Genomic DNA, 57,105 nt, shown 5'->3' with positions numbered 1-57,105 from the left:
CCGACGGCGTCGTGGGCGGCGAAAAATCGCCCTACGGTTTCGACCTGGGCATCACGTATCCGCGCGTGCCGGCGGACAAGCTGATCGCCGCTTCCAAGCGCGCGCTTGAAGATTGGCGCCGCGCCGGTCCCCACGCCTGGGTGGGCGTGTCGCTGGAAATCCTGGCGCGCCTGAACAAGCTCAGCTTCCAGATCGCCTACGCAGTCCAGCACACCACGGGCCAGGGCTTCATGATGGCCTTCCAGGCCGGCGGCCCCCACGCGCAGGACCGCGGCTTTGAAGCCGTCACCTACGCCTGGCAGGAAATGTCGCGCATCCCGGGCATCGCCGTGTGGGAAAAGCCGCAGGGCAAGAACGATCCCATCCGTATGGAAAAGCAGTTCACGGTCGTGCCGCGCGGCGTCGCGCTGGTGATCGGCTGCTCGACCTTCCCGACGTGGAACGGCTATCCGGGCCTGTTCGCCAGCTTGGCGACGGGCAACACCGTCATCGTCAAACCCCATCCGGGGGCGATCCTGCCGCTGGCCATCACCGTGAAGGTGGCGCGCGAAGTGCTGCAGGAAGCGGGCTTCGATCCCGACGTCGTGCAACTGGCTGCCCATGAGGCCGGCGACGACACCGCGCAGAAGCTGGCGCTGGACCCGGCCGTCAAGATCGTCGACTTCACCGGCAGCACCGCCAACGGCGACTGGCTGGAAAACAATGCGCGCCAGGCCCAGGTCTACACCGAGAAGGCCGGCGTGAACCAGGTCATCATCGATTCGACCTCGGATCTGAAGGGCGTGGCCCGCAACCTGGCGTTCTCGCTGGCCCTGTATTCGGGCCAGATGTGCACCGCGCCACAGAACATCTACGTGCCGCGTGACGGCATCAATACGCCGGAAGGCCGTGTCAGCTTCGACGACGTGGCCGCCGCGCTGGGCGTGGCGCTGGAAAAGGTGGGCGCCGATGCCGCCAAGGCCGTCGAGCTGACGGGCGCCATCCAGAACGAAGGCATCGTCGAGCGCATCGAGAAGGCCCGCGCGCTGGGTCTGCCCGTGGTGGCGGACAGCAAGACGCTGGCGCATCCCCAGTTCGAAAACGCCCGCGTGCGCACGCCGCTGCTGTTGCGCACCGAGGCCGGCAATGCGGCGCTCAGCCAGGAGTGGTTCGGTCCGATCGCGTTTGTCGTTGCCACCGACTCCACCGCCCACAGCATCCAGCTCGCGCGCGACAGCGTCATCCAGCACGGCGCGCTGTCGCTGTCGGCCTACACGACGGATGACCGCGTGGCCGAGCAGGTGCAGGACGCCGCCGAAGTGTCCGGCGTGTCGCTCTCGCTGAACCTGACCGGCGCGGTGTTCGTCAACCAGACCGCCGCCTTCAGCGACTTCCACGGCACCGGCGCCAATCCGGCGGCCAATGCGGCGCTGTCGGACACGGCCTTCGTTTCGAACCGCTTCCGCGTGGTGCAAACCCGCCGTCACATCTAAGCCGGGCGATCGCAGATGAGCTATCAGGATATTCAATTTGACCTGTCCGGCGGCATTGCGCGCCTGACGCTGAACCGCCCGGACAAGCTGAACAGCTTCACGGCCAACATGCACGCGGAAGTGGCCGACGCGCTGACCCGCGTCGAAACCGAAGGCGCGCGCGTGCTGGTGCTGACCGGCGCGGGCCGCGGCTTCTGCGCCGGCCAGGACCTGAGCGAGCGCAAGCCCGCGCCCGACGGCACGCCGCCCGACCTGGGCGAGACCGTTGACAAGTTCTACGGCCCATTGGTGCGCCGGCTCAACGCGTTGCCCATGCCGGTCGTGGTGGGCGTGAACGGCGTGGCGGCCGGGGCGGGCGCCAATCTGGCGTTCGCGGGCGACATCGTCATCGCCAAGGCCTCGGCCAGCTTCATCCAGTCGTTCTGCCGTCTGGGCCTCATCCCCGACACGGGCGGCACGTTTGCGCTGCCCCGTCTGGTGGGCCGCGCCCGGGCCATGGGTCTGGCGCTGCTGGGAGACAAGCTGAGCGCCAAGCAGGCAGAGGAGTGGGGCCTGATCTGGCAATGTGTGGCCGACGAGGAATTCGACGCCACGCTTGATCGGCTGGCCACGCATTTCGCGGCCGCGCCCACCAAGGGCCTGGCATTCACCAAGCGCGCCTTGCAGGCCAGCCTGGGCAATGATCTGTCCACGCAGCTCGACCTGGAGCGCGACATGATGCGCGAACTGGGCCAGAGCGCGGATTACGCCGAAGGCGTTGCTGCGTTCCTGGGCAAGCGTGAACCGCAGTTCAAGGGGCAATGATGAGCGTGCACGTTCCCCCCGTTGAAGTGCCGACCGACCCGCAGGCGCTGGCGCAGGCCGTGGGCTCGGTGATGTATGCCGGCGACGCGGCCACGCAGGGCCTGGACATGAAGATCGAGGAAATGGCGCCGGGCTATGCGCGGCTGACCATGCGCGTCCGGCCCGACATGCTGAATGGCCACAAGACCTGCCATGGCGGCTTCATCTTCGCCCTGGCCGACAGCGCGTTCGCGTTCTCGTGCAATTCCCGCAATGTCAGCACCGTCGCGTCGGGCTGCACGATCGACTATCTGGCGCCGGGTTTCGAAGGCGACCTGCTGACCGCCGTGGCCCAGGAGCGTTCGCTGGCCGGCCGCACTGGCGTCTATGACGTCACCGTCACCAATCAGGATGGACGCAACGTGGCTTTGTTCAGGGGGCGTTCCTACCGCATCAAGGGCCAGATCGTCGGGACGCCCACGGACGCCTGACTGCTGCACCGTACCAAAGAGAAGAGAGACATCATCATGCCCAATACCATGAGCAAGCCGGGACTGGATCCTATCGAGCATGCCAGCCAGGACGAGCTGCGGGCCCTGCAGCTCGATCGCTTGAAGTGGACCCTCAAGCATGCCTACGAAAACGTCCCGCACTACAAGAAGGCGTTCGACGAAGTCGGCGTGCATCCGGACGACCTGAAGCAGTTGTCCGATATTTCGAAGTTCCCGTTTACGACCAAGAAGGAACTGCGCGAGAACTATCCGTTCGGCATGTTCGCCGTGCCGCGTGAGCGCATCTCGCGCATTCACGCGTCCAGCGGCACGACCGGCAAGCCGACCGTGGTGGGCTACACCCAGGGCGACCTGGACAACTGGGCCAACCTGGTGGCGCGCTCGATCCGCGCGGCGGGCGGCAAGCCCGGCGATACCGTGCACGTGGCCTACGGCTACGGGTTGTTCACGGGCGGCCTGGGCGCGCATTACGGCGCCGAGCGCCTGGGTTGCACGGTCATTCCCATGTCCGGCGGACAAACCGAAAAGCAGGTGCAGCTGATCAATGATTTCCGTCCGGACATCATCATGGTCACGCCCTCCTATTTCTGCAACATCCTCGAAGAGCAGCGCCGCCAGGGCATCGACCCGCGTCAAAGCTCCCTGCGCATCGGCATCTTCGGCGCCGAGCCCTGGACGGGCCAGATGCGCGCCGACATCGAGGCCGAAGCGGGCATCGACGCCGTCGACATCTATGGTCTGTCTGAAGTGATGGGGCCGGGCGTGGCGAGCGAATGCGTCGAGACCAAGGACGGCCCGGTGGTCTGGGAAGATCACTTCTACGCCGAGATCGTCAATCCGGACACGGGCGAGCCGGTGGCCGACGGCGAGCCCGGCGAACTGGTGTTCACGTCGCTGACCAAGGAAGCGATGCCCATCGTGCGCTACCGCACACGCGACCTGACCCGCCTCTTGCCGCCCACCGCGCGCAGCATGCGCCGCATCGGCAAGATCACGGGCCGCAGCGACGACATGCTGATCGTGCGCGGCGTGAACATGTTCCCCACGCAGGTGGAAGAACTAGTCCTGAAGATCGCGCAGCTTGCGCCGCATTACCAGCTGGTGCTGTCCCGCTCGGGCAACATGGACGAACTGGAAATCCTGACCGAAGTGCGCGCCGAATTCTCGAGCCTGTCCGACGCTGAGCGCGCCAATCTGGGCAAGCAACTGCAACACGCGGTCAAGACCCATATCGGCGTGAGCGCGCGGATCCAGGTATCGGATGCCGGGCATGTCGAACGCACGCTGACCGGCAAGGCACGGCGGGTGATCGACAAGCGTCCGAAGTAGGAGGCACGTCTACACGCAAAAAAGGCAGCCAGATGGCTGCCTTTTTTCATTGCATCGTCACGATCGGCCCACCGTTCGCAATATCCGCCGATACCAGAAGTGCAGCAAAGCGGCCGACAGCGCCAGCCCGAACATCGCCATCAGCCACATGCTGCCGGCCCCCTGCGGCGAGCCCGGCACCAGCAATTCGCGCAGGCCGTCGATGCCGCCCCGTCCCGGACCGAATCCAAACCACCAGCCGCCGACCAGGCCCACGCCGGCAAGCGCCACCGTCTGCAGGATCAGTGGCACGACGGCGATCTTGTACGCGCGCAGCAGGTACGAGTTGATGCACTGCATCGAATCGAACAGGTGGAACAGCGGCAGGACGGCGAGCAGCGTGGTCGCCACGGCGGCAACGGCGCCGTCGTCCGTGTACGCGGCCAGGATCAGCGGGCGGCCGATCAGCAGCACCGCGGCCGTCAGCAGCGCGCCGATCAGACCCAGCGCCAGGCCCGCCATGCCGGTGCGGTGGGCGTGCGCGTAGTTGCCCGCGCCGATGGCCTGCGCCGTCAGCGCGGCGGTCGCCACGCCCAGCGCCATCGGCATCATGTAGCAGAGCGCGGCCAGGTTCGACATGATCTGATGCCCGCCGGTCACGAAGGTGCCCTCGCGAGCCACCAGCAGCGCCATGAACGTGAATGCCGACACCTCGACCAGGTACGAGCCGCCCATCGGGATGCCCAGGCGCAGCAGCTCCTTGAGCGCCTTCCAGTCCGGCTTGCCGATGCGAAGCTGGAAGCGGCGGTAGTAGCGGTCGTGCGTGATTACCCACAGGCCCAGGCCCAGGCTCATCCACGACACCACGGCCGTCGCCAGTCCCGCGCCGGCCGCGCCCATCGCGGGCAGGCCCAGCTTGCCGTAGATGAAGAGCCAGTTGAAGAGCGCCTTGAAGCCGATGATGGACAGGTTGATGGCCATGACGAGCTTGGGCCGCGACACCGCGGTGCCCAGCGCATAGATGGTGCGGAACACCAGGGCGGCGGGCAGGGCCAGCACCAGCGCCTGCAGGTACGACGCGATGCGGTCGCGCACGCCGGGAGCGACGTCACCCGACATGAAGAGCCACATGTCCGGAAACAGCATCAGCATGGCGCCCACGACCGACAGGCCAAGCGCCAGCCACACGCCCTGGCCCCAGCTCTTTCCGACTTCTTGATTGTTGCCGGCGCCGAACTGCTGCGCCAGGATCGGGATCAGGGCGTGCACGACGCCCATCAGGCCGACGAAGACCGTGATGTAGATGGAAGCGGAAAGCGCCATCGCCGCCAGGTCGTCGGGGCTGGAGTGCCCCGTCATGGCGGTGTCCAGCACGCCGAACGAAATGCTGGCCCACTGGCTGATGAGCACGGGCCAGGCCTGTTTGGCGATTCCGCGCAGGGTGGCGCCGAAGGTCATCGGCGCCCCGATCGCTGCGGTCATGGCTTGACGCCGGTTCGCAGCAGGCGGAAGACTTCGGAACGGTCGGCGCGGCGGCCGCCTTGCCAGAGGACCTCGGCGCCTTCGCTGTACGCGGCCGTGCCGTCACGCAGGCTTTGGTTGGTGGTCTGTTGCAGGACCAGCGTGCAGCGCGTGTCGAACGGGAACGACAGGTTGTTGAAGATCAGGAACGACGCGCGCTGGCCGCTGCCCAGGCTGAGGCCCCGGACGCATTCGCCCGGGCGCTTGTGCTGCGCGATGGCCTGGGCCAGTTGGCCCGACACCGTGCGATAGCTGCGTGCGTAGTCCACCGCGGGCTGCCACAACAGCACCAGCAGGATCCAGGTCACGGTCAGGCCGCCGGCCGACAGCACGGTGCCGCGCCACAGCGCCTGCGGGCGCACGCGCAGCCGCCAGACGACCAGGGCGATCCAGCCCAGGGTGAAGAGCACCGCCAGCCCAAAAGCCACCCACGAGATGACGGGTTCATAACCGGTGGTCTGGCGGGCAATGTTGCGGGAAATCTGTGCCGGCCAATGGAAGTGCAACGCCACCCAGCCGAGCCAGGCCGTCGCCACCGTCAGCGAAAAGCACATGACGGCAAACCAGTCGAGCGTGTTCACCACGCCGCGGCGCAACGTGGGCAGCGAGAACGCGCCAAGCACCGCGCAAGGCACGGCCAGCAGCACGAATTCGGAATCGCTGGGCTCGTCCACGAAGAACAGAATCACTGCCGAGCACACCAGCAGCATCAGCGGCACCCAGATGTGGGGCGCATAGATCCAGGCGCGCCACCGCCAGATGGCCAGCAGCGCCAGCGGCCAGGTCGGCCACAGGTACCACGGCAGGTCGCGCAGCGTGCGGGCGGCGTCGTGCAGGCCAGGGATGGCGAACGACGACAGATTCCAGGTCTTCCAGTTGCGGATCCAGTACTCGCTGCCCTGGCTGGCGGGAATCCACCAGGCCAGGATCAGGCCGGCGGCCAGCACGGCGGCCCACAGCATCCAGCGCTTGCATTTCCAGAGCGGGCTGCGGGGATAGAAGGCGAGCGCCGCGCCGACCATGATGGGCAGGGCGCCCACCCATCCGCGCGCAAGGAAGCTGGCGGCCAGCGCGATGCCGAGCGTGGTCGAACCCGTGACGGGTCGGTCCACGGTGCGCGCCAGCGAATAGAACGCGAGCGCCTGGCAGGCCATGATGGCTGGCATGACCGTGGTTTCATGCGTGCGCTGCAGGATGCCGACCGTGGCAAGCAGCAAGAGAAGGGCGGCGTCGGCCAGCATGCGGCCGTAGTCGCGCGGTTCGGGTTCGCCGCCAAAGGGCAGCGCCAGCGGTTGGGCTTCCGCCCGGCGGCCAAGCAGATACGTGCCGTACCAGACGCTTGAGGCCGTGATGCCGAACCACAGCAGATTGGGCAGGCGGCCAGCGGTGATATCCCCGATGAACGGGCCAAACAGCCAGATGCTGATTGCGCCCACCCACGTGATCAGCGGACCTTCCTCGGCGTGGGCCAGATGCCCCACCTGCGGCAGCAGCCAGGTCAGGCCGCCTTCGCGGATCGCGGTGATCATCGTCGCCAATCCGACGGCGTCGTCGGTTTTCCACGGGTCGCGCATGAACAGCCCGGCCACGATGTAGACCAGGGCCAGGCCCAGCAGGATGAGGCGGGGCAGCTTTGCGGTGGCTACCGACGTAAGCCGGGCCGGGGTGGAAATGGAAAGTGGGGACACGGGCGTTAATGTAACCGAGTGGTCGGGATGCGCCACCCCCTGTCCGGCCGGCTGGCACCGAGGGGGGAAAAAAAAGCAGCCCGAAGGCTGCCTTTTTGCTGTGACTCCCGCAGGAGCAACAGGATCAGGAAGCGGACTTGACCGTGCCGGCCGTGCGGGCGAAGCGGGCGCGGAACTTTTCCACGCGGCCAGTTTCGACGATGCGGGTCTGGGCGCCAGTGTAGAACGGGTGCGATTCGGAGGTCACGTCGCACTTGAAGAGCGGGTACGTCTTGCCGTCGATTTCGACGGTTTCGCGCGTGTGGACGGTCGAACGGGTGATGAACTTGTTGCCCGTTTGCAGGTCGGCGAAGACGACTTCGCGGTATTCGGGGTGAATGCCTTCTTTCATGGTGCTTTCCTAGACTCGGTCGAGTCTTTTTCAAGAGTTAGGGTCGCCAGCTACAGCTGCCCGGTTCACAGCCCAGACCTACTGTCCAGACCTACTGCCCGGACTCACTGCCAAATGAATGGCGCGACAGGCGCTAGCCACGTATCCAAAAAGTAACCCCGAATTCTAGCACGCGATCCTGCCTGCGGCCACCCGCAAATGGGCGCCCGGGCCGTCCTGCAGCCCGGGTGTGATGGCGGGGCGGACGTCAGAGATCCGTGCGCAGCTTCCAGATTTCCGGAAACAGCACCACTTCCAGCATGCGCCGCAGGTAGTCCACCCCCGACGTGCCGCCCGTGCCGCGCTTGAAGCCGATGACGCGTTCGACCGTCGTAACGTGGCGGAAGCGCCACAACCGGAAGGCATCTTCCAGATCGGTCAGCTTTTCACCGAGCTGGTAAAGCGCCCAGTAGCGGTCCGTGTCGCGGTAGACGGTCAGCCAGGCGGCTTCAACCGCCGCCGACGCCTGATACGGTTGGGTCCAGTCGCGTTCCAGGTGATCGGCCGGGATATCCAGGCCGTTGCGCGCCAACAGCCGCAGCGCCTCGTCGTACAGCGACGGGGCCTCGTAGGCGCTCTGCACCTGGGCCAGCAGGTCCGCGCGGTGCGAGTGCGGCTTGAGCATGGCCGCGTTCTTGTTGCCGAGCAGGAACTCGACCTGGCGGTACTGGTAGCTCTGGAATCCGCTCGAGCGCGCCAGATAGGGACGCAGCGCGGAGTACTCGGGCGGCGTCATGGTCGCCAGCACGTCCCAGGCGTGGACGAGCTGCTCCATGATCTTGCTGACGCGCGCCAGCATCTTGAAGGCCGGTTGCAGGCGGTCCTCCGCCACGCTGGCGATCGCGGCCCGCAACTCGTGCAGCATCAGCTTCATCCACAGTTCGCTGGTCTGGTGCTGAATGATGAACAGCATCTCGTTGTGCTCGGGCGACATCGGATGCTGGGCGCCAAGCAGTTCGTCAAGATGCAGGTAATCGCCGTAGGTCATGTCGCGCGCGAAATCGAGCTGCGCCTTTTCCTGATGGACGATATCTTCGGGGCGTTCGTTCTGGCTCATGCGCGGCCTCCGGGGCAGGGCGGCGCGGCGCGGCGGGCGGAGGCGGGCAGGGCGCGCCAGTGGGGCGCGAATAGGGATTGCATGGTCGATTCTCCAAGCGGGGCGGCGGCTTTCGAGCAGCCGCTCCCGGGCCGGCAAATCAGCCTACAGTTCGCGCAGGACCGCGCGGACCGGGCTGGCATCGGCCTGGATCAGCGCCAACGGCAAGGCGATCAATTCGTAATCGCCTTCCGGCACGTCGTCGAGCACCAGGTTCTCCAGTACCCGCATGTCGTGCCGCAAGATCGTATGGTGGCTGTCCAGGGTCTTGCTGGAAGCGGGGTCGATGCTGGCGGTGTCCAGACCGATCAGCATGACGCCGCGTTCGGCCAGCCATTCGATGGTTTGGGGCGCGTAGGCGGAGAAGTCGTCCGTCCACCAGTCCTGCGCGGCATGCTTGGCGGTGCGCACCAGCACGCGAGGCGGCAGGTTGTGCGCCGCATGGGCAAGGTGGTCGATCGTGATGAGCTCGCCGCAGTCGATCGCATGGATAACGCGGCAGGGGCCCAGAAAGGGTTCAAGCGAGACCGCGCCGATGGCTGCGGCCCCATTTTGGTAATGAAGCGGGGCGTCGGCATGCGCGCCGATGTGCGGCGACAGCGTGATTTCGCTGACATTGACCGGACAGCCGGGCGTGAGCGTCCATTTCCATTGCTGGCGGTACGGCGTGTCGCCCGGGAAGACGGGCGATGCCGTCGAGACGGGCGGGGAAATGTCCCACAGGCGTTTCATGGCAGGCAAGGAAAGGTCGCGAGGGCCAGAATTAGGTTAAGCCTAAAACAATATTGGGCGGTAGTCTAACGGAATTCCGGCGCTTGCTGCGGTCAGAGGCAGCCCAGTTCAGCCAGTGACACCGCGGACCCTCCCGCGACGATCAGGTGGTCCACCAGCCTGATGTCCACCAGCGCCAGGGCTTCCTTCAGGTGCCGGGTGAAGGCGCGGTCGGCGGCGCGGGGCGACGCCACGCCGGACGGGTGGTTGTGAGCCACGATGAGCGCTGCCGCATGGTGGCGCAGGGCTTCGCGCACGACCTCCCGGGGATAGACCGCCGCCTGCGAGAGCGTGCCCCGCGCCAGTTCGCCCGTGGTGATCAGGCGCAGTTGCGCATCCAGGAAGAGGGCGATGCAGTGCTCCACCTGCAGATGGCCGAGCGCCGCCTTGCAATATTGTTTTACTCGGCTCGGGTGGTGCATCGAGGCGTCCCGGATCAGGTCTTCTTCCAGCGCCCGGCGGGCCAGCTCCAGCAGGGCCGCCAGGGTGCAGGCCTTGGATGACCCCAGGCCGGCGATGGCCATCAGGTCCTGCGGCGAGGTGCTGAGCAACCCGCGCAGTCCGCCGAACCGTGCCAGCAACTGGCGGCACAGATCCACGACATTCAGGCCCGGAATACCCGTGCGCAGGGCGACGGCAAGAAGCTCGGCGTCCTGGATGGATGCGGCCCCGTGACGTAGCAGACGCTCTCGGGGACGGTCTTGTTTTGGCAGCCGGACGGACAATTTCATAAGAGGCTCTAAAATCAGGGTTTACTCAAATACCCATACGGTGGCAGATCGTGAGCATCGCCTCTAATGAAGTGAACGTTTTGGTCCGTCCGGATTCCTACCTGACGCTGCATTACCGCATCACGCTGGCCTCGGGCCCGGGGGCGGGTTCCGTGTTCACCGACACCTTCGACGGCCGTCCCGGCACGCTGCAGATGGGCGGCGGGCAGTGGGCGCCCGGCCTTGAGGCCGCGCTGGTCGGCCGCGCCGAGGGCGACAAGTTCAGCGTCACCATCGAACCGGCCGACGCCTACGGCGACCGCAATCCCGAACTGATCCAGCGCGTGACGCGCGCCATGCTGGCGCAACATGCCGGCGAGGACGCCACGTTCGAACCCGGCGACCTGGTCGAATTCACCGCGCCCAACGGCGGCCGCTATTCGGGCGTCCTCAAGGAAATCAACGACGACTCCGCGCTGTTCGATTTCAACCACCCGCTGGCAGGCATCAGCCTGAAAGTGGACGTGGCGTTGCTGGGAGTCCTTTAATGAGCCAGGCTGTCACCGCCTCCGACGCCGAAGTCCTGCTGGCGCAGCCGCGCGGCTTCTGCGCAGGCGTGGATCGCGCCATCGATATCGTCGAGCGGGCCATCGAACTGCACGGCGCGCCCATCTATGTGCGCCACGAGATCGTCCACAACCGCTACGTCGTCGAAGATCTGCGCGCCAAGGGCGCCATCTTCATCGACGAGCTCGACGATGCGCCCGCGGGCGCCATCGTGGTGTTCTCGGCGCATGGCGTCTCCAAGGCCGTGCGCGCCGAAGCCGAATCGCGCGGCCTGCAGGTCTTTGACGCCACCTGCCCACTGGTCACCAAGGTTCACATCGAGGTCGCGCGCATGCGCGCCGCCGGCCGCGAGATCATCATGATCGGCCACAAGGGGCATCCCGAGGTCGAAGGCACGCTGGGCCAGGCGCAGGGCGGCATGTACCTGGTCGAAACCGTCGAAGACGTGGCCGGCCTTGAGGTCACCGATCCGGAAAACCTGGCCTACGTCACGCAGACCACGCTGTCGGTCGACGACGCGGCCGCGGTGTCGCAGGCGCTCAAGGCACGCTTTCCCAGCATCGCCGAGCCCAAGAAAAGCGACATCTGCTATGCCACGCAGAACCGGCAGGATGCAGTCAAGATCCTGGCGCCGGAATGCGATCTGGTGCTGGTCGTGGGCAGCCCGAACAGCTCGAACTCCAATCGTCTGCGCGAAGTGGCCGAGCGCAAGGGCGTCGCGTCGTACCTCATCGACGGCGCGGACTCCATCGATCCGGCATGGCTCGTGGGCCGCAAGCGCATTGGCGTGACCGCGGGCGCCTCGGCGCCGGAAGTGCTGGTGCAGCAGGTGATTGCGCGCGTCAAGGAACTGGGCGCCGTCTCGGTGCGCAAGATGCCGGGCCTGGAAGAGAACGTGGCGTTCCCGTTGCCCAAGGGCTTGTCGCGCAAGGCGGCCAAGACCGAATCGCTGGAATGAACAAGCGCCGCCCACGCGGGCGGCGCCACAAGCATACCGAGGAGACTACATGCAGCTTTACAGCTACTTCCGCAGTTCGGCCGCGTATCGCGTGCGCATCGCCCTGAACCTGAAAGGCCTGCCGTACGAATACGTGCCGGTGCATCTTCTGAAGGATGGCGGCCAGCAGTTGTCGGCCGACTACCGCAAGGTGAACCCGACGGCGCTGGTCCCCGCGCTGGTGGATGGCGATGCGGTCATCGGCCAGTCATTGGCCATCATCGAATACCTGGAAGAAACGCATCCCGAAACGCCGCTGCTGCCGGCGGACGCCATCGGCCGCGCCCGCGTGCGCGATCTGGCGCTGGGCATTGCCTGCGACACGCATCCGCTGAACAACCTGCGCGTGCTGAAGTATCTGAAGCACACGCTGGGCGTGGATGAAGCCGCCAAGACCGCCTGGTACAAGCACTGGGTGCATCAGGGCCTTGAGGCGTTGGAAGCCCAACTCGCCGGCTCCAGCGCGACGGGCCAGTTCTGCCACGGCGACACGCCCACCATTGCGGACCTGTGCCTGGTGCCGCAAGTGGCGAATGCGCAGCGCTTCGAGTGTGACCTATCGGCCATGCCCAATGTGCTGCGCATCGACGCGGCTTGCCGTGCGTTGCCGGCATTTGACGCGGCCGCGCCGGGCAAGCAGCCCGACGCGGAGTGACACCCGGCTGATCAGCCGATCTGCACCGGCACGAAGATCTTGTCTTCGCCGCGCTGCACCAGCAAGGCCACGGTCTTGCCCGCCTTCGACAACTCGGCCTTCACCTGGCCGACGTTGTGCACCGGCACCCCATTGAGCGAAAGCAGCACGTCGCCGGGCTGAATGCCAGCCTTGGCGGCGGGGCCGGCCGAACGCTCGATGAGCAGGCCTTCCGCACCCGACTCCTGCTGCTCCTGCGGGTTCAGGGGACGCAGCGCCAGACCAAGCTGGCCACGCTGCACTTCCTGGCCGTCCGCCGACGCCTGCGACTTGTCCTTGGGCACGCCACCCAGCGTCGCGACCATTTCCTTCTGACCGCCATTGCGCCACACGTCCAGCTTGATCTTCTCGCCTGGGGCGGCCATGGTGATCGTCGAAGCCAGATCGCCGGAAGACACGATGGTCTTGCCGTCGATCTTGCGCACCACGTCGCCCGGCTGCAAGCCGGCCTTTTCGGCGGCGCTACCCTTTTCGACGCTCGACACCAACGCGCCCGACGGCGAATCCAGCTTGAACGAGTCGGCCAGGTCCTGATTCACTTCCTGCACCGTCACGCCCAGACGCGCATGCTGCACCTTGCCGTGCTCAAGGATTTGATCCTTGATCTTGTAGGCCAGATCAATGGGAATCGAGAACGACAGGCCCTGGAAGCCGCCGGTGCGGCTATAGATCTGCGAGTTGATGCCCACCACTTCGCCGCGGTCGTTGAACAGCGGGCCGCCCGAGTTGCCGGGGTTCACGGCCACGTCGGTCTGGATGAATGGCACCGAGGTGTCGTCCGGCAGCGAACGGCCCTTGGCGCTGACGATGCCGGCGGTGGCCGTGTTCTCCAGGCCGTATGGCGAGCCGATGGCCAGCACCCATTCGCCAACCTGCAGCTTGTTGACGTCGCCCACCTTGATGACCGGCAGATTCTTCGCCTCGATCTTGATGACGGCGACGTCGGTCTGCGGGTCGGCGCCCAGGACCTTGGCCTTGTATTCGCGGCGGTCGGTCATCTTCACGGTCACTTCCTTGGCGTCCTGGACCACATGTGCGTTGGTCAGGATGATGCCGTCCGAACTGACGATGAAGCCCGAGCCTTCGCCGCGCATCGGTACTTCACGGGCCGGCGCGCGGCCACGTGCGCCTGGAACCTGGCCAAAGAACTGCGCGAGCGGGTCGTCGCTTTCGGTGGCGGACACCTTGCGCGTGCCACTGACGCTGATATTGACGACGGCCGGGCCGGACTCGCGAGTGATCTGCGCGAAGTTGGGCGGCACCGACGCGCTGATCGGCTGGGAAGCCGCAGCGGCTGCGGGGGCTTCGGCAGCCATCGAAACGCTGCCGGTCAAGGCGGTTGCGCCTGCGCCGCCAATGGCGCCGGCAGCCAGCAGCGCCAGGACGAGGCGCGAGGGTTTGATTTGCGTGGTCTTCATGTCGGCTCCTGCGATCATGTTGGGAACATGGCGCTATCTTCGGGCCGCACGCTTAGGTGAAACTTAAGCGGGAAAATCCACGCGTGCGCGCAGGCCTTGGCCGGCGGGCGCGTCTTCAAGGGTGATGGTGGCGCCGTGGCGGTCAGCGATGGTGCGCGCGATGGCCAGCCCCAGTCCGCTGCCATGCGTGGTGTTGCCTTCGGCGCGGTAGAAGCGGTCGAATACGCGTTCGCGCTCATGGACCGGGATGCCCGGCCCCTCATCGTCGATCAGCAACGAAATGCGGTCCGGGCCGTGGTCCAGACGCATCCCGATGCGGCCCTCGGCAGGCGAGTGCTTGATCGCGTTGTCCAGCAGATTGCGCACCAGCAGTACCAGCGCATCGCGATTGCCCTGCACCTGCGCCTGGGCGTCGCCGTCCAGCGCGATGTCGATGGATTTGGCGTTCGCCTCGGGCAGCGTTTCGGACAGGGCCTGGCGCAGCACGTCCCCCAGGTCCACGGGCGCCAGCGGCGTCTGTTCCTGGGCGCCTTCCTGGCGCGCCATCGACAATAGCTGCTCGACCAGCCGCGTGGCGCGATCGATGCCGGCGGCCAGGCGGTGTTCGGCAAGTTGGCGCGCGTCGGGGTCTGGCGCGCGCTGCAGCGCCTGCATTTGCAGGCGCAATGCCGCCAGCGGCGAGCGCAGTTCATGTGCCGCGTCACCCACGAATTGCTTCTGCTGGGCAAAAGCGCCGCGCATGCGTTCGAGCAGCAGGTTCAGCTCCTGCACCAACGGGCGGATTTCATCGGGCAACCCGCGCACGCTGACGGGGGACAGGTCTTCGGGCTGGCGCGCGGCCACTTGTGCGCGTGCGCGCTTGACCGGACGCAGAGACCAGCTCACCACGCACCAGATGATCAGCATCAGCAGCGGCGCGGCGGCGGCGATCGGCGCGACGGTGCGCAGCGCAAGGGTGCTGGCCATGTTCTTGCGCACGCGCATGTCCTGCGCCACCTGGATCACCTGGAACGGCGTGGCCAGCGAATACACGCGATAGGTTTCGCCTTCCAGCTTTGCGTCGGAAAATCCCAGCACGATCTGGCTGGGCAGGCGCAGGCGGGAACGGGAATTGAAGACGCGCAAACCATCCGGCGTCCAGATCTGGATGATGAGGTCGTCGGCAACGGGTGAGCCGGCGCCCCGCGCGTGGGTGGGGCCGGTACTTAGCAGCCCGTCGCCGGTGCCTAGCGACAGGGCGGTGCGCTGCAGCAGCGAGTCGAAGATGTCGTCGGCTTGCGCCAACGTGCTGCGGTAGGCGATTGCGCCTTGCACCAGCGCGCCGACCGCGATGGCGGCCAGCAGAAAGAAAAGCAGCCGGGCTCTCAGCGAATAGCTAAGCGGAATGCTCATGTTTTGGGGATGACATAGCCGACGCCTCTGACGTTCTGGATCAGGTTCGGACCCAGTTTCTTGCGCAGGCCATGAATATAAACCTCAACGGCGTTGCTGCTGATGCTGTCCTTCCAGCTATAGAGCTTTTCCTCGAGCTGGGCGCGCGAGAAGATCATGCCCGGCCGCGCGATCAGGGGTTCGAGCACCGCCCATTCGCGGGCGGTCAACGCCACCGGCGCGCCGTCGACCATGGCGGCGTGCGACTGCGGGTCGATGGTGATGCCGTCGTGCTCGAAGATGGGCTCGGCCCGGCCCGCGCTGCGGCGGATCAGGGCACGCATGCGCGCCAGCAGTTCGTCCACGTCATAGGGTTTGACGATGTAGTCGTCCGCGCCTGCATCCAGCCCGGCGATCCGATCGCTGACCGCGTCGCGCGCGGTGGCGATGAGCACCGGCGTACGGTCCTTGCGCGTGCGCATGTCGCGCAGCAAGGTCAGGCCGTCCCGTTTTGGCAGGCCCAGGTCGAGCAGGACAAGGTCGTAGGGATCGGTGCGCAGTGCAGAGTCCGCCGCGCTGCCGTCCCGAACCCAATCGACGGCATAGTGTTCCGCGCGCAGGCAGTCCAATACGCTTTCGCCGATCATCATGTCGTCTTCCACGAGAAGAATGCGCATGTTTTTTCCGCTGGGATGGTCCAAGGGGGTTGGACGCGTGGCGGTCAGCGCGAGTTCCCGGCCAGGGTGCGGACAGCGCCGGCGAGGGCCGGAAATGAAAAAAGCAGCCCGAGAGGGCTGCTTTTTGGAAATCTGGTGCCGGCAATAGGAGTCGAACCTACGACCTTCGCATTACGAATGCGCTGCTCTACCAACTGAGCTATGCCGGCAAGACCATTTGCTTTTGTTTCTGGACCAAGCCGGAAAGCGGTAAGCAAAACATCTTTTTTCTTCCAGTTCGCTGCCTTTTTTGGGGCCCGATCTGGAAAGACCGAAACTATATCAGAATTTTTTCGCGATGGGCAGCAAGAAGCGCAAAAAATTCAGAAAAAAACGAGATTTGCATGCGCTGAATTTTTAGTTCATAATTTCGGTCTTGGCAGATCCCCGATAGCTCAGTCGGTAGAGCGACGGACTGTTAATCCGCAGGTCGCTGGTTCGAGCCCAGCTCGGGGAGCCAAAAGAATTTTGGGCCGCTCACGCAAGTGAGTGGCCCTTTTGGTTTTTGCGGTGGCGTTTCGCTATGCGCAGGTCTGCGGCATGCGTGTCCACGACGTGTGCACCAAGAGCGCATCGACAAAGAAGGCGATCGGCATGAATGACGACAAACGCGGGCGCGATCAAGGCGCGCAGGGCAACCATTCCGTGCAAGACAAGCGCGTCGGCGTCACCGTCATCTCCGGCTTTCTGGGCAGCGGCAAGACCTCGCTCTTGAACCGCCTGCTGCAAGAGCCTGCGTATGCCGACGCAGTGGTCATCGTCAACGAATATGGCGATATCGGCGTCGACCATCATCTGGTACGTCTGGCGCCAGACAAAGTTGTGCTGGTCGAGGGCGGTTGCCTGTGCTGCGTGGTCAGCGGTTCGGTGGTCGACACCTTGCGCGATCTCTTCATGCAGGCCCTCGGACGCAAGATCAAGCCGTTCCGCCGCGTCATCATCGAGACCAGCGGTCTCGCGGATCCGGCGCCCATCCTCTTCACCCTCAAGCACGAACGTTTTCTGGCCGAGCGCTACGCGTATCGCGGCGCGTTCGTCGTGGTGTCGGCGACGCATGGCGTCGGCCAGCTGGACGCGCAACCCGAGGCGGCCCGGCAGCTTGCGCTTGCCGATACGGTCGTGATCAGCAAGTCCGATCTTGTCGGTGCGGCGCAACTGCGTGATGTCGAGCAGGCGATCGCGGTCATCAATCCCGGCGCCCAGCGCTGCGTGCAGCGCCCCGATGCGCCGCTGGCCGCCGACTTGCGCGAGGGTCCGGATCTTCTTGCCCGACGCGATGGGGTGGCCACGGCAAAGTGGCTTGGGGCGTTCTCCCAGAAGGCCGCCGCACGCCATGCGGACGTAAGCAGTTTTTCACTCACGCTGCAAGCGTCTCTGAGCCGGCCGGCGTTTCTGGCGGGTATTGCGCGCATTCAAGAGCGCTACGGGCAAGGCTTGCTAAGAATGAAGGGGCTCGTCTGCTTCGACGGCGAATCGCATCCTTGTGAGGTGCATGGGGTGCATGGCGAGTTGTATCCCTTGCAGTCCTTGGGCGGCTGGCCGGACGAGGTGCGCGCCTCGCGGCTGGTGTTCATCGTTCGCGGCTTGGCCGTGCCGGAGGTGGCCGCCGCCGTGCGCCAGGCGTTGGGTCAGCCGTCCGCCTGATTGCGCGGAAGGACCCCGTTTCATTGATCGATATTCCGTTGCTGATGCTGCACGGAAATACGGTATAACCGGTACGGTCTGATGCACTTGCCGAGACAATGATGGATCGACTGAAAGCCATGCAGGTGTTCGTCGAGGTTGCCGATCGGGGCAGCCTGTCGGCGGCCGCCGTCCATCTGGACATGTCGCGCGCCATGGTGTCGCGATACCTGGCCGAGATGGAGCAATGGGTCGGCGTGCGCCTGCTGCATCGCACGACTCGGCGCCTCAGTCTGACCCCGGCCGGCGCCGAAACCTTGCCGCGCTGCCGTCAGATGCTGGATATGGTTGGCGATCTGCATAGCGCTGTCGCCACGCCCGAGGACACGCCGCGCGGTCTGTTGCGCATCACCACGAGCATGTCGTTTGGCGCCCGCCATCTGGCGCCGGCCGTCACCGACTACGTCAAACGGCATCCCGGCACGTCGGTGGACCTGATGCTGGTCGAGCGGGCGGTCAATCTGGTGGAAGAGCGCGTCGACCTCGCGGTGCGCATCACCAATGATCTGGATCCCAATCTGATTGCGCGCAAGCTGGCCGAGTGCCGCTCCGTGGTCTGCGCCTCCCCGGAATACCTGGCGCGCGAAGGCGTGCCGGCGCGCATCGAAGATCTGTCGCTGCGCAACTGCCTGACCCATTCGTATTTCGGCAAAAGCCTGTGGCGTTTCGAGCGCGATGGCGAACCGGTCGATGTGCCCGTGGGTGGCAGCATCAGCGCCAACGAAGTGTCGGTGTTGTGCAGCGCCGCCGTCGAAGGGGCGGGCATCGCGATGTTGCCCACTTACTATGCGTCCGAATACATCGCCTCGGGCAAGCTGCAGGTCGTTCTGCCGCAGTGCAAACCCCAGGTACTCGGCATTTATGGGGTCTACGCCTCGCGCCGCCAGATGCCGCTGATTCTGCGTTCGATGCTGGATTATCTTGCCGAACGGTTAGGATCCGCGCCGTGGGATAAGCCCGCGGGATAGATGGCGGGGAGGGTCGGCTGCATGGCTGGCGCATGTATGACTGCATGGCGGGTGCGCCGCGGCTTGAGGGCGGAAGGGATGGCGGTATAATTTGCCGGCATTTGACCCAAAAAAACCTTAACAATCGTTCCGGCCTGGTGGCAGGCCGGCGCAATCCAGAGCTCAGCTCGGTTTGCGCAAGGGGGGGCAAGCCTTACTGGTAGCGGCGTTTCCGCCGCACGGCAGTGGCCGATGCCTGTTGGTTCTAGTCTTTTGCTATCAATTTCGCGGAAAGGGTTGGTGCCGGCGGTTCCGGCGCGTTCCGCGGCCATATTGGCGATGGGCGTCAGCGTTGCTGGCGCCAGCTTTTCCAGAATTTGCTCAGACGTTTGCCGCAGCCTCGCAGCTGCGGCAGGCATTCCGCCTTACAGGCGCCGGCGTGGCGGTTTCGCGCAGGGCTGCGCCATGAGGCGAGGGCGTGGCGGTAAAACAGGAACCCAGTGACAATTTCGCAAGCCAACATTGACTGTTGTGTCGCCGCTCATGCGGCGGCCTGGTCGTTTGCGGGCGAGCGCCGCGCGGGGAAATCCGTGGGCAGCCGTGCCGAGATGTCTGGATGCAGATTCCGCAGCACCAAGGCTGGTGGCGTCGAAATGCATTATGGCGTGCACTACGGCGTGGGTTTGAATTGCGACGCTGCCCGTTCGAGTTTTTATTTTGAATCCGGCGCCGCAAATGAAAAAGGCCCGGCGAATGCCAGGCCTTCATCAAATTGGTTGCGGGGGCAGGATTTGAACCTACGACCTTCGGGTTATGAGCCCGACGAGCTGCCAGACTGCTCCACCCCGCGTCTGAGAAAAGAATATTAACCTTATTTCCAACCAAGCGCAAGTTAGCCCATTTTTGAATTTGGATGTCGATGAACGATAGCGAGGCAATACTCGTGCTGGAAACCGCGCTGCTGTGCGCGGTGCAGCCGATGCAGATTTCCGATATGCGCAAGCTGTTCGGGGATGATGAACAGTTCGACAGCGGCACGGTGCGCCGGCTTCTGGAGACCTTGCAAGGCAACTGGGCCGACGGTGGGCTGGAGTTGGTGCAGCTCGCCTCAGGCTGGCGTTTCCAAAGCCGGCCCAGCATGCAGCGCTACCTGGAGCGTCTGAGCCCCGAAAAGCCGCCCAAGTATTCGCGCGCCGTGATGGAAACGCTGGCCATCGTGGCCTGGCGCCAGCCCGTGACGCGCGGTGATATCGAAGACATCCGGGGTGTGACGGTTTCGTCGCAGATTGTGAAGGCGCTTGAGGATCGCGGCTGGATCGAAGTCATCGGCCATCGCGACGCGCCGGGGCGCCCCGCGCTGTTCGGCACCACGCGCCAGTTCCTGGACGATCTGGGCCTGCGCGCGCTGGATGAGCTGCCGCCGCTGGAATCCGCGCACGCCGCTGCCGCGCTCGCTGGCCTGGATCTGGGCGAGGTGCAGCAGGTGTTGGGCGAGGCGCTGGCGCCGGCCGAGGGCGAGGGCGAGGGCAGTCTGGACGCCGCGCCAGCGGAGGCGGTGGCGGAAACGCCTGATTTGGCGGCGGATGGCCTCTTCGCGGCGGGCGTTGGCGCGTCGCAAGAACCGGGGCAAGAAGCACCGCAAGAAGCACCGCAAGAGGGCGAAAATCCGTCCTCCGCCAATGCTGACTCCGGATCCCCCGAGATTTTCCCCGTTGCGGAATTGTCTGTTTCGGAAGACGATGCCCCCATAGCGGCCATCGATAGCGTAGAATCCCAGCTTTCGCGCACAGAAGAAGGCGCGGATCCCGCCGACGAATCCACCGTCCGGGAGCAAGCCGAAGGCTTGTCCAATACGCCGCTCTCGCCCGATCTTCCCGACGACAGAGCTGGCAACGACATTTCCGATATGGCCGCCGATGCCTCCGAGGCCGGTGCTGCAAAGGAAAGAGTCGAGAACGCAAAACACGCGGAACCGACTGACCCGACTGACAAGACCAATGCCGTGGCCCCTGGCGACGCCAGGCGTGAGCCCGTTCATGGTCTTGACGAGGCCGTTCAGCCCGAACCCGATGCCGCCTCCGCGGCCTCGGAAGAGGCGGACCCCGACCGGTCCGGGTCTGAACCGGATTCGGCGTCCCCAGATGATGACGAGCCTGCTCCCCGCAGGCCTACCCAAGTTTGAAATTCGGAGCTGTCCCAGTGACAACGAATACAGCAATGCAGGACGACACCCCCCGTTCGGATGACGCCGCTGCCGGCGCGCAGCCGGAATCCTCCGCCGCGCGCGAACCGGCCGCTGAAGGCGAAGCCGGCGCCCGCAGCCGCGGCCGCAAGCTGAGGACGCCGTTCCGCCGCCGCCGCGGCGACGCTGCCGCCGAGCAGGCGCCCGCCGCCGAAGGGCAGGCCGCCGCGCCCGCTGCGCCGGTTGAGTCCGCGGACTCCCGGGGTGGCGAGCAGGAAGCCGAGCAGGCGCTGTCCTACCTGGATACGGCTGACCGCATGGAGCAGCGGCTGGGCAAGTACCTGAATAGCGAAGCGGTCATGCCCAAGCTGCACAAGGTGCTGGCCGACGCCGGGATCGGTTCGCGCCGCGAGATGGAAGAATTGATCGTGGCGGGCCGGGTGTCCGTCAATGGCGAGCCGGCGCATATCGGCCAGCGCGTGGGTCCCAACGATCAGGTGCGCGTCAATGGCAAGCCCATCATGCGCACGAACACCAAAAAGCCGCCGCGCGTGATCCTGTATCACAAGCCCGCCGGCGAGATCGTCAGCCACGACGACCCCGGTGGCCGCGCCAGCGTCTTTGCCCGGCTGCCCAAGCTGCGCACCGGCAAGTGGCTCTCGGTGGGTCGCCTTGACCTGAACACCGAAGGCCTGCTCATCTTCACGACGTCGGGTGACATGGCCAACCGGATCATGCACCCCCGATATGGCACGGAACGCGAGTACGCCGTTCGCGTGTTGGGTGAAATGGACGAGGCGCAGCGCCAGTCGCTCGTCGATGGTATTGAGCTGGAAGACGGTCTTGCCGCATTTGGCGCGCTGGACTACCTGGGTGGCGACGGCAGCAACCGCTGGTATCGCGTCACGCTGCAGGAAGGCCGCAACCGCGAAGTCCGCCGCATGTTCGAAGCGGTCGGCGTCACGGTCAGCCGCCTGATTCGCACGCGCTTCGGTGATGTGGTGCTGCCGCGCACCCTGCGCCGCGGCCGCTGGGACGAATTGGACGCTTCCCTGGTTACCGCGCTGATGGTCCAGCTGGGACTGTTGCGTGAAGACGACGATTCGTCCGGCAACCGCCGCCGCTCCAAGCAGCCGCAATCGCACGACAGCGCGTTGCCTCCCGGATTCGGTACGCTGGACCGCAACGGCATGAACGGCGCCCGCATTGGCCGCCGCGGCAAGTTGCAGGGTGGCGGTGTGGGCAGCGCGGGGCAGGCTGCCGCGTGTCCTTCCGATCCTTTCGGCACCGGTCTCATGATCGCCGGTGGCTATGCCAACGGCCACCCGCTCTCGGGCGAGTCCGGCCTTGGCAATCGCAAGAACAAGCCGGGGCCGCGCTCTGCTGGCGCCGGCAAGTCCGGTGGCAAGCCGGGCGGTAAGCCGGGCGGCAAGGCGGGTGGACGCACGGGCGGCAACGCGCGCGGTCCCCGCGCCGCCGCTAACGCCGCCGGTGGCAATCCGATGGCGAGCAGCCCGGTGGCCGGCAATTCGATGGCTGGCAACCCGGCCGCAGGCGGCATGGGCGAGGCGCCGGCAGGCGCGGGCCGCCGGCCGGGCGGCAAGTCCGGCGGCAAGCCTGGCGGCGGCAAGCCGGCGGGCGCCAAACCGGCAGGTGCGCGTAGCGGCAATCCGGGTCGTGGCGGCAAGCCGGCCGCTGGCGGCCGCGGCGGCAACAAGACCGAAGGCGCGCGCACCGGCGGCAACAAGGGTCCGGGCGCGGGCGGCAAGCCGCGTACGCCGCGTAGTGGCAGTTCCCGTGGCGAGGGTGGCGCCCAGCGTGGCGACGATTGGCAGCCTCGCGGCGCGTCGGCGCACGAATCCCGTCTGGGTGTTGTGGGCGGTGGCCGGGGTCGTCAGGGCCGCTGATCCTTGCAGGGCGGCTCGCAGACTGCGCCGCCGCCCCGCATCCGTCCCATATAAACGTAAGCCCGTGACGAATCAGGCGATTTTCCCGTTTATCTGGTAAAATCAATGGTTTTCATGGCTTCGCGTCATGGCTTTTTGCCGGAAGCACTGGTTTCTCAAGTGCGCTTTACCGCAAAAAGCACGTCGGCTGAATGTGTGCCGATCGGGCGCATGGCCTTGTGCTGGCGTGTTGCCGGGCGCTGTTTGCAGCAGTCCCTTGGCGCGTGCGCTATCTGCTGAAATGTGCAAAAGCGCCGCAGTATGCAGTCAAACCCAGCCAACCCCAGCTTGACCCGGTCAGACCGGGATAGGCAGCCGGGTCAGGCACCGGGTAGGGCAATCAGGGCGGCGCAAGCCAAAAATTAGGTCGCAATAGAGGGCACTGCCCAGCATTGCTCCTTACGTGTAGTAGGGAAGCGGCTGGGCTCTGTGCAATATCGGTGGGCTGGGCGTGCAGCCCATTTTTTTTGAGTATATGGCTGATTTATTCGCATTGACCGAAGAGGCTCTGGCCGGCATGGACGTTGAACTTGTCGACGTCGAGCGTGCCGCCCTGGGCCTTTTGCGCGTCACGATCGATCGGGTCGGCGGTGTGCGCATCGAAGACTGCGAGCAGGTGTCCCGCCAATTGTCGCGGGTCTTTGAGGTCGAGAACATCGACTACAAGCGCCTCGAAGTGGGTTCGCCGGGCGTGGACCGCCCGCTGCGCACCGAGGCGGAGTTCCGCCGTTTCGCAGGCGAGCGCATCGAAATCAAGCTGCGCGAGGCATTGGACGGCCGCAAGGTCTTTTCGGGCACGTTGACCGTGCCGGAAGACGAGGCCGCAGCTTCCGACGCTGCTGGAATGCACAAGACCGTGTTCGGTCTCGAATTTGAGGCAAAAAAGAACGAAGTCCAGGTGTTGAATTTCACGGTCGAAGATATCGAGCGTGCAAAACTGGATCCCGTTCTGGATTTCAAGGGCAAAAAGCGATGAGTCGCGAAATTCTTCTGTTGGTCGATGCCTTGGCGCGTGAAAAGAACGTCACGCGTGACGTCGTGTTCGGCGCTCTCGAAAGTGCGCTGGCCTCGGCCATGAAAAAGCGCTTCAAGGATGATGCGGACATTCGTGTTTCCATCGATAGGGAAACGGGAGACCACGAAGGCTTCCGCCGCTGGCTGGTCGTGCCCGATGAGGCCGGTCTGCAAGAACCCGACAAGCAGGAAATGCTGTCGGACGCCGAAGAAATCGTCCCCGGCATCAAGGAAGGCGAGTTCATCGAAGAGCCCCTCGAACCCATCGAGTTCGGCCGTATCGGCGCTCAGGCGGCCAAGCAGGCGATCCTGCAAAAGATCCGCGACGCCGAGCGCGAACAGGTGCTGAACGACTTCCTGGATCGTGGTGAAACCATCGTGTCCGGAACGATCAAGCGCATGGACAAGGGCGACGCCATCGTCGAAACCGGCAAGATCGAAGCGCGCCTGCCGCGCTCCGAAATGATCCCGAAGGAAAACCTGCGGGTTGCCGACCGTGTTCGCGCTTTCGTGTTGCGTGTTGACCACGCCGCGCGCGGCCAGCAGGTGATCCTGTCGCGCACGTCGCCCGAGTTCATCCGCCAGCTGTTCGAGAACGAAGTGCCCGAGATCGAGCAGGGTCTGCTCGAGATCAAGGCCGCCGCCCGCGATGCTGGCGTGCGTGCGAAGATCGCCGTCGTGGCATACGATAAGCGTATCGATCCCATCGGCACGTGTGTGGGCATGCGCGGTTCGCGCGTGACTGCCGTGCGCAACGAACTCGGCGGCGAGCAGGTCGACATCGTGCTGTGGTCCGAAGACCCCGCGCAATTCGTCATCGGCGCGCTGGCGCCGGCCAACGTCGAATCCATCGTTGTCGATGAAGACAAGCATGCGATGGACGTCGTGGTCGACGAGGAAAATCTGCCGAAGGCCATCGGCGCCAAGGGCCAGAACGTGCGCCTGGCGTCGGAGCTGACCGGCTGGCAGATCAACATCATGACGCCGGAAGAAAGCCTGAATCGCCAGGAAGTCGAGCGTTCGGGTCTGCGCACCACGTTCATGAGCAAGCTCGACGTCGACGAGGAAGTCGCCGACATCCTGATCGACGAAGGATTTACCGGTATCGAGGAAATCGCCTACGTTCCCATGCAGGAATTGCTGGAAATCGAGGCGTTTGACGAAGACACCATCAACGAGTTGCGCGCCCGTGCCCGCAATGCGCTGCTGACCGAGGCAATCGCCCAGGAAGAGCGTCTTGAGACCGCACAGGATTTGCTTGAACTCGAAGGCATGACGCCGGAACTGGCCGCCAAGCTGGCCGAGCGTCAAGTGCATACGCGTGATGATCTGGCCGAATTGGCGACGGACGAGCTGGCGGAAATCGCCGGTCTGACCGAAGAAGAAGCCAGCGATCTCATCATGCGTGCCCGCGCCCATTGGTTCGACGAAGAATAACCAAAAGGACACGGGTCTGCGGTGGGCGATGCTGCCGCTTCATCCACCGCAAGTTCACGTTGTTTGTAATAGCTGCCTATAGGGAAGAGAGAGCCTAATGTCGAGTAATACCGTCGCCCAGTTCGCTACCGAGCTGAAAATGCCTGCCAACGTGCTGCTGGATCAGCTGCGTTCGGCTGGCGTTGACCTCAAATCGGTTGACGACTCCGTCACCGACAGCGACAAGGCGAAATTGCTCGAATCGCTGCGTCGCGCACACGGCGCAACCGAAGGCAAGAAGATCACGCTGACGCGCCGCCAGACTTCCGAGATCCGGCAAGCCGACGCTACCGGGCGTTCGCGCACGATTCAGGTCGAAGTGCGCAAGAAGCGCGTCTTCGTCAAGCGCGACCCGTCCGAACTCGCTCTGGAACAGGCAGCTTCGGCTCCTTCCGAAGAAGAAGTTGCGGCTGAAGCCGCTCCGCAGGTTTCCGCACCGGCTGCTCCCGCAGCTGACGCGGCGCCTGTCGCTGCAGAAGCACGCGAAACGGCGCCTGTAGAGGCCGAAGCTCCCGCCCAGGCCGAAGCGCCGCAGCAGGAGCCCGCCGCTGCCGAAGCCCCCGCCACGGTCGAAGCGCCCGCGGCAACTGAACCCGTCGCGGCCGAAGCGCCCGCCCCCGTCGAGGCCAAAGCGCCTGAAGTCCAGGCACAGCCTGAACCCGAATCGACGCCGGCGGCTGTTCCTGCCGAGCCCGTGGCCGAAGAGGCCAAGCCCGAAATCAAGACTGAAACCACCGAGCCCCTGGCTGAAGAAGCCAAGCCGGAACCCGCTGTGCTAGCCAATAAGTCCGAAACATCTTCCTCCCAGGCCGCCGCGCCTGTCGCCCAGGCGCAGCCTGCCGCGAAATCCGAATCCGTGAAGCCCGCCGCCGCCGCGCCCGCCGCTGCGCCCAAGGTGGGTGGTCGCGTCGACAACCGCCGTGCCGCGCCGCCGCTGGCCGCTTCCGCCACGACCGCAGGCCGCGACGAAGCTCGCCGCGCCGCCGAGGCCGAGGCCGCCGCGCTGCGCGAAATGCTGAACCGTCCCCGCAAGGTGCTGCGCGCGCCCGAGCCCGAGGCGCCTGCCGCCGCGCCGATCTCCGGCACGCTGCACAAGCCTGCCGGCAAGCCCGGCGCCGCACCCGCGGCCAAGAAGGACGCCAAGCCCGCCGCGCCCGGCGCCAAGAAGACCATCAAGACCGCCGAAGTTGCTTCGACCTGGTCCGATGATTCGTCGCGCAAGAAGCCCGCCGACAAGCCGGCAGCCCCGGCCAGCCGCGATGGCTGGCGTGCGGGTGGCAAGGGCGGTGGCAAGTCGGGCGGCCGTGGTGGCCGCAATCAGCAGAACGACCGCCGCAACGAACCGGCGCCGCAGGAATTCATCGCACGTGAAGTCCACGTGCCGGAAACCATCAGCGTGGCCGACCTGGCCCACAAGATGTCCGTCAAGGCCGCCGAAGTCATCAAGCAATTGATGAAGCTGGGCCAGATGGTCACCATCAACCAGGTGCTGGACCAGGAAACGGCCATGATCGTGGTCGAGGAACTGGGCCACGTGGCAATCGCCGCCAAGCTGGACGACCCGGAAGCCTTCCTGGACGACACCGCCACCCAATCCGAAGCCGAGCAACTGCCGCGCGCGCCGGTCGTGACCGTCATGGGCCACGTCGACCACGGCAAGACCTCGCTGCTGGACTACATCCGCCGCGCCAAGGTTGCCGCGGGTGAAGCCGGCGGCATTACGCAGCATATCGGCGCCTACCACGTGCGCACCGAGCGCGGCATGGTGACCTTCCTTGATACCCCGGGCCACGAGGCGTTTACCGCCATGCGTGCCCGCGGCGCCAAGGCGACCGACATCGTGATTCTGGTGGTCGCCGCCGACGACGGCGTGATGCCGCAGACGCGTGAAGCCATCCACCATGCCAAGGCCGCAGGCGTGCCGATCGTCGTGGCCGTGACCAAGATCGACAAGCCTTCCGCCAACCCGGATCGCGTCAAGCAGGAACTGGTTGCCGAACAAGTCGTGCCGGAAGAATACGGCGGCGACGTGCCGTTCGTGGGCGTGTCCGCCAAGACCGGCGAGGGCATCGACGACCTGCTCGAAAACGTTCTGCTGCAAGCCGAAGTGCTGGAACTGAAGGCGCCGGAAGACGCACCCGCCAAGGGTCTCGTCATCGAAGCCCGTCTGGACAAGGGCCGTGGCCCGGTCGCGACGATCCTCGTGCAAAGCGGCACGCTCAAGCGCGGCGACGTCGTGCTGGCCGGCGCAAGCTTTGGCCGCGTGCGCGCCATGCTCGACGAAAACGGCAAGCCGATCCAGACGGCCGGCCCCTCGATCCCTGTTGAGATCCAGGGCCTGACCGAAGTGCCGGCCGCCGGTGACGAACTGATGGCACTGTCCGACGAGCGCAAGGCGCGCGAAATCGCGCTGTTCCGTCAAGGCAAGTTCCGCGACGTCAAGCTGGCCCGCCAGCAGGCCGCCAAGCTCGAATCGATGTTCGACAATCTCGGCGAAGGCACCCAGACCCTCACCCTCATCGTCAAGACCGACGTGCAGGGTTCGCAGGAAGCGCTGGTGCAATCGCTGGTCAAGCTGTCCACCGACGAAGTGCGTGTGCAAGTCGTGCACGCTGCGGTCGGCGGCATCTCGGAAACCGACATCAACCTGGCCATCGCCTCGCACGCCGTCGTCATCGGCTTCAACGTGCGCGCCGACGCCAGCGCCAAGAAGCTTGCCGAGAACAACGGCATCGATGTGCGCTACTACAACATCATCTACGACGCCGTGGATGAGGTTAAGGCCGCCATGTCGGGCATGCTGGCCCCCGAGAAGAAGGAAGAAATCATCGGCCTGGTCGAGATCCGCGAGGTGTACAGCATCTCCCGCCTCGGCAACATCGCCGGTTGTATGGTGCTGGATGGCATCGTGCGCCGCGATTCCCAGGTCCGCCTGCTGCGCAACAACGTTGTTCACTGGACGGGGCACCTCGAGTCGCTGCGCCGCTTCAAGGACGACGTCAAGGAAGTCAAGTCGGGCTTCGATTGCGGTCTGACGCTGCGCGGCAACAATGACATCCAGGTGGGCGACCAGCTGGAAGTCTTTGAAATCAAGGAAATTGCGCGCACGCTGTAAAGCAGGCGCCAGGCATTGTTAATGAGCCGTCACAAGTCCAAAGCCATTCCCGGCCGCAATCTGCGGCTGGCCGACCAGATCCAGAAGGATCTGGCCGGGATCATCCAGCGCGAGATCGACACCAAACGCGCTGGATTGATCACGATTTCGGGTGTGGAACTGTCGACCGACTACGCGCATGCCAAGGTGTGGTTCACGGTTTTGGGCGCCGAGCCCGAAGCCGCCACCACCTTGCTGAACGAGAAGGCCGGCTGGCTGCATTCGCAGCTCTACAAGCTTTTGCACATCCACACTGTCCCCACTTTGCGCTTCTTCCACGACGAGCAGGTCGCTCGTGGCATCGAGATGTCGATCCTCATCGACCGCGCAAACCGCCCCGGCCCGCACTCGGGCGTACCCGACGAGCCAGAAGACCAGTCCTGATCGGGCTGTCGTCACTGCTTCAATTTTTCCGGATTTCGACGATGGCTAAACGACGCGGGCTTGCGCTCGACGGTGTGCTGTTGCTTGATAAACCCGTGGGTTTGTCGAGCAATCACGCCTTGCAGCGCGCCAAACGCGCCATGGACGCGGCAAAGGCCGGCCATACCGGCACGCTGGACCCCTTTGCCACGGGCTTGCTGGTGTGCTGCATGGGACGCGCCACCAAAATTTCCGGCGCGATGCTTGACGCCGACAAGGCATATCGCGCTACGCTGCAATTTGGATCGGAAACCGATTCCGGCGACCTGACGGGCAACGTCACGGCGACCGCCGAACCCGGTTTTGCCGTCGAGGAACAGGCGCTGCGCGACGCGCTGTCACGTTTCTCGGGCACCATCGAGCAGATTCCGCCGATGTACTCGGCGCTCAAGCGCGACGGCAAGCCGCTGTACGAGTACGCCCGCGCGGGCATCGAGCTGGAACGCGCGCCGCGCAAGATCACGATTCACCGCATCGAGCTGTTGTCCCTTGACGGGACGCAGGCAGAGATCGATGTGGCTTGCAGTAAAGGCACATACATCCGAACACTGGCCCAGGACATCGGGCGCGTGCTGGGCTGTTTCGCCCACCTGACGGCGCTGCGGCGCACGCACGTCGGGCCCTTCTCTCTGGAACGCGCCGTTGAACTGGAAGCCTTGCAGGCCATGCCAGACCCCAAGCAGGCATTGCTTGCACTGAACGAATTGCCGGAGGGCTTGCTGCCCTCCACCCTGACCTTAAAGGACTCGCTATGACTCGCGCCTTGCGCAACGTCGCCATCATCGCCCACGTTGACCACGGAAAAACCACCCTGGTCGACCAGCTGCTGCGCCAATCCGGCACCTTCCGCGAAAACCAGGCGCTGACCGAACGGGTCATGGACTCGAACGACCTGGAAAAGGAACGTGGTATCACGATTCTGGCCAAGAACTGTGCCGTTGAATACGAAGGCACCCACATCAACATCGTCGACACCCCGGGCCACGCCGACTTCGGCGGTGAAGTCGAGCGCGTGCTGTCCATGGTTGACGGCGTGCTGCTGCTGGTTGACGCGGTCGAGGGCCCGATGCCCCAGACCATTTTCGTGACGCGCAAGGCACTGGCTCTGGGCCTGAAGCCCATCGTCGTGGTCAACAAGGTCGATCGCCCGGGCGCCCGTCCGGATTTCGTCATCAACGCCACGTTCGACCTGTTCGACAAGCTGGGCGCCACCGACGAGCAGCTGGACTTCCCGGTCGTCTACGCGTCGGGCCTGTCCGGTTACGCCGGCCTCACCGCGGATGTGCGCGAAGGCGACATGCGTCCGCTGTTCGAAGCCATCCTGCAGCACGTGCCGCAGCGCGATGACGATCCCAACGGTCCGCTGCAGATGCAGATCATCTCGCTGGACTACAACAGCTACGTCGGCAAGATCGGCGTGGGCCGCATCAACCGTGGCCGTATGCGCCCCGGCATGGAAGTGGCCTACAAGTTCGGTCCCGATGGTCAAGGCGGCCGCGGTCGCATCAACCAGGTCCAGAAGTTCCACGGCCTGGAGCGCGTCGTGGTGGAAGAAGCCGAAGCCGGCGACATCGTGCTGATCAACGGCATTGAAGACCTGGGCATTGGCTGCACCGTGACCGACCCGGTCACGCAGGAACCCCTGCCGATGCTGCGCATCGACGAACCGACGCTGACCATGAACTTCATGGTGAACACGTCGCCGCTGGCCGGCCGCGAAGGCAAGTTCGTGACCAGCCGCCAAGTGCGCGATCGCCTGGACCGCGAACTGAAGTCCAACGTGGCGCTGCGCGTTCGCGACACCGGTGACGATACGGTTTTCGAAGTGTCGGGCCGTGGTGAACTGCACCTGACCATTCTGCTGGAAACGATGCGCCGCGAAGGCTACGAGCTGGCCGTCTCGCGTCCGCGTGTGGTGTTCAAGGACATCGACGGCGTGAAGTGCGAGCCGTTCGAATCGCTGACCGTTGACGTCGAAGACGCCCACCAGGGCGGCGTCATGGAAGAGCTGGGCCGCCGCAAGGGCGACCTGCAGGACATGCAGCCGGACGGCCGTGGCCGTACGCGTCTGGAGTACCTGATCCCGGCCCGCGGCCTGATCGGTTTTCAGAACGAATTCCTGACGCTGACGCGCGGCACGGGCTTGATGAGCCACATCTTCCACGAATACGCGCCGATCAAGGAAGGCTCCATCGGCGAACGCCGCAACGGCGTGCTGATCAGCCAGGACAACGGCGACGCCGTGGCCTACGCGCTGTGGAAGCTGCAGGATCGCGGCCGCATGTTCGTCAATCCTGGCGATGCGCTGTACGAAGGCATGATCATCGGCATCCACAGCCGTGACAACGACCTGGTCGTGAACCCGATCAAGGGCAAGCAGCTGACCAACGTGCGCGCCTCGGGCACCGACGAAGCCGTGCGCCTGGTTCCGCCGATCCAAATGTCGCTGGAATACGCAGTGGAATTCATCGACGACGACGAACTGGTGGAAATCACCCCGAAGTCGATCCGTCTGCGCAAGCGCTACCTGCTCGAAAACGAGCGCAAGCGCGCCGCGCGCGAAGCCGCGGTCTGAGCCTGAAGGCGGCCGCTGCCGCTTGATGCCAGATCACTGAAAAGCCGCGCACCTTCGGGTGCGCGGCTTTTTTGTTTGCTTGGCAAGGTGCCAGACGTGCTTGGCGGTCACTTCTGACGGGTGTCAGACACCTTGGCCGAAGTTCTGCAAGGTGTCTGACACCCACAGAAGTGCTGTTGCATGCTGATTCGCCGTTCCCCGGGGTGTCTGACACCGTCCCCGGTGCTTGCGGCGCCTCTTAACCTATCGCAGGTCGGATCAGGGGCCGCTGCCTACAACGCGCCGTGCTGGTGCCGGTACTCCTGCGTACGCCCGCCATAACCGTAAGCCGCGGCGCGCGCGTCGATGACGTGCACGTACGAGCACTCGTGCAGCTCGCCCAGGATGTCCTGGAAGGCCCCGTAGATGTCCTTGATGAAGCGCGCCTTCTCGGCCTTGGTGTTGGTCTCGTCCGTGACGCTGATGTCCAGGTGGAACGCGTTCTTGCCAAGCTCGGACAAGGGACGCCCGCCGATGAACCAGAGTTCGTGCGGAATGTGTTGCAGCGTGATGGCGATGACGGGCAGCTTTTTGCCGAGCACGGACTGGGTCAGCGCGGCGACGTATTCGACGATGCGTTGGTCAACGGCGGCATCGGGTGTGCCGGAACGATGGATGACGATGTGGGGCATGACGGCTCTCCGGGTGGGTAGGTACAGGGCCAGTGTAGAAAGCGCGTTGACATCGGAAAAGCGGGAATTTACGATTCTATCCATCGCCCTAGCCGTTGGATAAATCATGAGCGGATTTGATCTGGACCAGCTTCGCACGCTGGTCGCGGTGCTGGACGCGGGCAGCCTGACGGCGGCGGCGCCCAAGGTGTTCCTGTCGCAATCCTCCGTCAGTGAACAGATGCGAAAGCTGGAGGACAGGGCGGGTCAGCCGCTGCTGGTGCGCGGCAAGGCAGGTGTGCGCGCCACGCCGGCAGGCCAGCGCCTCCTGGCGCATGCACGTTCGATCCTGGCCCTGAGCGACGAGGCCTATCGCGATATGCGCGGCGTCGCGCTGCGGGGCGAACTGCGGCTGTGCATTACCGATTACTTCCGGCCCGGGGACGTCGCACGCCTGCTGCGGCGCCTGAACGAGCAGTATCCGCAGGTGCGGCTGCACGTGACCATCATGAAAAGCGGCGCCATCGAGGCCGCTTACGCGCGCGGCGAAATCGACGTCGGCATATCGATGGTCATCCAGGAGCGGGGGGCGACGCGCGGCCGAGCCGACGGCGCGCTGCTGCGCCGTGAATCGCTGCTGTGGATGGCCGCCGAGGGCGAGATGCCGCCGCTGGCCGAGCCCTTGCCGTTGCTGGCTTTGCCGGAAACCTGTGCGTTGCGCCAATACGTCGAGCGGCTGCTGTCCCGCCGTGGCGTGCCTTATGCCGTGTCGCACGTGGCGTCCGGCGTGGCTGGGTTGCAATTGGCCGTGGCCGCGGGATTGGGTGTTGCCTGCCTGAACGAATCGGCGCTGGGTCCGGGCATGGCGCGGCTGCAGGCGCCCGGCCTGCCCGCGTTGCCATCGGTGGAATTCAGGTTGCTCGCTGCCCGCCCCGGCGAAAGCGAGTTCGTGGGGCTGGCGCGCGAGGCGATCGTCAAAGCGATGACGTAGGAATCGCCTTGACCTGGAAGTCGCGGTGCGTGCGGGCAGGCGCGGGCAACCGCTGTCCGCAGCACGGCCGCCGTGTCAGGCGGGCAGGGAAGGGGCGTACTGTTCTGAGGACATCACCCGTTCGTGGAATTCCACGACCTTGCGCACCACCTTGACGGGGTCGTCTTCGATGATGAAAAGGTCCAGGTCGTGGGCGGCGATCATGCCATTGCCGAGCACCTGATCGCCCAGCCATTCGGCCAGTCCCGACCAGTATTCGCTGCCGACCAGCACGATCGGCGCCGGCGGGACCTTGCCCGTCTGGATGAGCGTCAACGCTTCGAAGAGCTCGTCCAGCGTGCCAAAGCCGCCGGGCATCGCCACGTAGGCGAAGCTGTGCATGAAGAACGCCGCCTTGCGAGGGAAAAAGTATTCGAAGGACAGGCTGATGGTCTGGAATTCGTTGTTGTGGGCTTCGTGCGGCAGGCTGATGTTCAACCCGATGCTCGTGCCTCCTGCTTCAAATGCACCTTTATTGGCGGCTTCCATGATGCCGGGGCCGCCGCCCGCGATGACTGCGAAGCCAGCTTCGGCCAGCGCCGCGGAGATCGCGATGGTGGTTTCATAGTACGGGGAATTACGGCTGACTCGTGCGCTACCGAAAACGCTGACTGCGGGCCCGATGTGAGCGAGCTTGTCTGCCGCCGTCCTTATCTCTGACATAATCAGCGGAATTTGTTTGCCGGCGGGTGTATCCATATCTGCCTTTGTAACCATGAAAAAAACACTATTACTGGTCGACGGTTCAAGCTACTTGTACCGCGCTTTCCACGCTATGCCCGATTTGCGCAACGCGCAAGGCGAACCGACTGGTGCGCTTTACGGCGTGGTCAATATGCTGCGCAAGCTTGTATCTGACCATAAGGCAGAGTATGCCGCATGTATCTTCGATGCTCGCGGCAAGACGTTTCGGGACGATCTGTATCCGGAATACAAGTCGCACCGTCCCCCTATGCCTGAGGATCTAGCAGCACAAATCGATCCCATCCACCGCGCGGTGCGTGCGCTGGGTTGGCCGGTGCTGGCGATCGAGGGCGTCGAAGCGGATGACGTCATCGGCACGTTGGCACATCGTGCCGCGCAACACGACGTTCACACCATCGTCTCTACGGGTGACAAGGACCTGGCGCAACTGGTCAACGGCCACGTCACGCTCGTCAACACAATGAGCGGCGAGGTCCTGGACGAAGCCGGCGTCGTGAACAAGTTCGGCGTGCCTCCTGACCGTATCGTCGACTACCTGATGCTGGTGGGCGACACGGTCGACAACGTGCCGGGCGTCACCAAGGTCGGCCCCAAGACGGCGGCCAAATGGATTACGGAATTTGGCTCGATTGACAAGCTGATCGAGGGCGCCGACGGCATCAAGGGCGTGGCCGGCAACAACCTGCGCGAAGCCATTCCCAATTTCCCGTTGACGCGTCAGCTGCTTACGGTCAAGTGCGATTGCGATCTGACCGGCCACATCGACAACGTCGACGACCTGACGCCGCGCCCGCGCGACGACGCCACGCTGACCGAACTGTACGAACGCTACGGATTCCGCACGTGGCTGCGCGACCTGACCGGCGATGTCGAGCGCGTGCCCGCGGGCGATGCGCGCATCGCGCACGAGGCGCCCGCCGCGCCCGCCACGCTGGATTACCGCATCATCTCCGACTGGGCCGCGTTCGACGCCTGGATGGAACTGATGCAGCAAGCCTCACTGATCGCACTGGACACCGAGACGACGTCGCTGGACGAGATGCAGGCCCGGCTGGTGGGCTTGTCGATGTCGGTGGCGCCCGGGGTGGCCTGCTACATCCCGGTCGCGCACCGCGGACCGGATGGCGCGGTCCAGTTACCCAAGGACGAGGTGCTGGCCCGTTTGAAACCCTGGCTGGAAGACCCGGCGCGCGCCAAGCTGCTGCACCATGCCAAATACGACACGCATGTGTTCGCCAACGAGGGCATCCGCCTGGCCGGCGCCGCCGAAGACACCATGCTGCAGGCCTACGTGCTGGAATCGCATCGCGGCGTGGGCCTGAACGATCTGGCGCAGCGTTATCTGGGACGCAGCGGCGTGTCCTACGAAGACCTCTGCGGCAAGGGCGCCAAGCAGATCGGCTTTGACGAAGTGGCAGTGGACAAGGCCGGGCATTACGCGGCTGAAGACGCCGACTTCACGCTGCAGCTGCATCAGGTGCTGCGTCCGATGGTCGCCGCCGACGAAGGGCTGGAGCGCATCTATCGCCTGGAAATGCAGGTGTCCGGCGTGCTGACCACCATCGAACGCAACGGCGTGAAGGTCGATGCCGCGGAACTGGGCCGCCAGAGCAACAAGCTGGGCCAGGAGATGCTGCAACTCGAGCAGAAGGCCTACGAACTGGCCGGCCAGCCGTTCAACCTGAATTCCCCCAAGCAGCTTGGCGAGATCCTGTTTGGCCGCATGCAGCTGCCGGTGGTGCGCAAGACCGCGAGCGGCGCGCCGTCCACGGACGAGGAAGTGCTGAGCAAGCTGGCGCTGGACTATCCGCTGCCGCAGGTGCTGCTGGACTACCGCGGGCTGTCCAAGCTGAAGTCGACTTACACGGACAAGCTGCCGCGCATGATCAATCCGGCGACCGGGCGGGTGCACACGCACTATTCGCAGGCCGCCGTCATCACCGGACGCCTGGCGTCGTCGGATCCCAACCTGCAGAACATTCCGGTCCGCACCGAGGCAGGGCGGCGCGTGCGCGAGGCGTTCATTGCCGAGCGCGGCCTGCTACTGTCCGCGGACTACTCGCAGATCGAGCTGCGCATCATGGCGCACGTATCGGACGACGCGAATCTGCAAAGCGCGTTCGCAGCCGGCGAGGACATCCACCGGGCCACCGCATCCGAAGTGTTCGGCGTGCCGCTGGACGCCGTGACCACCGATCAGCGCCGTGCCGCCAAGGCCATCAACTTCGGCCTGATTTACGGCATGGGCGTGTTTGGCCTGGCGTCCAACCTGGGCATCACGCGCGACGCCGCGCAGGCGTACATCGACCGCTACTTTGCGCGCTATCCCGGCGTGGCCATGTACATGGACGGCACGCGGCGCCTGGCGCGCGAGCAGGGCTACGTGGAAACCGTCTTTGGACGTCGGCTGCAGTTGCCGGAGATCCGCGGCGCCTCGGGTCCGCGCAGGCAGGGCGCCGAACGGGCGGCCATCAATGCGCCGATGCAGGGCACGGCGGCCGACCTGATCAAGATGGCCATGGTGGCGGTGCAGGACTGGCTCGACGCTGAAAAGCTGCAGACCCGCATGATCATGCAGGTGCACGACGAACTGGTGATGGAAGCGCCGGACGACGAGCTGGAGCTGGTCAAGGAGGCCCTGCCGCGCCTGATGTGCAACGTGGCGACGCTGCGCGTGCCGCTGGTGGCGGAAGTGGGCGTCGGCAAGAACTGGGAGCAGGCGCACTAGGGACAGATTGGCGCCGGGGCCGTCTTCGGACGGCCCATTTCCGGTTTTTGGATTGCAACAATATAATGTTGCGCTTCCCCCCGCCTGATCTTCTCCCCCTCCATGTTGCTGCTCTGGGTCCTGCTCGCCACCATCACCGGTGGCCTTATTGCTGTCCTCATCGCGAGCTGGCTCGCTTACAAGGTCTTTGCCAAATACCTGCATCACATGGTGAGCCTGTCGGTGGGCGTGCTGCTGTCGGTCGCGCTTTTGCACCTGCTGCCCGAAGCGTTCGAAACCGGCGTCGGCAACGCGCATGTGCTCTTCGGGCTGATGCTGGCATCGCTGATCGGGTTCTTCGTGCTGGAAAAGATAGCGCTGCTGCGCCACAGCCATCACCACGAAGGCGACGGCCATCATCATCACAAGGGGCACGACCGGCATGAGGCGGGGCGCGGCGGGATGCTCATCCTGATCGGCAGTTCGCTGCACAACCTGTGCGACGGCGTCCTGATCGCCGCGGCGTTTCTTACCGACCCGCTGCTGGGCGTGCTGACGGCGGCGTCGATCATCATCCACGAGATACCGCACAAGCTGGGCGATTTCGTCGTTCTGATCAACGCGGGCCTGCGCCGGCGCCGGGCGTTCGCGCTGATTCTCTTTACCAGCTTGTGTTCAGCGGTCGGCGGCATAATAGGCTACTTCGTGCTGCAGCAGGCGCAGGACTGGACGCCGTACATTCTGGTGGTTGCCGCCAGCAGCTTCCTGTATATCTCGGTGGCCGACCTGATGCCGCAGATGCACGAGCGGGTATCCCTGTCCGATGCCGTCCCGCAGTTGCTGCTGGTCGGTGTGGGCGTGGCGCTGATCTATAGCGTGACGACCCTGATGCACCACGGCCACGACCATGGCGGGCACGCTGACCATGGCGCGCCGCATGCGGAGCACGGCCACCAGCACTAGCGCTGGCAAGGCGGTGGGGATGGCCGGCTTTCGTCGACCCCAACCAAGGAGTTCTCCATGAGTTTTTCCACCGCCGCCGGCAATGTCGCTCCCACCGTGATCCACACGGACACGCGGGGCCTCGTCCACGGAGATTTCCAGCTTCCCGTCACCGACGGCCCGATTAGCGCCTATTACGCGGCGCCCGAGGGGCAGCGCGATCTGCCGATCGTGCTGGTGATCCAGGAGATCTTCGGCGTGCATGAGCACATCAAGGACATCTGCCGCCGGGTCGCCAAGGCCGGCTATCTGGCCGTCGCGTGCGATCTGTATCAGCGCCAGGGCGACGCCTCGGCCTACACCGATATCCCGAAGCTCATTTCCGAACTCGTCAGCAAGGTGCCGGACGAACAGGTGTTCGGCGACCTGGACGCCAGCGTGGCGTGGGCTGCCGCAAATGGCGGGGACGCGCGCCGCGTGGCGGTGACGGGTTTCTGCTGGGGCGGGCGCCTGACGTGGATGTACGCCGCGCACAACCCCGACGTGAAGGCGGGCGTGGCCTGGTACGGCAAGCTCAGTGTGGGCCACGGACCGCTCATCAAGCGCGTGGCGCTGGATGTGACGAATGAGCTGCACGGCCCCGTTTTGGGCCTGTACGGCGGGCGCGACGGCAGCATTCCGCTTTCTGACGTGGAAGCCATGAAGACGAAGCTGGCCGCCGGCAACGCCGCCGCGAAGCTGTCCGACATCGTGGTGTATCCCGAAGCCGACCATGCGTTCCTGGCGGATTACCGCGCCAGTTATCAGCCCGAGGCCGCGAAGGATGGGTGGTCGCGGATGCTGGAGTGGTTCAAGCGGTATCTCTGAGGGGGGAAGGGTGAGCCACCAGGTTGGCTCACCGGATGTGTCCCATGAAAAAGTAAGCCGACCCGAGGGTCGGCTTTTTCATGCACCGGCGTGCTTGGGACGGTGTCAGACACCCGGCGGAGATAGCCGTCGACTTGGAGGGGCGTCTCAATGGGTGTCTGACACCTGGAGCAGCAAGCGCGCGGAGCGCGTGCGGCGTGGGGGCAGTCAACAGCCGCCCCGCCGCTCGGCCGCCCGAAGGCGGGGCCGCCCCCTCGGGGGGCAGCAAGCGCGCGGAGCGCGTGCGGCGTGGGGGCCCTCAATTCCCCGCTTCGCGCAAACGGCTGGGCAGGAGCTCGCCGTGGCGTGCGAGGAGCGGATACGCCGCCGCGCCCACCAGATGCGAGTTGATGCCCTTCATGTCCCGCAGGATGTCCAGGTACAGCGCGCCGACTTCCGCCGCGTCCACTTCGCCCGATTTGATCTTCTGCAGGTGCGTGTCGGCCGCCCGGGTTTCGATCGTGCGGAATCGCGCCTTTTCGCCGGCCAGCGAACGTGCCTGGCGCAGGTCGTCGTTCACGAAGAGCGCGGCGGCCGTGCGCTGGTTGGCGATGAGCTGGCCCAGGGTGTCGTCCAGGCTGGCGCGTTGCTCGGGCGAGAACGTCCATCCCTGTTTACGCAGCTTGGCGACGTGGCTGAGCAGCCCGTGATGGGCGATATCGCCGGCATGGCCGATGTTGCTGGTGAACGCCAGGATGTCGTCGAGCCGCTGGATGTCCTCGCGGGTCATGTTTTCCTGATCGAGCGTTGCCAGGTATGTCGTGATGGCGTTTTCCAGCTTGTCCAGCGCGCCGTCGAGCTGGCGCGCCTGCACCATGCGGTGGCGGTTGTCGCGCTTGAAGCCAGCCCGCGCGTAGAGCAGCAGCGTCTGCAGCATGTCGGCCATCCGCAGGGCTTCGCGCGCGGCGTTGCCCAGCGCGACCGCCGGCACGTCGTGCGCCCATTCGTCCAGGTATTGGGGCCGGGACGGGTCGTTCGGGTCGGCGCGCTTGGGCAGCCAGCGGGTGAGGAGGGCGGCGTACGGAGTCAGGAGCGGCAGGAAGGCCAGGGCGATGACGGCATTGAACAGGGTGTGGAAATTGGCGACCGCGCGGGCGGGGTCCCGCGCCAGGTCGCTCATCCAGGGCTGCAGGAACGGCAACAGCAGCAGGCCGGCCAGCACGCCCAGCACCCGCGTCAGCAGGTTGCCCAGCGGCAGACGGCGAGCGGCGGGATCGTCGCCGGTCACGCCTTCGATCATCGGGTTGATCGCCGTGCCCAGGTTGGCGCCCAGCACCAGCGCAAACGCCACGTGCGGCGCCACCATGTTGTGGCTGGCCAGCGACATCACCAGCACCACCACGGCCACGCTGGAGTGCGCTGCCCAGGTGAACGCCGCGGACAGCAGTACTGCGGCGACCGGCTGGGTTGCCAGCGCGTCCAGGATCATGCCCAGCATGGGCGCGGTCTGGAACGGGGCGAAAAGCTCGACGAGCTGATGCAGCGACAGCAGCAATAGGCCCAGGCCGATGAAGACCCGGCCCAGGTCGCGGGTGCGGCCCGGCGGGTAGCGCCGGAACATCCAGACGCCGGCCAGGATCAGGATCGGCGCCAGTTCGGTCAGGTCAAAGGACAGCAACTGAACGATCAACGTCGTGCCGACGTTGGCGCCCAGCATGGCCGCCAGGGCGGGCACCAATCCGACGACGCCGCCTGCGGCAAAGCCGGTGATCATCAGGCCGGTGGCGGTGCTGCTCTGCAACGCCGCCGTGATGCCCAGGCCGGCGAAGAATGCCCGCAGCCGTGTGCCAAGGGCGCGTCCCAGTGCCGCGCCCAGTGCGGCGCCAAACGCGCGTTGCACGCCCGTTTGCACCATATGCACGCCCCAGAGCAGCAGCGCCACGTAGCCGGCGAAGTCAAGCAGGGTAATGAGTCCAGACATCCAGGCGTTTTTCCGTTCTTTTTATGACAAGTAATAATTCTGTAATGATCGCATGCCGCGGCGGGCTTTGACACCTGGCGCGAAGATACAGGATACGCCCGGCGGGGCATTACTGCGTGCGCGCGGGCCTGCGCGTATCATTGCCTGATCATTTGTGGATGTCGTGGGGTTTGGCGTGGCCGTTTCTGTTTTCGATCTGTTCAAGGTGGGCATCGGCCCGTCGAGCTCACACACGGTGGGTCCGATGCGGGCGGCGCTGTTGTTCGCCCAGGGCCTGGAGCGCGACGGCCTGATTCCGCGCGTCGCCAGCGTGCGGGCCGAACTGTACGGATCGCTGGGCGCCACCGGCAAGGGACACGGCACCGACAAGGGCGTGCTGCTGGGGCTGATGGGCGAGGCGCCCGACACGGTCGACCCGGCCGCCATCGCCGGCATGGTCGCGTCCGTGCGCGCCAGCCGCCAATTGCCGCTGCTGGGCAAGTACCCGCTGCCCTTCGTGGAAAAGGAACACCTGATGTTCTATCGCCGCGAAGCTATGGCCGAACATCCCAACGGCATGAAATTCCATGCGTTCGACGCCGACGGCCAGAGCCTGCGCGAGGCGCGCTACCTCTCCGTGGGCGGCGGCTTCGTCGTCACCGCAGGCGCGTCCAACAGCCAGGTCATCGCCGCGCACGACCAGTTGCCGTATCCGTTCCGCATGGGGCGGGAGCTGCTGGCCATGTGCCAGGAAAACGGAATGACCGTCGCGCAGATCATGATGCAGAACGAGCTGACCTGGCGCGAAGCCTCGGAAGTCAACGCCGGCCTGGACCGGATCTGGCAGGTGATGCAGGACTGCGTGGCGCGCGGCTGTGGCATCAACTATCCCGAGGCGGACGGCGAACTTCCGGGCCCGTTGCGCGTGCGCCGCCGTGCGCCTGAGCTGTACCGCAACCTGACGCAGCGCGCCGAGCGCACGCTGTCCGATCCGCTTTCCGTCATGGATTGGGTGAACCTGTACGCGATGGCCGTCAACGAAGAAAACGCTGCGGGCGGCCGCGTGGTCACCGCGCCCACCAACGGCGCGGCGGGCATCATCCCGGCGGTGCTGCACTATTACGATCGTTTCGTGCCGGGCGCCAATCGTGAGGGCGTGCGCGACTTCCTGCTGACCGCGGCTGCCATCGGGCTGCTGTACAAGTACAACGCGTCGCTGTCCGGCGCGGAAGTAGGCTGCCAGGGCGAAGTCGGCGTGGCCTGTTCCATGGCGGCCGGCGGACTGGCGGCGGCGCTGGGCGGGTCCGTGGAACAGGTGGAAAACGCGGCCGAAATCGGCATGGAGCACAACCTGGGCCTGACCTGCGACCCGGTCGGCGGACTGGTGCAGATCCCCTGTATCGAGCGCAACGCCATGGCATCGGTCAAGGCCGTCAACGCCGCCCGCATGGCGCTGCGCGGCGACGGCCAGCATTACGTGTCGCTGGACTCGGTCATCAAGACCATGCGCGAAACCGGCGCCGACATGAAGACCAAGTACAAGGAAACCGCGCGGGGCGGCTTGGCGGTGAATATCGTCGAGTGCTGAGCGGCGTGCTGCGGTGACAAGGTGTCTGACACCCTGGGGAGATGATCTCGGGCTTGTCGCAACATCTCAGAGGGTGTCAGACACCCATTCAGCCAAATGCGTCAGATAAGCACGCAAAAAAAGCCCGCCGAAGCGGGCTTTTTTGCGGCCGGTGACCGATCAGATCACGCGGGCGTTCTGCAGCGCGGCGATGCGGGCCGGGATCGGCGGGTGCGAGGCGAACATGGCGGCCAGGCCGCCCTTGCCGGTGATGCCGGACGCTTCGAAGGACTTGGGCAGTTCGCCCGGTTCCAGGCCACCCAGGCGGGCCAGAGCGCGGATCATCGGTTCGCGGGCGCCCATCAGGTGGGCCGAGCCGGCGTCGGCGCGGTATTCGCGCTGGCGCGAGAACCAGGCCACGATGATCGAAGCCAGGACGCCGAAGATGATTTCACAGACCAGCACCGTGACGAAGTACCCCGGGCCGATGCCGCGTTCGTTCTTGAACACGACGCGGTCGATGAAGTAGCCGACGACGCGCGCCAGGAAAATGACGAAGGTGTTCACCACGCCCTGGATCAGGGTCAGGGTGACCATGTCGCCGTTGGCGATGTGCGCGACTTCGTGCGCCAGCACGGCTGCGACTTCCTCTTCGGACATGCTTTCCAAGAGGCCCGTCGACACGGCGACCAGCGAGTCGTTCTTGAACGCGCCGGTGGCGAACGCGTTGGGGGCGCCTTCGTAGATGGCGACTTCGGGGCGGCCGATGCCGGCGCGATCGGCCAGTTGGTGGACCGTGTCGACCAGCCAGGCTTCGCGCTGGTTGCGGGGCGCGTTGGGATCCAGCACCTGCGCACCGGTGCTCCACTTGGCCATGGGCTTGCTCATGAGGAGCGAGATGATGGCGCCGGTGAAGCCGACCACGACCGAGAAGATCAGGAGCGCGTTGAAGTTGATCCCGTTGGCCGTGATGACACGATCCACGCCCAGGATGCGCAGCGTGGCCGACAGCACGAGCATGACGGCCAGGTTGGTAATGACGAACAGAACAATGCGTTTCATGTTTTTTTATTCCTCTGCGAGCGGCAAATAACCGGGTTTCGACATCGCGGGGCCTCGCCAGTTCCCCGACTCGCCGGCTCCGCTCCCGGTGACGGAGAGTATAGTATCGCTTTCCCTTATTCCTTCCCCCTTTTCCCTTAGCGTAGACCCGCATGCAGGCACTTTGGATGTTGGTGGCGTCCGCCATGTTCGCCATCATGGGGTCGTTCGTGAAGCTCGGCACCGAACACGGCGCGTCGCTGCCGCAGGTCGTGCTCTTTCGCGGCCTGCCGTCGGTGATCCTGCTGCTGCTCTGGGCGCGCGCCGGCCGCCAGTCCATCATTCCCACGAGCTGGAAGCTGCACATCTGGCGCAATCTGTCCGGCGTCACGTCGATGTGGCTGGGCTTTTTCGCCATCTCCCACCTGCCTTTGGCCACGGCCACCAGCCTGAACTACACGGCGCCGCTGTTTATCGCCTGTTGGATGCTGGGGTGGGGCGGGGCGCAGCGCGACCCGGTGCGGATCCTGGCCGTGGCGCTGGGGTTCATGGGCGTCATTGCCGTGCTGCGGCCCAGCATCAACGAAGACCAGTGGCTCGCCGCCCTGCTCGGCATGGGGGCGGGCGCCATGTCCGCGATCGCGATGATGCAGATCCGCCAATTGGGCCGCATCGGCGAGCCCGAATGGCGCACCGTCCTGTTCTTCTCGGTCGCCGTGTGCGCGTCCAGCGCCGCCGGACTGGCGTTCGAAGGCTGGGGCTATGCGGACTGGACCGGTTACCTTTCGCTGCTGGGCGTCGGCGTGGCGGGGCTGTTTGGCCAACTGGCCATGACCCGGGCGTTCGGCATGGGGTCGGCGCTGCTGACCGCCGCTCTGCAGTACAGCACCATCATTTTTGCGGCGCTGATTGGCATGGGCTTCTGGGGCGACCATCTGGACGCCGTGGCCTGGGCCGGCATGGGCCTCATTATCTTCGCGGGCCTGCTGTCGGTGTGGCGCACCATGCGCGATCCCAAACCGGTCTGAAGCCAGCATCCGCCGAATTTCACAGGAGCCCCCTCGCATGACGACGACCCTGATCTCCGCCGCCGACCTGGCCGCGCGCCTGGACAACCCCGACGTGCGCGTGTTCGACGTCCGCCACGACCTGACCAACCATGCGGCGGGCCGCCAGGCCTACGACGCGGGCCACATTCCCGGCGCCCGTTACCTGGACCACGAAACCGAGCTGGCTGCCGCGCGCACGGGCAAGAACGGCCGCCATCCGCTGCCGGACCGCGCCCAGTTCGGCGCGCTGATGGCCGCGCACGGCGTGACCCCCAGCACGCTGGTGGTGGCGTACGACGCCAGCGGCGGCATGTACGCGGCGCATCTGTGGTGGATGCTGCGGTGGCTGGGCCATGACCAGGTTGCCGTGCTGGACGGCGGCTGGCAGGCCTGGACGGCCGCGGGCCTGCCCGTCAGCCTCGACGCGGCGCCTGCCGTGCAGCCGGGTAATCCGGTCGAACCGGGCGCGCGGCTGGCCGGCACGGTGGACGCCCAGACCGTGCTGTCCAACATTGCCCAGCCATCCTTCACCGTGATCGACGCGCGCGCCGCCAACCGCTATCGCGGCGAGGTCGAACCCATGGACCCGGTAGCCGGCCATATCCCCGGCGCGCTGAACCGCCCGAATGGTGAAAACCTGCAGCCGGACGGCCGCTTCAAGTCAGCCGACGCGCTGCGCGCGGAGTTCGGCACGCTTCTGGCTGGGCGCGATCCGGCGTCCATCGTCCATCAGTGCGGATCGGGCATCACCGCCTGCCACAACCTGCTGTCGATGGAAATCGCCGGCCTGCCGGGCTCGCGGCTGTATCCGGGATCCTGGAGCGAATGGTGCAGCGATCCCGCCCGCCCGGTGGCCAAGGGCGAATGAACGACAAAAAGCCAGGGCATTCACCCTGGCTTTTTTCATGGACGCGGGCCAGCAGTTACCAGACCGCGGCCAGCTTGACGCGTCCGGACACGGTTTCGGCGATTTCCAGGAAGTGATCGAGCGGCGGCGTCGCCAGGCCCGGCACCTTGGCCATGTCGTCCCAGCGCCGCAGGCGTATCGCGTCGGGCGCGCCGGGCATGCTGGCGAAGTCCACGGCCTGGCCGGCGTCAAAACTGCCGCCCTGCAATGCCAGGCTGCGGCGGGAATCTTCGGACAGCCTTGCTTCGTACTGCGGCTCGACATAGCAGAGGTAGCGCTTGGCCTCGACGTGCAGGCGGATGGGATCCAGCACGGCGGCGCTGAACAGCCCGCGCAGGAAGGGCAGCACGAAATACTGGTGCTTGTCGTCGATGCCGCGCAGTGTCGGCGTGCCGGGACGATCGGCAATCAGGTGGCCCAGATCATGCAGCAGGCACGCCGTGATGAGATGGGCGTTGGCGCCGTTCTGCTCGGCCAGCGTCGCCGTCTGCAGCGCGTGCCGCAGATGGCTGACGGATTCGCCATGATAGGAACGGTGCCCGCGTTCCAGGAAGAGTTGTTCGATTTCCTGCAGGGTCAAGGCCATGGTTGTCTCCTGAGTGGCCGCAAGGGGAAGAGGCGGGCAGTGACCGCAACGGTCAGCCGGCTGCCGGCGCCATCTCCAGAAAGCGCGCGATAAGCTGCACCGGTTGGCGCTCGCGCAGGCAGTACAGGTACTCATTCATCACGATGCCGGCGTCCTGGATGTCCAGGGCGGCCAGATCGGGGTGGGACGGAATCTCGCGTGACGGGATCAGGCTGATGCCCAGCTCGCACAGGATGGCTTGGCGGATCGATTCGCGGCTGCCGATTTCCAGCGTGCGGCGCATGGTGACGCCGGCCGCCTGCAGCGCTTCTTCGGTCAGCTGGCGCGTCATCGAGCCGGGCTCGCGCAAGAGCAGCGCGTGCTCGGCCAGATCGGCCAGCCGCACCTGGGCGCGCCGCGCTAGCGGATGGGCCCGGTGCGTGACGACGCGGATCGGGTCCGCGGCGATCTTGCGCCGGTACAGATGCTTGTCATCCGTCAGAAAGGAAGACGTGGCAATCTCGATGCGGTAATCCTGCAACGCCCGGAGCATCGACTGCGAATTGCCGATCGTCACGGTCAGGTCGATGCCGGGATAGCGCTGGTTGTAGCGCCGCACGGTATCCATGATGTAGTAGGGCCCGGTTGCGCCGATGCGCAGATTGCCTTCGCGCAGGTCGCTCGCGTCGCGCAGCCGGAAGTCGATCTCGGTCTCCTGCTGCACCAATTTCTCGACCATCGGCATCAGGTTCTGCCCGGCGTCCGACAGTCGCATGCCGCGCCCCTGCCGGTGAAACAGTTCGATTCCGTAGCGCGATTCGAGCTGGCGCAGTTGCCCCGTCACCGTGGGCTGGCTCACACCCAGTTGGGCGGCGGCCTTGGTGACGGTTCCGCAGCGGGCCACGGCATAGAAGGATTTGAGTTCGGCGACGAGCACGGTCGGGGGGCGAGGGTTGGACGCAATGCGCAAGACCGCCAGTACACCAAAATAATTTGATGTTTTTATTACTGCATTTGCGCGAAGTGTCATAAACGCTCAATACGCCGCTTCCATACTGCCTTCGTTCCCAGACCGGAGGCCCCATGCCCCAACGCGATACCGCCTTTCTCTCCGTGCAGAATCTCGTCAAGCGATTCGGCACCCACACGGCGTTGGCCGATGTGTCGCTGGATATCCGCGCCGGAGAATTGGTGTGTCTGCTGGGGCCCTCGGGTTGCGGCAAGACGACGCTGCTGCGCGCGATCGCCGGGCTGGAGCGCCAGGACAGCGGAACCATCGTGCTGTCGGGCCGCGACATCTCCCATGCCGAACCGCAGGCGCGAGACTACGGGATCCTGTTCCAGTCCTATGCGCTGTTTCCGAACCTGACCGTGGCCCAGAACGTGGCCTACGGCCTGAGCGGCAAGCGCGCCCATCGCAGCCATGTCGCCAGCCGTGTCGAGGAAATGCTGACTTTGGTGGGCCTGGCGGGCGCGTCGCACAAGTACCCCGGCCAGATCTCGGGCGGCCAGCAGCAGCGCGTGGCGCTGGCGCGCGCGTTGGCGCCGTCGCCGTCCCTGCTGTTGCTGGACGAACCCATGTCGGCGCTGGATGCGCGCGTGCGTGAACACCTGCGCATCGAATTGCGCGCGCTGCAAAAGCGCCTGTCCATCACCACGCTCATGGTGACGCATGACCAGGAAGAGGCCATGGTGATGGCCGACCGCATCGCCGTGATGAACGGCGGCGTCATCGAGCAGTACGGCACGCCGCGCGAACTGTATCGCCAGCCGGGATCGGCTTTCATCGCCGATTTCGTGGGCGAGGCCAACTGGCTGCCGTTCGAACGCATCGACGACCATCGCGCCCGCGTGGGGCGCCAGGAGCTGGCGGTGGATGCGGCCCTGGACGCCGGTTCCGGCAAGCTTTTCGTGCGGCCCGAGGCCGTGCGCGTCAGCATGACAAAGCCGGAAGAATCCAATTCCATGCTGGCCGACGTGCTGGACGGCGTGTTCCTGGGACGCAGCTATCGTCTTGCGTTGCGTCTGGAAGGCGTGCCCGGCGCCACCGTGCATTCCATCGTGTCTCCTGAAACCGGAGACGCCCTGCTGGGCGCTCACGCTGCCGGCCGTTGCTGGGTGGAGCTGCCGCGCCATGCGATACGCGCCTACGCTTGATCCGGCCGTGAACAATTCCCGCGCCATCGGCCAGCCCGCCGCGGTTTCCGCCGCGCCCGCAATCCCCACGTCCGCCGCCGCGCCGCTGCCTGCCTTGGGACGCCGCCCGATGCCCGCCTGGATTGGCGCGCTGGGATTGGCGCTGGGGCAGGGCGGCCTGGCGCTCGGTCTCCTGATATTCCTGGCGTTGCCGTTGGCGGCGATCCTCCTTAAATCCGTCACGGACGCCGACGGCGGCTGGGCGGGCCTGTCGGTCATCGCCAGCATCGTCGGCGCCGACGGATTCATGGACATGGTCGGGCGCAGCCTGGCCGTGGGCGTCGTGACGACCCTGCTGGTGGTGCCCTGCGCCTACGGCTTTGCCTATGGCCTCACCCGCACCCGCCTGCCGGGCAAGGGGCTGCTGCGCACGATCGCGCTGCTGCCGCTGCTGGCGCCGTCACTGCTGCCCGGCATCGCACTGGTCTACCTGCTGGGCAATCAGGGCCTGCTCAAGGGTCTGACCGGCGGCGCCACCATCTATGGCTTCTGGGGCATCGTGGTGGGCGAGGCGTTCTACACGTTTCCGCATGCGCTCATGATTTTGCTGACGGGCCTGGCGCTGGCCGACGGCCGGCTTTATGACGCGGCGCGCGCCATGGGCGCGGGGCCGTGGCGCACCTTCATGACGGTCACGCTGCCCGGCACGCGCTACGCGGTGTTCTCGGCCTGCTGCGTGGTGTTCACGCTGACCGTCACGGACTTCGGCGTGCCCAAGGTCGTCGGTGGCGACTACAACGTGCTGGCCATGGAAGCCTATAAGGCGGTGGTGGGACAGCAGAATTTCCCCAAGGGGGCAGCCATCGGCATATTGCTGCTGCTGCCGGCCCTGCTGACCTTTGTGCTGGATCGCCGGTTGCGTGCCCGTCAGGGCGCCCAGATGAGCGGCCGCGCGCAGCCTTATGCGGCCGGCATGAACGGCCGGCGCGACGCGGCGTTCCTGATCCTGTCCGGCGTGATGGCGGCCTTCCTGCTGCTGATCATCGGCGTGGCGGTCTGGGCCTCATTCGTGAAGATGTGGCCGTACAACCTGTCGATGTCGCTGCGTTCGTACGACTTCGACAACATGGACGGCGGCGGCTGGCTGGCGTGGCGCAACAGCCTGCAGCTCGCGTTCTGCACCGCGCTCGTGGGCACCCTGGTGGTCTTTGTCGGCGCGTGGATGATGGAGAAGGTGCCCGCCCGCGGCACGATGGCGCGCGGCTTGCGCGGCATGGCCGGCATGCTGGCGCTGATGCCGATGGCGGTGCCGGGACTGGTGCTGGGCCTGGGCTACATCTTCTTCTTCAACAGCCTGTCGAACCCGCTGAACATGCTGTACGGCACGATGCCGCTGCTCGTGTTGTGCACGGTCGTCCACTTCTATACCAGCGCGCATCTGACCGCCGCCACCGCGCTCAATGCGCTGGACCCGGAGTTCGAGGCCGCCTCCGCCTCGCTGAAGGTGCCGCGCCTGACGACCTTTGTGCGCGTGACGCTGCCCATGTGCCTGCCCGCGGCGCTGGATGTGGCCCGCTACCTTTTCGTTTCCGCCATGACGACCGTGTCGGCGGTGGTGTTTCTGTACAGCCCATCCACGGTGCTGGCCGCCGTCGCCGTGCTCAACATGGATGACGCCGGCTTCATCGGCCCGGCCGCCGCCATGTGCACGGTCATCATGGCCAGCTCAGCCGTTGCCGCGCTGGTCCTGCACCTGGCGAGCCGTGCCCTGGTGGCGCGCACCCAGGCCTGGCGGCGCCCGGCGTCCCGTTGACCGACCATTTTTCCAGGATGACTTCCATGACTGTTCAACCTTTGCCCGTCCGCCTCGAGGCGGTGATCTTCGACTGGGCCGGCACGCTGGTCGACTTCGGATCCTTCGCGCCCACCAAGGTGTTCGTGGATGCGTTCTCGCAGTTCGGCATGGACGTGTCGCTGAAGGAAGCGCGCGGCCCGATGGGCATGGGCAAGTGGGACCACATCCGCACGCTGTGCGACCAGCCCGCCATTGCCACCCAATACCAGGCCCGCTTCGGCCGCCTGCCCAGCGACGACGACGTGACCGCCATCTACGAGCGCTTCCTGCCCATGCAACTGGAGAAGGTCGCGCAGTATTCCGCCGCCATCCCCGGCGCCGCCGACGTGCTGCGCGCCTTGCGCGAACGCGGCCTGAAGATCGGGTCGTGCTCCGGCTATCCCGCCAGCGTGATGGCCCGAGTGGTCGAACGCGCCGCCACCGAGGACCTGGCGCCCGATTGCATCGTCGCCAGCGACGAGGTGCCGCGCGCGCGTCCCGCGCCCGCCATGGCCTTGAAGAATGTGGTGGAGCTTGGCCTGTCCGACGTGGCCGGCTGCATCAAGGTCGACGACACCGCGCCCGGCATCGAAGAGGGCCGCCGCGCGGGCATGTGGACCGTGGGGCTGCTGCTGTCCGGCAACGCCGCGGGCCTGACGCTGGACGAATACCTGGGCCTTTCCGACACCACTCGCGACGCGGCGCGCAATGCCGCACGCGACGAGCTGAATCCGGCCGGCCCGCACTACTTGATCGACACGGTGGCCGACCTGCCGGCCGTGGTCGAGGACATTCAAGCCCGTCTGGCCCGAGGCGAACGCCCCTGAACTAGACGCCTGCCGCCCGGCGCTCCGGGCCACCCCACACCTTTTGACTTACCGCCATCCGCAGCCTGCACCCGCCGGCCGTGGGGGCCTCGTTCATCCTGTTTTTCCGCTCACTCACGGAGTTGTTCATGAATCGCTACAAGCTGCTTGCACTGGCCGCCGCCCTGACGGGCGTGATGGGCGCCGCCTCGGCCGAGACCACGCTGACCGTCTACACGGCGCTGGAAGCCGACCAGATCAAGGCCTATCAAGCTGCCTTCGAGAAGGCCAATCCCGACATCAAGATCCAGTGGGTGCGCGACTCCACGGGGATCATCGCCGCCAAGCTGCTGGCCGAGAAGAACAATCCCAAGGCCGACGTGATCTGGGGCCTGGCCGGCACCGCGCTGGGCCTGATGGACAAGGAAGGCATGCTGCAGCCCTATGCGCCGAAGGGCCTGGATCAGATCGCCGCCAACATGCGCGATGCCAAGGCCGAGCCCGCCTGGGTCGGCATGGACGGCTACGCCGCCGCCATCTGCTTCAACACGATCGAAGCCGAAAAGCAGAAGCTGCCCAAGCCCACGTCGTGGCAGGACCTGACCAAGCCGGTCTATGCCGGCAAGATCGTCATGCCGAACCCGGCCTCGTCCGGCACGGGCTTCCTGGACGTCAGCGCCTGGCTGCAGATCTTCGGTGAAGAAAAGGGCTGGGCCTACATGGACGCCCTGCACAAGAACATCGGCTCGTACACGCACTCCGGCTCCAAGCCGTGCAACATGGCCGCCGCCGGTGAATTCCCGATCGGCATCTCGTTCGACTACCGCGCCGCCAAGCTGAAGGCCGACGGCGCACCGGTCGAAGCCGTGTTCCCGTCGGAAGGCCTGGGCTGGGAAGTCGAAGCCACCGCCATCATGAAGGGCACCAAGAACCTCGACGCCGCCCGCAAGCTGGCCGACTTCTCGGCAAGCCGCGAAGCCAACGAGCTGTACAAGGCCAACTTCGCGGTGCTGGCGATTCCGTCGATCGCGACCGCCAACCCGAACCTGCCGGCCGATCTGACCTCGCGCATGATCAAGAACGACTTCACGTGGGCCGCGACGAACCGCGACCGCATCATTGCCGAGTGGACCCGCCGCTACGACGGCAAGTCCGAGCCGAAGAAGAAGTAAATCCTGACCCACCGCGGCGGCAGCGCGCCGCCGCGCATCGGGAGGCCCGCGGTGGCCTCCCCGACATCCTTCTCGCAGTATTTCAAAAATGAAGACTTACGACGTAATCGTGGTGGGCGCGGGCATGCTCGGCATCGCGCATGCCTGGGCGGCCGCCAAGCGCGGCCTGTCCGTGGCGGTGATCGAGCGCAGCCGCCAGGCGCATGGTGCGACGATCCGCAATTTCGGCCAGGTCATCGTGACGGGGCAGGCGCCGGGCACGATGCTGTCGCACGCGCAGCAGTCCCGCGAGCTGTGGCTCGATCTGGCGGACAAGGCGGGTTTTCATGTGCGCGCCAATGGCGCCCTGGTGCTGGCCCGCAACGCCGACGAGGCCGACGTGCTGCAGGAATTTGCGGACACGCGGATGCGGCAGGAAGGCTACCGCGCGGACCTCTTGTCCGCGCGGGATGTGGCGGGTCTGTACGGCGGGCAGCTTGCGCACCACTGCATGGCGCTGCGCGGTCACGATGACCTGCAGATCTATTCGCGTGAGGCGCTGCCGGCCATCACGCACTATCTGCAGTCCGTGCTGGGCGTCGACTTCGTCACCGGAACTCTGGCGCGCGCCGTGGAGAACGGCGAAGTCGGCACCTCGGCGGGCGACTTCAAGGCGTCGCATGTGTTCGTGTGCCCGGGCCACGATTACCTGACCCTGCTGCCCGAGCAATTTGCGCCGTTGAACCTGGAGGTCACGCGCCTGCAGATGCTGCGCGCGGTGTTCGACGGCGCGCCCGTGCCGCTGGACCGGCCACTGCTCACCGGCCTGTCCTGCGTGCATTACGGCGCGTTCTCGGACCTGCCGACGGCGCAGTCGCTGCGCGGCGTGATCCAGGCGCGCACGCCGATGCTGCTGGAAAACGGCATCCATCTGCTGATCAGTCCCACGCCGTATGGCGAGCTGATCATCGGCGACTCGCACCAGTACGGGCAGGACGCGCTGCCGTTCAACGACGAAGCCGTCGATAACGCCATGCTGGATCTTGCCTCGCAGGCGCTGGGCGCGCGGCTGCGCGTGGTCGAGCGGTGGCAGGGCGTCTACGGCGCGCACGGACCGGCGCCGTTTTCCGTGATGCCGGTGGACGCGGCGACCACGGTGGCGGTCATGCACTCCGGCGTGGGCATGACAGTGGGACTGGCGATCGGTGAACGGACGGTGGCTGGCGTCACCGGACGCTGAACCGCGCACCGCCGTTGGACGGAAAAAGGGCCTTGCGAATCGTGAAGGATGTCGCAAGGCCCTTTGTCATGCCGGCTGAAGCGGTAAGGTCTACACCGACTGCATGATGCGGCGGTACCACTCGTGAAAGTGCTGCATGCCGTCTTCCATGGGCGACTGGTACGGACCCGTCTCGTTCACGCCGCGCAGCATCAAGGCCTTGCGGCCGGCATCCATGCGTTCGGCGATCTCGTCGTCTTCGATGGCCGTTTCCATGTAGGCCGCGCGTTGCGCCTCGACGAACTCGCGCTCGAAGGCGGCGATTTCCTCGGGGTAGTAGAACTCGACCACGTTGATCGTTTCCTGCGGGCCCTTCGGGTACAGCGTGGACAGCACCAGCACGTGCGGATAGAGCTCGATCATGTGGGTCGGGAAGTACGTGACCCACACGGCGCCGAAGTCGGGGGCGTCGCCTTCGCGGAACGACAGCAGGCGGTCGTGCCACTGCTTGTACACGTCCGAACCCGGCTGTGCCAGCGCGTTGTGCACGCCCACCTTCTGCAGGCTGTACCAGTCGTTGAACTCCCAGGTCAGGTCGTCGCACGTGACGAAACGCCCCAGTCCGGGATGGAACGGGCCGACGTGGTAGTCCTCGAGGTAGACCTCGATGAAGGTCTTCCAGTTGTAGTTGCACTGATGCACTTCAACGTGGTCCAGCACGTAATCGCCGAAGTCGAACTCGGGACGCCCAAACAACGGCGCCATGTCTGCAGCCGGGTCGCGCGGGCCTTCGAAGAGCAGCCCGTGGCAATCGCGCAGGCGGAACTTCTGCAGGTTCATGCAAGGCGTGGTCTCGAACTGCGGCGCGCCCAACAACTCGCCTTGGTTGTTGTACGTCCAGCGGTGCAACGGGCAGACGATGTTGCCGCCAGTCGCTTTCAGATTGCCATGCGTGTTGCAGTTGCCGGCCACGTTGCCGGCTTCGCCACCAAGCATCAATGCCTGACGGTGACGGCAGACATTTGAGATGAGTTCGACGCCATGCTGGTTGCGAACCAGCGAGCGCCCTCCGTTTTCCTGGACCAACGTACGCCAATCCCCGATTTCGGGCACCAATTTCTGGTGGCCGACGTAGAGCGAGGATTGCTTGAAAATGAGTTCTTGCTCGCGGGCAAAGAGGGCTTCGTCAAAATAAGCGCTGACGGGTAGCTGGGTGCGAGCTGGCACGACATGTGCCATCCGACCGATGTCGGTCATGATTCCCTCCGCTCGGATAAAAAAGCCAGGACGGTTTGAGCCTTGCCAGGCGCTTTTGTTCAAGTCCAGGTCCCTCGCGGTGTGTTCCGGGGGCCTTGTTCATGAATTCGAGCCTGGGTGAATCCGTTCTGGCGCGAAGAAAAATCGGTGTCTGGCCGATCAAATAAGCCGTGAATTGTACCCCAAGGGATTGGGCCACGCCCGCGTCAAAAGGCCGGGCCATTCGAGGGAATCCCGGGGTGGGTTTGACCGCGCTCAAACCGCGAACAACCCCATGCGCCGTAGGGCTTTCAGACGAGGCGGCGCGTGGCCGGATGGCGCCGAAGCAACCAGCTGCTGGCGGCCGATAATGCAAACACCATCATCGTCAGCAACGGCACCACCCACGCGTCGCGGTCCTGCCCCGAGAAGGCGCCGATGCGGCGCGCGACATCCAGAAAGACCGGATGGATGAGGTATACGCCAAACGTCAGCGGGGCCAGCGCCGCCAGCCTGGGCAACCGGGGCGAGGACACGATCCATTGGAATGCGGCCAGCGACATGAACGGCACCGTCAGGCTGAAGTAGTCGTAGAAGTAGGTGTCCAGCACTTGGCCGTTGGACATGATGGTCACGCCCAACGCGGTCGCGGCCACGGTGGCGGCCAGCATCAAACCTGGGCGCGGAACGCGCATCTCGCCATCGAAGATCAGACGGCCCGCGACGAAGTAGCCAAGGTATGGCAGGAACCACGTCAGGAAAAAGCCATGCGGCGCGCCGAGCGCGCGGCGGTACAGGGCATCAAGAATTGCCACCCCCAGGATGCCGACGACCCACAGCGCGCGCGCCTTGGGCGTGCTGCGCACGTACAGCACCCGGACCAGCGGCGCGAACAGGTACAGCCCCACGATCATGTACAGATACCAGAGGTGGTAGTAGGGCTCGCCCTGCGCAACCTTGCGCGGCCAGAACGAAAAATCGACGCGGCCGTCGTCCCACCAGTCCAGGCCCGTGCGCCATGCCAGGTAGAACAGCGTCCAGAACAGGAGGGGGGCGCAGATCCGCGCGAGGCGCCGGCTGTAGAAGCGCCTCGCATCCTGCGGCTTGTCGGGATCGAGCAGCAGCGCGCCGCTCACCATCACAAAGACAGGCACGCACCAGCGCGCGGCGGAGTCATACAGATTGGCGGCCAGCCATGCGCCGCGGCCGTGAGCGGCGGGATCGCTGACGATCAAAGCGGCGCTGTGCAGCAGAACGACGGCCAGCGCAGCCAGCCAGCGGGCTGAGTCCAGGCGGGCGTATCGGTCTTCGGTTTGAGGCATCGGGCTCCCTGGAATGGTTCGGCGTTTGCGCGTTACGTTCGCGCTTTACCTTAGCAGCGCCATGGCGCCGATTTCTGTATCCAGGGGTTAGACCGCGCGTAAAAAACCGACAGGGCCGGGACGGCGCTGTCGGGGAAATGGTGCGCTCGCGGCAGGGCCACGGGCGCACCGATCGCGGGCCGGCACTCCGCGAACGTTTTGTCACGAAACCGGCATGAAGGCAGGCTTACTGCAGAACGATGTTGGCCTGCTTGATGAGCTGCGACACGATGGGTTGCTCGGTCTTGATCTGCTTGTCCAGCTCGGCCGCCGTGCCCGAACGCGGGTCAATGCCCATGTCCAGCAGGCGCTTCTTGACCGCTTCGTCCTTCAGCGTTTCGGTCAGCGCGGCTTGCAGGCGCTCGACGACCGGCGCCGGCGTGCCCTTGGGGGCCACGAAGCTGAACCAGGCGGTCATGTCGAACGCGGGGTAGCCTTGTTCGGCCAGCGTGCTCACGTTGGGCTGGGTCGCCAGGCGCGTGGGGCTCGTGATCGCGAAGACCTTGACCTTGCCGGCGTCGGCTTGCGGCATGCCGGTCGCCACCATGTCGAAGAACAGGTCCACGTCGCCGCTGATCAACGCGGGCAGGGCCTGCGTGGCGCCCTTGAAGGGCACGTGCAGGATGTCGATGCCGGCGCGTTCCTTGAACAGTTCGCCGGCCAGGTGCGACGAGGTGCCCGGGCCGAAGGTCGCGAACGTCAGCTTGCCCGGATTCTGCTTGGCATACGCAACGACGTCCTGCGTGCTGTTGAACGGCCGCTTCGGCGTGGAAAGCAGGACCAGCGGGCCGACGCCGACCATGCCGATCTTGGCGAAGCTATCCGGGTCGTAGGGCAGTTCCTTATACAGATAGCGGTTGGTCACCAGCGTCGAGTTGGTGGCCATCAGGATGGTGTAGCCGTCCGGCGCTTCGCGCGAGACATAGGCCGCGCCAATCGACGTGCCCGCGCCGGCCTTGTTTTCCACGATCATGGACTGGCCCAGGTTCTTGGCCATCCGCTCGGCCAGGACGCGCGTCAGCACGTCGGTCGCGCCGCCGGCCGGGAAGGGCGAAATCACCTTGATCGGGCGGGCCGGATACGTATCGGCCTGGGCGCCCAGCGCGGCGGCGCTAAGCATCAGGGTGGCGAGCAGTTTGAAGCTGTTGCGAATCATGTTTTCCCCTTGAAATCGCGTGGTCAGAGTGGATCGCCGGGCCTGGCTTGGCTGACGCCCATGTCGTTCATGGCGCCGCTTGCCAGGTCTCCTTGGATGTTTTAAATTCCGGAATATGGAATTTAATTCTGTCTTTCGAAATAAACTATAAAAACGAAGCGTATATAAATGCAACCGTTTTCTGCCGGCAAGCGCATTGCCCTCCCGCCATCCAAGCCGGACCAGAAGCTTGAACTGAGCCTGCCCGCTCGCCGCAAACGGGCCGCTGGCGCGGGCGAGGGCGCCAATTCCCCCGACTTCATCACGGCGCTGGCGCGCGGCCTGGACGTGCTGCGGTGCTTTCGCCACGGCGTGGCAGCGCTGGGCAACCTGGATCTGGCGCGCCTGACCGGCCTGCCCAAGCCCACCATCAGCCGGATCACGTACACGCTGACGGAACTGGGCTACCTGCGCTACCACCCCGACACGGGCAAGTACTCGCCCGGCTACGGCGTGCTGGCGCTGGGGTTTGGCCTGCTTGCCGGACTTGAGGTGCGCGAACTGGCCAAGGCCTCAATGTCCGATCTGGCGCGCGAGACCGGCGGCGCGGTGGCCCTGGGCGCGTTCGACGGCGACGCCATGACTTATGTCGAGGCGATCCACGGCTCGTCCGCGCTGTACCTGCGCCTGCCCGTTGGCTATCGCGCCACGCTGGACAGCGCCATGGGACGGGCGTACCTGGCCAGCCTGCCCGAAGACGAGTGCGACGCGGTCCTGGCGCGGCTGGGCCAGGCCGCGCCGGCG

48 protein-coding genes and 3 tRNA genes (1 of these 51 only partly in view) are annotated in these 57,105 nt (G+C 65.5%); 31 read left to right on the top strand and 20 right to left on the bottom strand.

Translation table 11 applies throughout. The features are described 5' to 3' along the window. The 4 genes in view from paaN to paaK are tightly spaced (at most 36 nt apart) and all read left to right on the top strand, a layout consistent with a single transcriptional unit that may run on beyond the window. Positions 1-1,472, top strand: partial view of a phenylacetic acid degradation protein PaaN gene (paaN, locus tag AC6LJW_RS10510; RefSeq protein WP_427984406.1) — the 3' portion only. The gene continues 193 nt to the left of window position 1, outside the view; only the last 1,472 of its 1,665 coding nucleotides appear in the window; its start codon lies off the left edge, out of view; the stop codon is at positions 1,470-1,472. 15 nt (positions 1,473-1,487) lie between these two features. Further along, positions 1,488-2,276 (top strand): 2-(1,2-epoxy-1,2-dihydrophenyl)acetyl-CoA isomerase PaaG, encoded by a 789-nt coding sequence (gene paaG, locus AC6LJW_RS10505; protein WP_427984404.1) that lies wholly within the window; start codon positions 1,488-1,490, stop codon positions 2,274-2,276. Next, a complete protein-coding gene (paaI, locus tag AC6LJW_RS10500; RefSeq protein WP_056569414.1) occupies positions 2,276-2,746 on the top strand; it encodes a hydroxyphenylacetyl-CoA thioesterase PaaI in 471 nt (156 codons plus the stop codon). Before paaG ends, paaI begins: the two co-directional genes overlap by 1 nt. 36 nt (positions 2,747-2,782) lie before the next feature. Continuing rightward, positions 2,783-4,096 (top strand): phenylacetate--CoA ligase PaaK, encoded by a 1,314-nt coding sequence (gene paaK, locus AC6LJW_RS10495; protein ID WP_056567550.1) that lies wholly within the window; start codon positions 2,783-2,785, stop codon positions 4,094-4,096. A 57-nt stretch (positions 4,097-4,153) separates the two neighbouring features. Here the strand turns inward: paaK and AC6LJW_RS10490 are convergent, their stop codons facing one another. From AC6LJW_RS10490 to radC, 6 genes are all read right to left on the bottom strand, one after another. Further along, on the bottom strand, positions 4,154-5,557 hold the full coding sequence (locus tag AC6LJW_RS10490; protein ID WP_056567547.1) for an MATE family efflux transporter: 1,404 nt from the start codon (positions 5,555-5,557) through the stop codon (positions 4,154-4,156). Next, a complete protein-coding gene (locus AC6LJW_RS10485) occupies positions 5,554-7,284 on the bottom strand; it encodes an ArnT family glycosyltransferase (RefSeq protein WP_427984403.1) in 1,731 nt (576 codons plus the stop codon). The genes AC6LJW_RS10490 and AC6LJW_RS10485 overlap by 4 nt, the downstream gene beginning before the upstream one ends. A 124-nt stretch (positions 7,285-7,408) precedes the next feature. Continuing rightward, positions 7,409-7,675, bottom strand: coding sequence for a type B 50S ribosomal protein L31 (locus tag AC6LJW_RS10480; protein WP_006218255.1), 267 nt, complete (start codon positions 7,673-7,675; stop codon positions 7,409-7,411). 247 nt (positions 7,676-7,922) lie between these two features. Beyond that, a complete protein-coding gene (kynA, locus tag AC6LJW_RS10475; protein WP_056567541.1) occupies positions 7,923-8,771 on the bottom strand; it encodes a tryptophan 2,3-dioxygenase in 849 nt (282 codons plus the stop codon). 144 nt (positions 8,772-8,915) lie between these two features. Beyond that, positions 8,916-9,542, bottom strand: a complete 627-nt coding sequence (gene kynB / locus AC6LJW_RS10470) for an arylformamidase (RefSeq protein WP_056567539.1) — start codon at positions 9,540-9,542, stop codon at positions 8,916-8,918. Between the two features lie 92 nt (positions 9,543-9,634). After that, positions 9,635-10,312 carry a RadC family protein gene (gene radC, locus AC6LJW_RS10465; protein ID WP_498087211.1) on the bottom strand — a complete coding sequence of 226 codons (678 nt, stop codon included), beginning with the start codon at positions 10,310-10,312 and terminating at the stop codon, positions 9,635-9,637. 50 nt (positions 10,313-10,362) lie between these two features. Here radC and AC6LJW_RS10460 point away from each other — a divergent pair, with 50 nt between their 5' ends. From AC6LJW_RS10460 to maiA, 3 genes are read left to right on the top strand one after another with little or no spacing between them, the layout of a single operon-like run. Beyond that, a complete protein-coding gene (locus tag AC6LJW_RS10460) occupies positions 10,363-10,839 on the top strand; it encodes an FKBP-type peptidyl-prolyl cis-trans isomerase (protein WP_105237960.1) in 477 nt (158 codons plus the stop codon). Continuing rightward, positions 10,839-11,816 (top strand): 4-hydroxy-3-methylbut-2-enyl diphosphate reductase, encoded by a 978-nt coding sequence (gene ispH / locus AC6LJW_RS10455; RefSeq protein ID WP_056567530.1) that lies wholly within the window; start codon positions 10,839-10,841, stop codon positions 11,814-11,816. Before AC6LJW_RS10460 ends, ispH begins: the two co-directional genes overlap by 1 nt. A 49-nt stretch (positions 11,817-11,865) precedes the next feature. After that, a complete protein-coding gene (gene maiA / locus AC6LJW_RS10450) occupies positions 11,866-12,510 on the top strand; it encodes a maleylacetoacetate isomerase (RefSeq protein WP_056567528.1) in 645 nt (214 codons plus the stop codon). 11 nt (positions 12,511-12,521) lie between these two features. Here the strand turns inward: maiA and AC6LJW_RS10445 are convergent, their stop codons facing one another. From AC6LJW_RS10445 to AC6LJW_RS10430, 4 genes are all read right to left on the bottom strand, one after another. Then, a complete protein-coding gene (locus AC6LJW_RS10445) occupies positions 12,522-13,967 on the bottom strand; it encodes a DegQ family serine endoprotease (RefSeq protein WP_056567524.1) in 1,446 nt (481 codons plus the stop codon). A gap of 63 nt (positions 13,968-14,030) precedes the next feature. Next, positions 14,031-15,359, bottom strand: coding sequence for an ATP-binding protein (locus AC6LJW_RS10440; protein WP_056567522.1), 1,329 nt, complete (start codon positions 15,357-15,359; stop codon positions 14,031-14,033). Beyond that, positions 15,356-16,015 carry a response regulator gene (locus AC6LJW_RS10435; RefSeq protein WP_056567519.1) on the bottom strand — a complete coding sequence of 220 codons (660 nt, stop codon included), beginning with the start codon at positions 16,013-16,015 and terminating at the stop codon, positions 15,356-15,358. The genes AC6LJW_RS10440 and AC6LJW_RS10435 overlap by 4 nt, the downstream gene beginning before the upstream one ends. Positions 16,016-16,148: 133 nt before the next feature. Beyond that, positions 16,149-16,224: transfer RNA gene (locus AC6LJW_RS10430), tRNA-Thr, on the bottom strand. Between the two features lie 214 nt (positions 16,225-16,438). Here AC6LJW_RS10430 and AC6LJW_RS10425 point away from each other — a divergent pair. The 3 genes from AC6LJW_RS10425 (at position 16,439) to AC6LJW_RS10415 (ending at position 18,705) form a co-directional block, all read left to right on the top strand. After that, positions 16,439-16,514, top strand: a tRNA-Asn gene (locus AC6LJW_RS10425). Positions 16,515-16,648: 134 nt separating this feature from the next. Further along, positions 16,649-17,698, top strand: a complete 1,050-nt coding sequence (locus tag AC6LJW_RS10420; protein ID WP_498087210.1) for a CobW family GTP-binding protein — start codon at positions 16,649-16,651, stop codon at positions 17,696-17,698. Between the two features lie 101 nt (positions 17,699-17,799). Beyond that, positions 17,800-18,705 carry a LysR family transcriptional regulator gene (locus AC6LJW_RS10415; protein WP_498087209.1) on the top strand — a complete coding sequence of 302 codons (906 nt, stop codon included), beginning with the start codon at positions 17,800-17,802 and terminating at the stop codon, positions 18,703-18,705. Between the two features lie 752 nt (positions 18,706-19,457). On the opposite strand, the gene AC6LJW_RS10410 is transcribed toward AC6LJW_RS10415, so the two are convergent. After that, a tRNA-Met gene (locus tag AC6LJW_RS10410) sits at positions 19,458-19,534 on the bottom strand. Between the two features lie 69 nt (positions 19,535-19,603). On the opposite strand from AC6LJW_RS10410, the gene scpB reads away from it, so the two are divergent. From scpB to typA, 8 genes are all read left to right on the top strand, one after another. Then, positions 19,604-20,866: an SMC-Scp complex subunit ScpB gene (gene scpB / locus AC6LJW_RS10405; protein ID WP_498087230.1), complete on the top strand. Its 1,263-nt coding sequence runs from the start codon at positions 19,604-19,606 to the stop codon at positions 20,864-20,866. A gap of 35 nt (positions 20,867-20,901) precedes the next feature. Continuing rightward, positions 20,902-22,773, top strand: a complete 1,872-nt coding sequence (rluB, locus tag AC6LJW_RS10400; RefSeq protein WP_498087208.1) for a 23S rRNA pseudouridine(2605) synthase RluB — start codon at positions 20,902-20,904, stop codon at positions 22,771-22,773. A gap of 514 nt (positions 22,774-23,287) precedes the next feature. Then, the gene (gene rimP, locus AC6LJW_RS10395) at positions 23,288-23,788 is read left to right on the top strand and encodes a ribosome maturation factor RimP (RefSeq protein ID WP_056567511.1); all 501 of its coding nucleotides are present in this window, start codon (positions 23,288-23,290) and stop codon (positions 23,786-23,788) included. After that, positions 23,785-25,263 carry a transcription termination factor NusA gene (gene nusA, locus AC6LJW_RS10390; RefSeq protein ID WP_056567508.1) on the top strand — a complete coding sequence of 493 codons (1,479 nt, stop codon included), beginning with the start codon at positions 23,785-23,787 and terminating at the stop codon, positions 25,261-25,263. The genes rimP and nusA overlap by 4 nt, the downstream gene beginning before the upstream one ends. A 97-nt stretch (positions 25,264-25,360) precedes the next feature. Beyond that, positions 25,361-28,417: a translation initiation factor IF-2 gene (infB, locus tag AC6LJW_RS10385; protein WP_056567505.1), complete on the top strand. Its 3,057-nt coding sequence runs from the start codon at positions 25,361-25,363 to the stop codon at positions 28,415-28,417. A gap of 21 nt (positions 28,418-28,438) precedes the next feature. After that, positions 28,439-28,840, top strand: a complete 402-nt coding sequence (gene rbfA / locus AC6LJW_RS10380) for a 30S ribosome-binding factor RbfA (RefSeq protein WP_056567500.1) — start codon at positions 28,439-28,441, stop codon at positions 28,838-28,840. Positions 28,841-28,881: 41 nt separating this feature from the next. Next, positions 28,882-29,634, top strand: a complete 753-nt coding sequence (gene truB, locus AC6LJW_RS10375; protein WP_056567497.1) for a tRNA pseudouridine(55) synthase TruB — start codon at positions 28,882-28,884, stop codon at positions 29,632-29,634. Next, on the top strand, positions 29,631-31,454 hold the full coding sequence (typA, locus tag AC6LJW_RS10370; RefSeq protein WP_056567494.1) for a translational GTPase TypA: 1,824 nt from the start codon (positions 29,631-29,633) through the stop codon (positions 31,452-31,454). Before truB ends, typA begins: the two co-directional genes overlap by 4 nt. A 272-nt stretch (positions 31,455-31,726) precedes the next feature. Here typA and AC6LJW_RS10365 read toward each other — a convergent pair whose 3' ends face one another. Next, positions 31,727-32,125 (bottom strand): tautomerase family protein, encoded by a 399-nt coding sequence (locus AC6LJW_RS10365; RefSeq protein WP_498087207.1) that lies wholly within the window; start codon positions 32,123-32,125, stop codon positions 31,727-31,729. A gap of 106 nt (positions 32,126-32,231) precedes the next feature. On the opposite strand from AC6LJW_RS10365, the gene AC6LJW_RS10360 reads away from it, so the two are divergent. Further along, positions 32,232-33,095 (top strand): LysR family transcriptional regulator, encoded by an 864-nt coding sequence (locus AC6LJW_RS10360; protein ID WP_498087206.1) that lies wholly within the window; start codon positions 32,232-32,234, stop codon positions 33,093-33,095. A gap of 75 nt (positions 33,096-33,170) precedes the next feature. Here the strand turns inward: AC6LJW_RS10360 and AC6LJW_RS10355 are convergent, their stop codons facing one another. Beyond that, positions 33,171-33,833, bottom strand: coding sequence for an LOG family protein (locus AC6LJW_RS10355; protein WP_498087205.1), 663 nt, complete (start codon positions 33,831-33,833; stop codon positions 33,171-33,173). 16 nt (positions 33,834-33,849) lie between these two features. Between AC6LJW_RS10355 and polA the strand changes: the two genes are divergently transcribed. The 3 genes from polA (at position 33,850) to AC6LJW_RS10340 (ending at position 38,355) form a co-directional block, all read left to right on the top strand. Next, complete coding sequence (gene polA / locus AC6LJW_RS10350) at positions 33,850-36,567, top strand: DNA polymerase I (protein ID WP_498087204.1); 2,718 nt, start codon at positions 33,850-33,852, stop codon at positions 36,565-36,567. Between the two features lie 102 nt (positions 36,568-36,669). Further along, complete coding sequence (locus AC6LJW_RS10345; RefSeq protein WP_056567477.1) at positions 36,670-37,509, top strand: ZIP family metal transporter; 840 nt, start codon at positions 36,670-36,672, stop codon at positions 37,507-37,509. Positions 37,510-37,566: 57 nt separating this feature from the next. Continuing rightward, the gene (locus tag AC6LJW_RS10340) at positions 37,567-38,355 is read left to right on the top strand and encodes a dienelactone hydrolase family protein (RefSeq protein WP_498087203.1); all 789 of its coding nucleotides are present in this window, start codon (positions 37,567-37,569) and stop codon (positions 38,353-38,355) included. Positions 38,356-38,653: 298 nt separating this feature from the next. Here AC6LJW_RS10340 and AC6LJW_RS10335 read toward each other — a convergent pair whose 3' ends face one another. After that, entirely contained in the window at positions 38,654-40,315 is a 1,662-nt protein-coding gene (locus AC6LJW_RS10335) for a Na/Pi cotransporter family protein (protein WP_056567466.1), read from the bottom strand. Between the two features lie 175 nt (positions 40,316-40,490). Between AC6LJW_RS10335 and AC6LJW_RS10330 the strand changes: the two genes are divergently transcribed. After that, complete coding sequence (locus tag AC6LJW_RS10330) at positions 40,491-41,882, top strand: L-serine ammonia-lyase (RefSeq protein ID WP_056569404.1); 1,392 nt, start codon at positions 40,491-40,493, stop codon at positions 41,880-41,882. Between the two features lie 159 nt (positions 41,883-42,041). Here AC6LJW_RS10330 and htpX read toward each other — a convergent pair whose 3' ends face one another. Further along, on the bottom strand, positions 42,042-42,923 hold the full coding sequence (gene htpX, locus AC6LJW_RS10325) for a protease HtpX (RefSeq protein WP_056567464.1): 882 nt from the start codon (positions 42,921-42,923) through the stop codon (positions 42,042-42,044). A gap of 152 nt (positions 42,924-43,075) precedes the next feature. On the opposite strand from htpX, the gene AC6LJW_RS10320 reads away from it, so the two are divergent. After that, positions 43,076-43,930: a DMT family transporter gene (locus AC6LJW_RS10320; protein ID WP_056567461.1), complete on the top strand. Its 855-nt coding sequence runs from the start codon at positions 43,076-43,078 to the stop codon at positions 43,928-43,930. 37 nt (positions 43,931-43,967) lie between these two features. After that, the gene (locus tag AC6LJW_RS10315) at positions 43,968-44,819 is read left to right on the top strand and encodes a sulfurtransferase (RefSeq protein ID WP_056567458.1); all 852 of its coding nucleotides are present in this window, start codon (positions 43,968-43,970) and stop codon (positions 44,817-44,819) included. A 55-nt stretch (positions 44,820-44,874) separates the two neighbouring features. On the opposite strand, the gene AC6LJW_RS10310 is transcribed toward AC6LJW_RS10315, so the two are convergent. Both AC6LJW_RS10310 and AC6LJW_RS10305 read right to left on the bottom strand, forming a co-directional pair. Then, positions 44,875-45,444: a phosphonate degradation HD-domain oxygenase gene (locus tag AC6LJW_RS10310; RefSeq protein WP_056567455.1), complete on the bottom strand. Its 570-nt coding sequence runs from the start codon at positions 45,442-45,444 to the stop codon at positions 44,875-44,877. Between the two features lie 52 nt (positions 45,445-45,496). Beyond that, positions 45,497-46,360: a LysR family transcriptional regulator gene (locus AC6LJW_RS10305; RefSeq protein ID WP_498087229.1), complete on the bottom strand. Its 864-nt coding sequence runs from the start codon at positions 46,358-46,360 to the stop codon at positions 45,497-45,499. 146 nt (positions 46,361-46,506) lie between these two features. On the opposite strand from AC6LJW_RS10305, the gene AC6LJW_RS10300 reads away from it, so the two are divergent. From AC6LJW_RS10300 to AC6LJW_RS10280, 5 genes are all read left to right on the top strand, one after another. Beyond that, complete coding sequence (locus AC6LJW_RS10300) at positions 46,507-47,580, top strand: putative 2-aminoethylphosphonate ABC transporter ATP-binding protein (protein ID WP_056567454.1); 1,074 nt, start codon at positions 46,507-46,509, stop codon at positions 47,578-47,580. Further along, on the top strand, positions 47,558-49,372 hold the full coding sequence (locus AC6LJW_RS10295) for a putative 2-aminoethylphosphonate ABC transporter permease subunit (RefSeq protein WP_162253569.1): 1,815 nt from the start codon (positions 47,558-47,560) through the stop codon (positions 49,370-49,372). The genes AC6LJW_RS10300 and AC6LJW_RS10295 overlap by 23 nt, the downstream gene beginning before the upstream one ends. Positions 49,373-49,389: 17 nt before the next feature. Next, the gene (gene phnX / locus AC6LJW_RS10290) at positions 49,390-50,220 is read left to right on the top strand and encodes a phosphonoacetaldehyde hydrolase (RefSeq protein WP_498087202.1); all 831 of its coding nucleotides are present in this window, start codon (positions 49,390-49,392) and stop codon (positions 50,218-50,220) included. A 128-nt stretch (positions 50,221-50,348) separates the two neighbouring features. After that, the gene (locus tag AC6LJW_RS10285) at positions 50,349-51,371 is read left to right on the top strand and encodes a putative 2-aminoethylphosphonate ABC transporter substrate-binding protein (RefSeq protein ID WP_056567448.1); all 1,023 of its coding nucleotides are present in this window, start codon (positions 50,349-50,351) and stop codon (positions 51,369-51,371) included. A gap of 88 nt (positions 51,372-51,459) precedes the next feature. After that, positions 51,460-52,590 carry a TIGR03364 family FAD-dependent oxidoreductase gene (locus AC6LJW_RS10280; protein WP_498087201.1) on the top strand — a complete coding sequence of 377 codons (1,131 nt, stop codon included), beginning with the start codon at positions 51,460-51,462 and terminating at the stop codon, positions 52,588-52,590. 90 nt (positions 52,591-52,680) lie between these two features. Here AC6LJW_RS10280 and AC6LJW_RS10275 read toward each other — a convergent pair whose 3' ends face one another. The 3 genes from AC6LJW_RS10275 to AC6LJW_RS10265 form a co-directional block, all read right to left on the bottom strand. Beyond that, positions 52,681-53,826 carry an aromatic ring-hydroxylating oxygenase subunit alpha gene (locus AC6LJW_RS10275; protein ID WP_056567443.1) on the bottom strand — a complete coding sequence of 382 codons (1,146 nt, stop codon included), beginning with the start codon at positions 53,824-53,826 and terminating at the stop codon, positions 52,681-52,683. A gap of 290 nt (positions 53,827-54,116) precedes the next feature. Beyond that, entirely contained in the window at positions 54,117-55,127 is a 1,011-nt protein-coding gene (locus AC6LJW_RS10270) for an acyltransferase (protein ID WP_056567440.1), read from the bottom strand. A 226-nt stretch (positions 55,128-55,353) separates the two neighbouring features. Next, positions 55,354-56,322, bottom strand: a complete 969-nt coding sequence (locus tag AC6LJW_RS10265; RefSeq protein WP_105237986.1) for a Bug family tripartite tricarboxylate transporter substrate binding protein — start codon at positions 56,320-56,322, stop codon at positions 55,354-55,356. 168 nt (positions 56,323-56,490) lie between these two features. Between AC6LJW_RS10265 and AC6LJW_RS10260 the strand changes: the two genes are divergently transcribed. After that, positions 56,491-57,105: IclR family transcriptional regulator (locus tag AC6LJW_RS10260; RefSeq protein ID WP_498087200.1), on the top strand; the 615-nt coding region annotated here is incomplete at its 3' end.

This window comes from Achromobacter sp. 1012554356, from assembly GCF_059760815.1.
The sequence above is the reverse complement of the archived record's forward strand: the minus strand, read 5'-3'. Positions and strand labels throughout refer to the sequence as shown.

Excerpts from the sequence above, each read along its gene's own strand:
- polA (WP_498087204.1), top strand. The coding sequence starts at position 33,850 with ATGAAAAAAACACTATTACTGGTCGACGGTTCAAGCTACTTGTACCGC.
- AC6LJW_RS10420 (WP_498087210.1), top strand. The coding sequence starts at position 16,649 with ATGAATGACGACAAACGCGGGCGCGATCAAGGCGCGCAGGGCAACCAT.
- rbfA (WP_056567500.1), top strand. The coding sequence starts at position 28,439 with ATGAGCCGTCACAAGTCCAAAGCCATTCCCGGCCGCAATCTGCGGCTG.
- paaK (WP_056567550.1), top strand. The coding sequence starts at position 2,783 with ATGCCCAATACCATGAGCAAGCCGGGACTGGATCCTATCGAGCATGCC.
- AC6LJW_RS10315 (WP_056567458.1), top strand. The coding sequence starts at position 43,968 with ATGACGACGACCCTGATCTCCGCCGCCGACCTGGCCGCGCGCCTGGAC.
- kynA (WP_056567541.1), bottom strand. The coding sequence starts at position 8,771 with ATGAGCCAGAACGAACGCCCCGAAGATATCGTCCATCAGGAAAAGGCG.
- AC6LJW_RS10435 (WP_056567519.1), bottom strand. The coding sequence starts at position 16,015 with ATGCGCATTCTTCTCGTGGAAGACGACATGATGATCGGCGAAAGCGTA.
- radC (WP_498087211.1), bottom strand. The coding sequence starts at position 10,312 with ATGAAATTGTCCGTCCGGCTGCCAAAACAAGACCGTCCCCGAGAGCGT.
- kynB (WP_056567539.1), bottom strand. The coding sequence starts at position 9,542 with ATGAAACGCCTGTGGGACATTTCCCCGCCCGTCTCGACGGCATCGCCC.
- paaI (WP_056569414.1), top strand. The coding sequence starts at position 2,276 with ATGAGCGTGCACGTTCCCCCCGTTGAAGTGCCGACCGACCCGCAGGCG.
- infB (WP_056567505.1), top strand. The coding sequence starts at position 25,361 with ATGTCGAGTAATACCGTCGCCCAGTTCGCTACCGAGCTGAAAATGCCT.
- AC6LJW_RS10310 (WP_056567455.1), bottom strand. The coding sequence starts at position 45,444 with ATGGCCTTGACCCTGCAGGAAATCGAACAACTCTTCCTGGAACGCGGG.
- AC6LJW_RS10320 (WP_056567461.1), top strand. The coding sequence starts at position 43,076 with ATGCAGGCACTTTGGATGTTGGTGGCGTCCGCCATGTTCGCCATCATG.
- phnX (WP_498087202.1), top strand. The coding sequence starts at position 49,390 with ATGACTTCCATGACTGTTCAACCTTTGCCCGTCCGCCTCGAGGCGGTG.
- paaG (WP_427984404.1), top strand. The coding sequence starts at position 1,488 with ATGAGCTATCAGGATATTCAATTTGACCTGTCCGGCGGCATTGCGCGC.
- AC6LJW_RS10295 (WP_162253569.1), top strand. The coding sequence starts at position 47,558 with ATGCGATACGCGCCTACGCTTGATCCGGCCGTGAACAATTCCCGCGCC.
- AC6LJW_RS10480 (WP_006218255.1), bottom strand. The coding sequence starts at position 7,675 with ATGAAAGAAGGCATTCACCCCGAATACCGCGAAGTCGTCTTCGCCGAC.
- AC6LJW_RS10440 (WP_056567522.1), bottom strand. The coding sequence starts at position 15,359 with ATGAGCATTCCGCTTAGCTATTCGCTGAGAGCCCGGCTGCTTTTCTTT.
- rluB (WP_498087208.1), top strand. The coding sequence starts at position 20,902 with ATGCAGGACGACACCCCCCGTTCGGATGACGCCGCTGCCGGCGCGCAG.
- AC6LJW_RS10300 (WP_056567454.1), top strand. The coding sequence starts at position 46,507 with ATGCCCCAACGCGATACCGCCTTTCTCTCCGTGCAGAATCTCGTCAAG.
- AC6LJW_RS10335 (WP_056567466.1), bottom strand. The coding sequence starts at position 40,315 with ATGTCTGGACTCATTACCCTGCTTGACTTCGCCGGCTACGTGGCGCTG.
- AC6LJW_RS10355 (WP_498087205.1), bottom strand. The coding sequence starts at position 33,833 with ATGGATACACCCGCCGGCAAACAAATTCCGCTGATTATGTCAGAGATA.
- AC6LJW_RS10340 (WP_498087203.1), top strand. The coding sequence starts at position 37,567 with ATGAGTTTTTCCACCGCCGCCGGCAATGTCGCTCCCACCGTGATCCAC.
- AC6LJW_RS10445 (WP_056567524.1), bottom strand. The coding sequence starts at position 13,967 with ATGAAGACCACGCAAATCAAACCCTCGCGCCTCGTCCTGGCGCTGCTG.
- AC6LJW_RS10270 (WP_056567440.1), bottom strand. The coding sequence starts at position 55,127 with ATGCCTCAAACCGAAGACCGATACGCCCGCCTGGACTCAGCCCGCTGG.
- AC6LJW_RS10275 (WP_056567443.1), bottom strand. The coding sequence starts at position 53,826 with ATGACCGACATCGGTCGGATGGCACATGTCGTGCCAGCTCGCACCCAG.
- AC6LJW_RS10265 (WP_105237986.1), bottom strand. The coding sequence starts at position 56,322 with ATGATTCGCAACAGCTTCAAACTGCTCGCCACCCTGATGCTTAGCGCC.
- AC6LJW_RS10360 (WP_498087206.1), top strand. The coding sequence starts at position 32,232 with ATGAGCGGATTTGATCTGGACCAGCTTCGCACGCTGGTCGCGGTGCTG.
- AC6LJW_RS10415 (WP_498087209.1), top strand. The coding sequence starts at position 17,800 with ATGGATCGACTGAAAGCCATGCAGGTGTTCGTCGAGGTTGCCGATCGG.
- scpB (WP_498087230.1), top strand. The coding sequence starts at position 19,604 with ATGAACGATAGCGAGGCAATACTCGTGCTGGAAACCGCGCTGCTGTGC.
- htpX (WP_056567464.1), bottom strand. The coding sequence starts at position 42,923 with ATGAAACGCATTGTTCTGTTCGTCATTACCAACCTGGCCGTCATGCTC.
- AC6LJW_RS10365 (WP_498087207.1), bottom strand. The coding sequence starts at position 32,125 with ATGCCCCACATCGTCATCCATCGTTCCGGCACACCCGATGCCGCCGTT.
- AC6LJW_RS10490 (WP_056567547.1), bottom strand. The coding sequence starts at position 5,557 with ATGACCGCAGCGATCGGGGCGCCGATGACCTTCGGCGCCACCCTGCGC.
- truB (WP_056567497.1), top strand. The coding sequence starts at position 28,882 with ATGGCTAAACGACGCGGGCTTGCGCTCGACGGTGTGCTGTTGCTTGAT.
- ispH (WP_056567530.1), top strand. The coding sequence starts at position 10,839 with ATGAGCCAGGCTGTCACCGCCTCCGACGCCGAAGTCCTGCTGGCGCAG.
- AC6LJW_RS10345 (WP_056567477.1), top strand. The coding sequence starts at position 36,670 with ATGTTGCTGCTCTGGGTCCTGCTCGCCACCATCACCGGTGGCCTTATT.
- AC6LJW_RS10285 (WP_056567448.1), top strand. The coding sequence starts at position 50,349 with ATGAATCGCTACAAGCTGCTTGCACTGGCCGCCGCCCTGACGGGCGTG.
- typA (WP_056567494.1), top strand. The coding sequence starts at position 29,631 with ATGACTCGCGCCTTGCGCAACGTCGCCATCATCGCCCACGTTGACCAC.
- rimP (WP_056567511.1), top strand. The coding sequence starts at position 23,288 with ATGGCTGATTTATTCGCATTGACCGAAGAGGCTCTGGCCGGCATGGAC.
- nusA (WP_056567508.1), top strand. The coding sequence starts at position 23,785 with ATGAGTCGCGAAATTCTTCTGTTGGTCGATGCCTTGGCGCGTGAAAAG.
- maiA (WP_056567528.1), top strand. The coding sequence starts at position 11,866 with ATGCAGCTTTACAGCTACTTCCGCAGTTCGGCCGCGTATCGCGTGCGC.
- AC6LJW_RS10280 (WP_498087201.1), top strand. The coding sequence starts at position 51,460 with ATGAAGACTTACGACGTAATCGTGGTGGGCGCGGGCATGCTCGGCATC.